We start from the raw sequence: 57671 nt of genomic DNA on the forward strand, positions 1-57671 counted from the left end.
CGGAACGATTTCCCCTGAGATGCAGAGTCCGAAACTTCTCTGGCTGAAGCAGAACATGCCAAAGGCGTGGAATCGTGCCGCGCATTTCTTCGATCTGCCGGATTTCCTGGTCTGGCGTGCTACGGACGCGAATATCCGTTCGCTGTGCTCGACGGTCTGCAAATGGACCTATATGGGACACGAGAAACCCAACGGACGCTGGGACGCGAAATATTGGCGGGCCATCGGCCTGGGTGAATTGGCCGAGGAGAATTGGTCGCGCATCGGAACGGACATTCGCCCGATGGGATCGAGCGTTCGCAAAGGACTCTCTGCGAGGGCCGCGGCGGAACTTGGCTTGGAAGAAGGCACTTCCGTCGGCGTGTCGATTATCGACGCGCACGCAGGAGGCATCGGCATCATTGGTGCAGAACTCGACGATGGTCCGCTCTCACCGGCAAACGCCAGCACGCGATTGGCCCTGATCGGCGGCACGTCATCCTGCCACATGGCTGTCTCGGTCGATCCGACATTCATCGATGGCGTCTGGGGGCCGTACTACTCAGCGATGATCCCAGGCTATTGGTTGAATGAAGGCGGGCAAAGCGCCACCGGTGCGCTGATCGACCACGTGATCTTCTCGCATTCGGCATCGAATGAGTTGAAGGAACTGAGCGAGAAGACCGGACAAAGCGTGTACGAGTTGCTTAATGCGGAACTGGACCGACTTGCGGATGAAGCGAAGTGTCCCGTTTCGCTCCTGACGCACGAGCTTCATGTGCTTCCGTACTTCCATGGGAATCGTTCGCCGCGCGCCGATCCAACGCTCAAGGGGATGGTTTGCGGGTTGCGACTTGGCGCCCCGATGTCGGACTTGGCGCTGCTTTACCTCGCTGCAATCCAAGCGGTTGCGTTCGGGACACGCCACATCATCGAGGCGATGAACGCGGATGGCTATCGGATCAAGACAATCTGTGCGTGTGGCGGCGGGACCAAGAATCCCGTCTACTTGCAGCAACACGCGGACATCACGGGTTGCCGCATCATCCTCAGCAAAGAGCCCGAGGCCGTTCTGCTTGGGTCGGCGATTCTCGGCGCTGTCGCCTCCGGAGAGTTCGGAACGATCGAACAGGCCATGGCGGAGATGTCCAAGCCCGGCCGCATCATCGATCCTGCGAACTCCGACATCGAGGAGTTCCACAAGCGCAAGTATCAGATCTTCAAGCGCATGTACCATGACCAGATCACCTATCGTGAATTGATGGGCGATGCAGGAAAGGTCTGACGAGGGTAAGTCGCTCGTCGAGAACGAATCGACATTTTCAATTTGGGAGCCACGTATGCTGACGCGTCGCTGCTTTGCATTCCTTCTATTCGTCATCCTCTCGATCCCCAGCGGAATGATCGCCGCATATGAAATCGAAGCGGCCGCCGGAGTCACCCCTCATTCCGAATGGAAGAGTGGCGAGCCAATTCCCGTGGGCACAGTGAACCGCGAAGGCCCGCTCGCGCCCGGCGTCACCTTCTGGACGCTCGGATTCATCGCCGATGCGGCCGGTGGGCTCCCCTCGATGGTGATGGGCACCGACAAGTTCAGTCATCCCTCCGGCGTGTATTACTACAAGGCCATCGGACGCGATCCGAAGACGAACTCCCCTATCTTCGCCGATCCCCAGCGCACGAATGCTCCTTTCAATGGCAGCCATTGTGCCGCGGTCGTGCAGGACAGTAGCGGAAAAGCTTATGGCGCATGGTACAGTCCTGGTAAAATCCAGATCGCGCCATTCGATCCTTCAACCTGCAAGTTCGCGAAGGCAACGATGTCGCTCGATGTGTCTGAGTTGCCTCGGGGCCCCTCCTGCTTCTATCTGCTGCCTCTCGACGATGGTACTATGGAGTCGGGGCAGTGGATGGTCATCTTGGGTGTTGGCGACGGAATCCCACATCGGCCGGAAGGTCCAAGTTGGCGCGAGCCCGAATATCGCCCGTACGATGGATCCGGAATCTACCGCGGCCACCTGAGTGAATTCACGCTCTATGGGAAGACGTTCGACCTCTCGAATGGCAAATCGGAGTATCTCGGAAAGGTCTCGCCGGGCGACAGGGCAAGTCTGATTAGCTGCGATTCTGTTGCAGCGCTGCAGCTTCGGAAGGAACACGGCGGCGACCTGCTTGTTGGGACGCGTCTGGGGGCGCTCAATTACTTCCCCGCAGAGTGGAAGGATGGCATTCCGACTTATCCTAAGCGTTTGCGGGCGGTTGATCACGATGGCAACGCGATTCGCTTCCCATCGGTCATGGCGTACATCAAGTCATACCCGAACGAATCGACTGGGCTGGACGATCTTGTGATCGGAACCCAGGGGTTCACGATGTACTACCGATTCAGTGGGCAGTTCACGGATCGTGGCGAACCGATCTTCGACGAGCCCTCTGTCGTAAACGTGAAGAACGCCACGCTACAATTGGGTGCGCTGACCGTTCCGAACATCGTAGACTGGGACCAGGATGGGACGCTGGACATTGTGGCCGGCAATTCCGATGGCTTCGTGATGTTCTCGCGGAATGCTGGCACAAATGAAGTCCCACGTATGCTGCCCGGCGAACGTATCGTTGGCGGTGGCCAGGACATTCATGTGCAACCTGGCTACTACGACATCCAGGGCCCGGGCGAGGCGCGCTGGGGGTACTCGTGCCCCACGACCGTCGATTGGGATGGCGATGGAGATATAGATATCGTCATGAGCGATCCAACCGCTGCGCACACAGTGTTCCTGAACCAGGCAGGTCCTGGGAAGCCGCCCGTCCTCGCTGCCGGACGTCATCTCTACTGGGAACATCTCGATTTGCATGGGACGTGGCGTGTTCGACCGGCCGCGGCGCAGATGGGCGATCGCATGGCGTATGTCCTTCTGGATAAGGACAACGAACTGCACCTGTATTGGCGGTTGGATGACTACAATGTTGAGAGCGCTGGGAAAATCTTGCAACCGAACGGGAAACCGATTTCCGGCGCGTACCTGTTTGCCGGCGGCCGAGGTCGCCTGAAGCTGCTGCTGTACGACTGGGACAAGGACGGCCGGGTGGATATCGTCACAGGAACTTCGCGACATGCTTCGGTGGGGGATCCGAATAACGGTCTTCCCCAGGCACTCGGCCGCCCCGGCTCCTCTGTCTTGTGGCTGCGGAACGTCGGCACGAATGAGAAGCCGGTTCTCGAGTGGCCGCGCGTCCTTGCTTTCAAGGGCAAGCCGATCTTCTTCGGCCAGCACTCCTGCGCGCCTTCGATTGGCGACCTTGGGCCGGGGAAAGACGAGAACATGGTTGTTGGAACTGAAGACGGCAGGGTGTACTTCTTCCAGCGCGAAGACATCGGCTTCCTCAGTATCCCCGAGATTGCGAAAGCTAATCTTGGCGTCGTAATCGATCGTCTGTGTGGGAATCCGGATCGTTTGCCCGACGACAAAGGAGAATGGCTTTCCCTGAGAAACATCTCCGATGAAGACATCGACATCAACGGGTGGTGGTTGTTTCAGCGCGGCACTCGTCAGATTCTCCGTTCCAGCCAGGCAGACGTCAATTTAGCGCCCGGTGAATCTCTCGTGCTTGGGCGCTCGCGAGACATTCCCATCGAGGGAGACGCGTCCGTCGACATCCTGCTCGACAACGACTTCATCTTCGACAATTCGAAGGGAATTATCGGCCTCTACAGCTTCCAGGGCCTGCATGATGCCGTGCGCTGGGGAGAAGGATCGGAGGAACTGCTGAAGTCCAAAGTGACGACGCACGAACTCATCCACGGCGTGGTGGACGACCTTTGTCGCTATATCGGTCCTGCCTTCCAGTCGGGCGAAGTTCGCGATACGATGCCTGCCGTCAAGTAGAGGCAAATCCGGTCGGTCCTGCATTTAAGGGGGCTGGGATCACAGAAGCAGGTTATGGACACACAGAGGCCAAGTCGTGGACGCTTGGTGATATTGCCTTCGGGCACAAGCTCAGAGGGTACTGAGTAAAAAGTTTTATCAAATTCCGGTCTGCGCAAGAAAATAAACTCGTGACCTGGTGAGGGGTCCAGGGTACAAAGCATCACGAACGACGCAGTGAGTTGCATTTCCCGACTGAAACGCAAACAGCGTTCGTTTAGACAAATTTCCCCCCGACAGGCGCCGACACAATGAGGGCGCTATCAATAGCCGGAGAAGCCTGGTGCGGGCTTCTCCGGCTTTCTTCTTAATCAATCCGTTTCGGCGAAATCCACCCGCAGCGGCAGTGGGTGATCCGGTGTCTCGGAGGTCAGCAGCGCCAGGTTATTGATGGGGATCGTCCACTGGAAGTCTCGATTTACCAGTAATCGAGCTGCTTCGGCCGCCTTGTCGGCGTCCAATCCCGTGGAGGCCAGCGTCAGGTGCGGGACCCAGGTTTCCGGCCGGAAATTGGGCGTCGGATCGGTGGCAATCGCGTGGAGCCGCGGCCCCAGAGAGCGGTGGATCATGTTCAGGCGAGGATCGCGGACAACGTGGATGAAGAGAACAGGGCTTTCGCCCGGGAAGAAGGAGAGCGCGTTGGTACGCACAGAGAATGGCGTCATGCGGGCGGCGAATCGGGTCAGGACAGTCTGGAGCCGCGGCAAATCGTAGGACGCGGCAGAATGCCAGGTAAAATGCGGGATCGGCCGACGCGCCACGCCACCCAGTCCGACACGCTCCTCCAGTTCCGCCCATAGGGCGCGGACCTTGTGGGCGTGCTCGTCGTCCAGGAGCGAAACGACTGCATTGAGAGCCGGCATCATCGAGTCCCGCTGAAAGGGAGTACCTCATCGCTAGAGGATCGAAAAAAGGGGGGCCAGATAAAAGTTCGGGATTTTGGACAATCGATGCAGGAGCAGGGCAGACTCAGGGATTGTCCCATCGGTTCCGCACGGCCTATACATCCCATCTGCGGTCAGGCTTCAGGCGCCGCAATCTCATGCAGGAGTCCTCGATGTCTACGAAACCCCGGTTGATCAATGCGCTGCGAGAAATGGCGATCCTGTTGGAACTGGACGGTGCGAACACCTTCAAAGTCGGCGCCTACACCAAGGCCGTCCGCGCACTCGGTGACGAGAGCCTGGACATTGGATCTCAAGTGGACGCCGGGACGCTGACGGAGATCGAAGGCATCGGCAAAGGCATCGCCGAGAAGATCCAGGAGTTCTGGGACCAGGGACAGATCGAGGAACTGGATGACTTGAAAGGCAAGTACCCGCCCGGTCTTGTCGAGATGACGAAGATTCCGGGCTTCGGCGCAAAGAAAGTGCGCGCCGTTTACCAGGAACTCGGCATCACAACGATCGAAGGATTGGAGAAGGCCTGCGAGGATGGCAGCGTCGCCGGCTTGAAAGGTTTCGGCAAGAAATCCGCAGAGAAGATCGTCGCCGGTATCGAGCAATTGCGAAAGCACTCCGGCCGTTTCCTGCTTTCGCAGGCGTACGAAACTGCGCAGCCGATTCTCGAGGCACTCGTGAGTCTCGACGTCGTCGAACAGGTTGAACTCGCGGGCAGTCTGCGTCGCTGGCGCGAAACGATCAAAGACGTCGACTTCGTTTGCGCGACGAACGAGCCGGAGGCGGTGATGGACTTCTTCGTTGGCCTGCCGTCGGTCGAACGCGTCACCGGCAAGGGCACTACGAAGTCGAGCGTCCTGTTGGATTCCGGGATGGGCGCAGACTTGCGCTGCGTGTCGCCCGAACAATATCCGTTTGCGCTTCAGCACTTCTCAGGCTCGAAGGAGCACAACACGGCGTTGCGCGGTCGCGCGAAAGAGATGGGGTTGAAGTCGAATGAATATGGCCTCTTCCGCGAAGGGACGGAGACATCGCTCGAGGCGAAGACAGAGGCGGATGTCTACAAGCACCTGGGGCTCGCGTGGATTCCGCCCGAGTTGCGCGAAGACATGGGCGAGGTCGAAGCGGCGGAAGAAGACGATTTGCCAAACCTGATCGTCGCCGAAGATGTGCGCGGCATCATGCACCTGCACACACACTACAGCGATGGTCGCCCCGAGGTTGAGGACTACGCGAAGTGGGCGGTCGAGAACAAGATCGAGTGGATGGGCTTGGCCGATCACAGTCAGACAGCCGCATACGCCGGTGGATTGAAACCGGCCGACGTCGAGCGCCAGTTCGACGAAATCGATGGCGTGAATGAGAAGTATGCAAACAAAGGCGTGCGTTTACTGAAAGGCATCGAGTCGGACATTCTGCGCGAAGGTGCGTTGGATTACGAGGATGAACTCCTCGCGCGATTCGATTACATCGTGGCGTCGGTGCATAGCCTCTTCAATTTGTCCGAAGAAGATCAGACGAAGCGCATCCTCTGCGCGATCGAGAATCCTCACACCACGATTCTCGGTCACATGACGGGACGATTGCTGTTGGCCCGCGATGGCTATGAAATTAACCAGCGCGAGATCATCAAGCGCTGCGCACAGTGCAAGACGATCATCGAAATCAACGCGAACCCCCATCGGTTGGATTTGGATTGGCGACTCGTACATTTCGCAATCGAGCAAGGATGTCTGCTTTCGATCGGCCCGGACGCACATGCCATGTCGGGGCTCGATCATATGAAGTACGGCATCGCGATGGCGCGCAAGGGTTGGGCGGAAAAGCAGCACATCGTGAACACGTGGAGCATGGACGAGTTCCTTCAATTCGCCGCGGCGAAGCGAAAGGGATGACAATGGCCGCTGGGCCGAAAATCCTCATCGCAATGGATTCGTTCAAGGGCACGCTCTCGGCGAATGAAGCGTGTCGCGCCGTCGAGAACGGCATTCGCGCGGTGCAGCCGAACGCGGAGTGCGAATGCATTCCCCTCGCGGATGGTGGCAGTGGAACCACCGATGTGTTTCTTCGTCTGCGCCATGGCCGGCGCATCGATGTGCCCGTGATGTCGCCAATCGGCAAGGAAGTCATCGCGCACCTCGCGCATTTCACGGATCCCGACGAGGTCGTTCTTGAATTGGCCGCGGCGAGCGGCCTCGCCCTCATCCCTGAATCGCGACGCAATCCGATGGAGGCAACATCGTTCGGCTGCGGGCAATTGATCGCTCGAGCATTCGAAATGTCGGACTGCGTGACCGTCGGGCTTGGGGATTCCGGAATTGTGGACGGCGGCGTGGGCGCAATGCAGGCGCTCGGCGTGCGCTTCCTCGACGAACGGGGCGAGACATTGGAAGCACCGCTTGTCCCGAAGGATTTTGGGCGGATTACGGGATTGGATGCGGGCGGTGTGCCTCGCGACAAGACAGTGCGAGTTCTCTCCGACGTGGAGAATCCGTTGCACGGAAGACTGGGCGCCGCGCGCGTCTTCGGACCACAGAAAGGCGCCTCGCCCGAGATGGTCGAGCAACTGGCGGAGGCTTTGGAGCATGTCTACGGATTGATCGAAGCAACGGTTGGCCGGCGAGTTTCTGAAAGGTCCGGCGCCGGCGCGGCAGGGGGAATGGGCGGGGCGCTGTTGGCGTTCTTCGACGCAGAGATCGTCTCAGGCTCCGATTTCCTCATCGACCAATCGAGCCTTCTCGATCACCTCGCAAACAGCGATCTCGTCATCACCGGCGAAGGCCGCTTCGACCGCCAATCGATGATGGGCAAAGGCCCCGGTCGCATCGTCCGCGAGGCAAAGGCCCTCGGCATCGGCGTCCAAGTCCTTGCCGGCTCCGTGGAATGGGACGACAGGATGCGCGAATTCCTCACCGCCGATCAAGTAACCGGACTGATCGAATCGGACGCTTCGATTCCGTCGCCGGGGGAGACCACAAACCTCCTCGCCGCCGCGGTGCGGCGTGCGCTTGTGAGAACTGATCCACCTACTAGTCGAACTGATCTAAGGACCCATGAACAATGAGGAACTGCCTGCGAGCTGTGATTCTCCCATTGGTCACGCTTCTCCTATTCGCATGCATAGGTTCAGACAGTGATGATCAACCCACCCAGAGCGAAGTAATCGAGAGTTTGCAGGCCCGCGTAGGCGAGTACGATGCTTTCATAGATGAACTTGAACGCACCGGCATAGCCCTGATCAATCTTAGGCCAGATGGGACTTGGAATGTGACGTACATGTGGGACGAGACTCGTGACGATTCTTCCATCTCTTCACACATTCGATTTATGAAGCAGGAGTCGATAAGAGCAGTAACAATCGACGGAATCCGTGCCCATATCACTATCTGGATCGCCGGCTCCTTGAGTGTATATCGGCTTCGTGGACTTGTTCGAGCTGAGGATGGCCCCAGTACAAGGACTGTTACCAGAGATGGTCACGGTCAAATAGACATCCTTACTCCAACGAGCATCGACTCCTGGTATTACTGGGAGCGATCGGACGGATTTACCCAGCCTGGCCTCACCGACTAGCGGACTCTTTGGAGATGCTGAGAGGAGGTTCTCAGTTGAACCGGACGATTCAATCCCATCGTTGGACAGGAGCAGGGAGAAGCAGATGGGGAGATCACAGGAGGTCGCATCGGATTTGCAGAGGAAGTAACCCGGACTTGCGATTGCGGAAGTGATCCATGCTGATTGACTTGGCGATCGAGAGAGGCAACATCAGATCATTATGGAAGCAACGCTTCGAATACTAAACGAACTGGAACAGGAAGGTCTGATTGAGCGCTATGCTCTCGCCGGCGCTATGGCGGCCATGTTCTATCCCATTGAACCTGTCAGTACATACGACCTTGATGTCTTTATCTTCGTGACTCCAAAGAGATCAGCTCTTTCCTTGGATCCCTTCAATGGATTGTACGAAGAACTGAAGAGCAGAGGATACGAGTGGCAGGATCTGTACCTCATCATCGAGGGGATTCCAGTCCAGTTTCTTCCTGCGGAGAAACCGCACATCGTTGAGGCTGTTCAAACAGCAGTCGATATGGAATACAAGGGCGAACTGGAGACGGTCATTACCCATGTTCCGCGAGCGGAATACCTCATGCTAATCATGCTCGATGCTGGGCGGCAAAAGGACAAAGACCGCTTCAGGCTGCTATGGAGAGCGGACGCGGAGGGGCCGAGTTTCCTGGACAGACAGCTCCTGGCGGATCTAGTATCAAAGTATGGATGGCAGAAGAAGTACGACGAGTGGATCCGATCATGAACATCGAGCAGATTGCTGAATCCAAGAAGAAATTCCGTTCTCGGCTGGCGCGACTTCCAATCAATGAGAAGGTCGCGCTGATCGTATCCATGCAGCGCCGCAATGCTCCGATCCTGTCCGCGCGGGGAGTGAGAGTCCATGTGTGGCAGATCCCGACTCCGTCTGCCGCGGATATCATCCGTAGGCTGAGCAAGCCGCAACAAACGAAAACATCCGACTGACCACACCCTCAGCCAGCAGATCCGGTAAGGACAAAGAGAACCGCCCCTGGCGAACCAGGGGCGCTTATTATGGTGGACGGGGTTGGATTCGAACCAACGTAGGGCGGTCTGCCCGGCAGATTTACAGTCTGCTGCCATTAACCACTCGGCCACCCGTCCTCAAATTTGAGATGTGGCTGGAGCTGGTGATGGGACTCGAACCCGCAACCGCCTGATTACAAATCAGGTGCTCTGCCAATTGAGCTACACCAGCCCCGGAGGGCTTCGGTTGTCTAGTGGCAACCCCTCGGGGCCGTCAAGTGCTTTTGGGCGGTTTTTTCGGCCCAAATCGTCGGAATCACGCCACGGCGAACCAGTCGACCCCTTCCACGAGCCCGAGGCCGTTTAGCAATTCTCGGATCGCCGGGCGGCGGTTGGGCTGGCCGACGGCGGCCAGGTGGATCGGCTGGTCAGGGCCCGCCGGGGGCAGATCCTCGGCCGAATGCACCGGGATTCCGGCGATTCGCGAGCCCGACCGCCGCGGATGGACGTCGTAGAATGCATGGACGGCGATTTCCCTGGAAACCAGGAGGCGGGCGATGGCTTTGCCTGTCGGGCCGGCGCCGGAAATCGCCGCGCCGCGCTCGCGGATGGCGGGCAGGCGGGAAAGGTAGTGGGCCTTCGCATGCAGGAAGGCCTCCTCCGAGTACCGCGGCGCGGTCCGCGTCAGCCGCGAAGGCCCGTCAAACCAGTCGAGGAGGACCTCCGGCACCTTGGCGATCTGCATCCCGGCATCCAGGAACCGGAGGCAAAGATCGTAGTCTTCGGCCCAACTGGGGTCGCGATAGCCCCCGACGGATTCGAACGCTTCGCGCCGCATCATCACAGTCGGGTGCGCGATGGGGCTCTCGACGAAGCGCTCGCGGGCGATCTGGTCCGGCTCGACAACGCTGTTCAGCCACTCCTCGTAACGCCGGAATCCCGCGGCCGGGTGGCCTTCGCGCGAATCGACGGAGCCCAGGATGCGGATAAGGCAACTGGCCACGGCGACCTGCGGCCGGGCGTCCAGCAGCGCGACCTGCTTGGCCAGGCGCTCGGGATAGGCAAAGTCATCGGCATCCATGCGAGCGAGGAACTCGCCGCGGGCTTCGGCGGCGGCCAGATTCAGAGCGCCAACCAGCCCGCCCGGCGGATCGGTGGCGACGTGACGGACGCGGCCGTCTTTGGCGGCGAACTGCTCGATGATCCGTCCAGTCTCGTCCTCGGAGGAGTCATCAACGGCCAGAATCTCGAAGTCCTTGAACGTCTGATCGAGACAGCTTGTCAGTGCGTCGCCGATTGTCGCTGCCGAATCGCGGGCAGGCAGGAGGATCGAAACGCGTGGTGTCGACGACATGCAAAAGCCTCAATTCAAGGCGATCATCTCTTTCGGAATAGGATGCCGTAGACGAACCCGAGCAGCGCAACTGCTGCGCCTACCAAAACCGTCTGGTATTCCGTCAGGCTGGCGCCGGAGATCGCGATGAATGGCTCGCGGGCGACGACCAGTACGGCGCCCGCCGTCACTAGGAACGGCGCAATGATTCGCGACGAGAAGGCGCTGAGGAACAGGAAGGCACCAACAACCAGGCCGATGTAGTTCGGTGAGAATGGCAGCGTAATTACGATCAGATCGATCTTCGTTCCGTCCATCAATGCCATGTCGGTGATGAAGCCGGGGATCGGCAAATCGATGATCTGAAAGAGTTCCAGCCCATAAACGGCGATCATCCCGGCGCCGGCCACGAGGCGAAGGAACTGGAAGCCAAGATTGAAGATGGACTTGCGCGGCAGGCGGAAGCGCGTTGCCTTCACCATCCTCTTCATTTCTTCGACGTCTTCGCTTTCGATTTCCGGAATCAGCAGGCCTTCCTTGACCAGCTTGTTGGCGGTCTTCTTGGCTTCGGCCTTGGCTTCCTTGGAACCCATACCAAGCGAACGGAGTCGGCGAACTTCCGCCTTTTCGAGCTGCTTCTGCTCGCGGCGTTCGCGACGCGCATCCTCGATCCCGTCGAGCCAGTGAGCGATCGGATCGCGCCACACACCGTAGCGCTTGCGCTTCTGCTTCACCTCCATGCGCGAGACCTTCGCACGCGCCAGGATCATCAGGTCGTAGCCGAACAGATCTTCGAAGAACTCCTCCCAGCGGCGGCCACTGAAGCGCGCGATGAAGTCCTGCAGCGCTTCTTCCGAGACGCCTCGCAGACGGAGTTGCTTCAGCATGTCCTGCATCGCCTCGATGTGAGGAGCGCGCTGCTTGCGCAGAGGTCTGACAACGAACGCGCGATAGGCGAACGCTAACCCGACGGCGACGAACGCGAATCCCAGCCAGGTCCACAGAAGGCCGAAGATCGAGAGCAACAGCACGATAAGGACGGCGTTGCCGACTGCAGCGAGCCAGCCCTTGAACGGCATTCCAAAGAAGACGCTTCGGACCCTTCGGAACAAGGAGTCTCCTGTTGTGATGCCATTGATGATGAAGTTCGCCAGCGGTGTCAGGACCATCAGAGCCAAGGTGCCGCCGGCCAGGAATGAACCCGAGATCGCAAACAGCACTGTCAGAATGGCCATCACCGCGAAGAACGCTGGGACGACCAGCGCGCGCAGTTTGCGGCCCGGGACATTGTTGTAAGCAATCTGCTCGGCCTCGAGCACCTTGACGTGCATCTCGCGCGGACGGTACGCGCCTTTATCGCTCTCGACGCCGAGGTACGCTTCGAGATCCGCGATAGCGCCTTCGAGCGACTCGTAGCGCTTCTCCGGATCCTTCTCGAGCATCTTCAGGATGATTGTCTTCAGCACCGGCGGCACGTGCTTCACGTGCGTCTCAAGCGGCGGCAGCGGCTCCATCTGATGCTTACTGATGATCTCGTAGGCGCTACTACCGCTGTACGGAGCGCGTCCGGCGATCAAGTAGTACAACGTGCATCCGAGTGAGTACTGATCGGCTTTTGGCCCGACGGTTGACGCGTCACGGCCTTGTTCCGGCGCCATGTATGACGGCGTGCCCATGGCAACATCGCTGATCGTCAGATCGCCCTTTGCCTGCTTCAGGATTTTCTCTTCGTCCTCGGGAGCCAATCGCGTGGCTTCCTCGACAGCTGCGATCATCTTCGCCAGACCCATGTCGGCGATTTTCACGACACCGTGCTCATTCACCATCAGGTTGTCGGGCTTGATATCGCGATGGATGATGCCATGCTTGTGCGCGTACTGCAGACCACGGGCGGCTTGCAGGACATAGCCGGCCGCATCGTCGACAGACAGGCGCCCGTCCTTGCGCACCATTGTCCCGAGGTCTTTGCCGCGGACAAACTCCATGCTGATGAAGTGGATGTTGTCCTGGCTGCCGGTGTCGTAGACCTGGATGATGTTATGATGCGTTAACTGCGCGGCACTCAAAGCCTCGCGCGTGAAGCGCATCAGGAAATCGGGGTTCTTTGCCAGCACTCCCGGCAGAACCTTCAGCGCGACATCGCGATCGAGCGAAAGCTGGCGCGCCTGGAAGACGGCGCCCATCCCGCCATGCCCGAGCATCTTCTTCACGCGGAAGCCGCCGACTGCTTTGCCTTCCAGATTCAAGGTTGCAGGCGTCGATCCGCCAAAGTCCTTTGCCGCCGGGGGAGCGTCGCTCTCCGCCGGCTTGTAGGCGGACGGCAGTTGTTCAACGGTCTCGTCGTTGCCACCGCCGGTTGGCAGTGTCGGCGTTCGGGCTGCGGGCGGCTTCGTCTCGGCCGTAGCGGATGGATCGGGCTGCTCGTGCGCGAGAACCTTCGTCTCTTCATCTCCCGCCGGAGGAAGTGTCGCATCGTCGGCGCCGGCCTGAGCCTGCTCTTGTGGGCCGGGCATGGCGACGGGGCGTGTGACTTCCGGTTCCGGCTGATCCAGGACCGTTGCCGCTGGAGCGGACTTCACCTCGTCGTCGGAGAACGACGGGTTGATCGTCTCCGGGTCGAAATCCGGTGGCAGATCTTCGTGCGGTGTCGCCGACGGGGGCTGCAGTCCATCGTCGCGGACGGTCTTGTCGCCGCTGACAGGTTCTGTCTTCTCGAGCCAATCGGCCGACGGTGGCGGGATCGGCGGCGCATCGTCGTCGGTCTCCTTTGGTGCCATCGGCAACGTCTGATCGAACTCGTCGCCCTCGTCTTCGACTTCGGGCTTCGACTCCAGAATTGTTTCGGCTTCGCTGCTTGGCGGGACCAGTGTTTCGACATCATCCATCGACCCAAGAAGCGTCTCTTCTTCTGCCGCATCCACCGGCTCTTCGGTAGGAGTTGGCGGCGATTGAAGGAGAGTCTCTTCCTCTGCCGCTTCCTCCTTGGCGCCCGGCATCAGGACGGTATTCTCTTCGTGGATATCTTTCGCTGCGGGCGGCGGGGGAGCGGTCGGTTGCCCAACACCCGGCAGGATTTCGGTCTTCTCTTCGCCGGCACCCATATCGAGTTCATCGTCGAGTTCTTCGATCTCTGGTTCGGGCTCGGGTTTTGTCTCCAGGACCGTTTGTTCCTCGTGGATATTGGCCGCGGGCGGGGATGCAGGTTCCGGCTCGGGGGCCGGCTTGGTCTCCAGCACTGTCTGTTCTTCGTGGACGTCGGGCTTCGGCTCTTCCTTCGCAGGCGCCGGGGCCTTCACTGCCAGCATCATCGGGATGACGGCGAAGCACTCCGGACACTGGACCATCGGCTGGCCCTCGAGATCCGGATCTTCCCACTTATGGTTGCACTGGTTGCAGGTGAACTCCACGTCGGGACTCCAAACGATCGCCGCCAGACGCCGGAAACGCCCCGCCGACGGCGCAGAGATGCAAACTTCCGAATACTGAGTTTATGGAGCGCGTCAGGAAGGATGTCAAGGCGCGCGACGCGACAAGCGCAGAACAGCGCCTCCGAAGAGTACCAGCATCAAGGGGATCAGCCAGATTGCCAAATAGGACGCGTGTTCGATGATCGTCTTGTCGCGATCATAGAGAAACGTCCCGTAGCCCGGGGTGATCTCGTTTCCGTCTGGACCGAAGATGCCGATAACTACATCGATGCGATCCGGCCGGATTCCTGTCGCTTCGTAGATCGGACGAATGATTTCCGGATCGTGCTCAATCTCTTCCATTGAATGAGGAATGACCACGCCGAAGTCAGGATCCAGCACCCACCACTCGTCTTTCTCCGCATCGACCTGTGCCGTTGCCACAACATGCCCTGCCAGTCCGACGATGTGGACCGGGATACCCCGTGCATGAAGGGCGTTGGTTACGATGATGGCCTGCTGAGAGCACAACCCGATGCCGCGTTCGATCGCCTTGTCAGTGTCGGTGAACTCGTATTTCTGGAATTTGGCAGGTACGACGAAGCTCGCCAGCCAGAGCAGGTAATTCTCCGTCGGCGGAACGCGGAGGTTGTACTTCGAGAGGCCTTCGTCTCTCCAGTAATGGGCGATGCCCTGATTCACCGCCATGGTAACGCGGCGGGCGTACTCTTTCCGGTCGGTGAAAGGCGCATCGATCTCGGTGTGGACCTGCTCAGGGGTCAGCGTAATATCATTCTCGAAACCGACCGTTGCATCCTGATAGATCTGTGGATTCCGCAGAGACGTGAACAGCCCGACCACGTCGAGGGCAAACAGCGGAACGGCCAGGCAGATTGCGACGATCGCCAGGCCACGGAAAAGGCGCGAATGTTTGTAGATGGGCATGTTGGAAAGCTCATCAAGAACGTTGGAGAGTCTGTAAGAGCAGAGGGCCCTCGGTTCAACCAGGGTTTTCCCCTTGGTCCGCGCGGCGCTTCCTGGCTTAACCTCGGGAACCATGGAGGAACGCCTGCATGTCGCAGCCGCCCGTCATCCCCTCGCCTGATCCCACCCGGCCGACCCGCTGGGTGATCTTTGACCAATCGGCGTGGGACACTGCGCCTCCGGGCCCATCTCATCGCTTCGCGGCCAATCTTGTTCGCCGGGGCGATACAGTGGCCTTTGTTGGGCCCGCGGCATCGCCGTGGCGCATCCTGATGACGGAGAACGATCTCCTGCCGCTTGGGCGTCGCGCCCGGCGCAAGTTCCTCGGGCAGTGGCGCCACGAGCGCCTCTTCACATTGCGGCCGCGGACATGGCTGCCCATCCGCCGGGCCTTCTGGCTGGACAACAATGCGACGTGGAACGGCAGCGAGCTCTTCTCTCGCCCGAGGACGGGGGCGCTTCTTCGTGAGGCCGGCTTTGCACGGACGGATGTCCTGATTCTGCGGAACCCGGAGATGCCTCATCTTGTGCGACAACTTCAGCCGCGGCTGCTTGTCTTGTGGATGCCGAAGTGCTGCGACTGCGGGGCCCGCTTGCCGAAGGTGGTCAAGCGACGCCGCGCGGAACTGATTCTCGACGCGGATCTCGTCGTCGTGGAGAGCAGTGACTCCGCTTCCTGCGCCCGTCAGGTTCGCGCGGAGCGCATTCACCCATTCAAAGATATCCAGACCCTGCGGCGCGAAGTCTTCGCGCTTCTCTCTGAACGAGGGGCACGCCCGTGAAGAGCGCCCTTCCATCGTTGCGATGGGCGGCGGGCGGAATCCTCGTGGCGGGGATGATGTCCCGCATCACGGGCCTGCTGCGCGAGATGATCCTGGCGCACAGCTTTGGTGTTGGCGCGGACCTGGACGCCGTCTATCTCGGCCTGTCTGTTCCGATCGCGTTGACTGTTGGAATTGGTGGCGGTCTGGCTGCGGCGGCCGTCCCCGTCGCGGCTGGTGTCAAACTGCCGCGGCTTCGCGGGATGATGAATGTCGGGACTCGCCGGTTGTTCGAGATCCTGGCTCCGCTCTCACTGCTTCTGGCGGTCACATCGCCATTCTGGACCCGTCTCCTGGTGCTGGAGGGCGATACGCGCCGCTCGATGATGATCTGGGCGGCGGTCATCGGGTCCCTGACGATGGCCGGCGGGGCGATTTCCGGTCTCTACAGCGGTCTGGTGAACGCCCACGGACGCCACGTGACGGCGGCGGTCAAGCCGGCCTTTCACAACATCGTCGTCATCGCTGTCCTCCTGCTCTTCAGCAAGATGTCCGGGGCACTGGCGCTGGCCTTCGGTCTCCTGGCGGCGGAGTGGCTTCAGATCCTGGTTCTGGCGCCAGTGCTGCACTTCCTTACGCGCCGCGTGAAGCCGCTGCGACGGCTGGAGGACTGGGACGGCCTGAAGGCGCTCTTCTGGCCGGCGGCGATCATCGGGATCATCGCGGGGCTGAACATCACCGTTGATCGGATGTTCGCGACGATGCTGCAGGATGGTGCCATTGCGGCGCTTAGTTACGCGGAGAAACTCGTGAATCTCCCGGCGGGGCTGCTGGGGCTGGCCTTGTCGGCGCCGCTGTTCACGCGCCTGAGCCGATTCCGAGCGGCCAACCAGGGTGCCGCGTTCCAGGAAACGCTTCTGCTGGGAATCCGGCTGACGATCCTGGCCGGGGCGCCCGCTGCCGTCCTGCTCGTGGGGCTGGCCGAACCCGCCGTTGGTCTGCTGTTCGAGCGCGGTGCCTTCGACCTGGCGGCCGTCGGGATGTCATCCGTCGCGTTGCGTGGTTACTGCCTGGCGCTGCCCTTCCTGGCCATGATGCCGCTCCTGGCGGGGGCCGGACTGGCCGCGCGCAGGCCCTGGATGCTGGTCGCAATCCTGGTCGTGATGGTGGGGTTAAACGCCTGGCTGGACTGGATTCTGGTGCGCAGCGCCGGCCTGTTCGGCATCGCGGCGGCCACGTCGATCATCCTGACGCTCAAATCGACCCTGATGGTCCTGGTTGTTGCGCCGAAGATCCTCCGCGCGCGCAGTCTGTGGCGGACGGTTGCCTGTTCGCTCCTCTACGCGGCGGTCGTTGGCGGGCTGCTTTTCCTATTCCGGCTCTTGACGGGGTTCCTCCCCAGCAGTTCCATGGGCGTACGCATCTTCTTGCTGGGCGGAGGCCTTGCCATCGCCGCCGTGGCAACGGGACTGCTCTGGCGACCGCTGATCGCTGCCGAGTGGCTTTCGCTTGAGCGCCACCGTCACAAAGTGGCTGAATATGCCCGCCGGCTTGCGCCGGCAAATGCAGAGAGCATCGCAGAATGAGTGAGCAGAAGAAAAACTCAGGCCCATGCATTCTGGCCTTCGCCCCGGGAACGTGGCGCTGGCCGGAGGTCTGCGGTTCGACGCGCTATCACCTCTGGACGCTGGCAGGGATGGGGTGGCGCGTGCTCTACGTTGAGCCTCCTGTTAAGTTCCACACGATCGGCAAGACATGGAAGGCGCCGGACCGCGACTTCGTCGTGTTGACACCCGGCCGTATCATGCCCTTTGGCGTTCGTGGCATTAAGAACGATCAGATGGCGGAGAAGTGGCGCTCTGTCACGAGCAGCCAGTTGGCTTCGCGCGCGCAACGTGCATTGAAGTCTCTGAAGTGGAGCCCGCACGTTTATTGGTTCGGTGCCCCCTGGCACTCGGAGATCATCCAGCATCTGCCGCCGGGCCCGGTGCCGGTCACGCATGTCTACGACGATCTGAGCCAGAGCCCGATCTTCAATGCCATGCAGCGCGAGATCCTCTGGCGTTGGGAGCGCGAACTGCTGCGGGCCTGCAATGTGGCGCTCTGCAGTTCGATGCCGCAGATGGAGAAGCGCGAGGACATCGCCCGCCGTACCTTCCTGCTCGAGAACGCAGTGAAGGATTCGTTCATCTATCAGTTCAAGCCGTACGATCTCGACGAGAAGACACGGAAGATTGCCGCGCGAATCGATCGCCTGACGCCTCCGCGATTTGTATACGGCGGCGTCGCAGACCTGCGTTTGGAGCCCGAGTTTTTCCGTACGATCCTTGAAAACCTGCCGACTGGAAATGTGATCTTCCTTGGTCGCAAGGAAGACAGTCTCGACCCCGCACTGGCCGCAGACATTGAAGGCAACCCGCGCATGCACTGCCTCGGCGAGATTCCGTACAGCAGCTACCCCGGCCTGTATCGAATGGCGGATGTGCTGTTGATCCCGCACAAGCGCATGCCATTTACCGACGCGATGTTCCCCGAAAAACTGATCGAGTACCTGGCAACAGGACGACCTGTCGTCTCGGTTGGTCTTCCTGAAGTCGGACGAATCGCGCGCGAGGCCCCCTACGAAGGAATTCTGCGCGTTGCGGACAGCCCGTGGGAGTATCTGGCCGCCGCCACGGTGGCCATGAATGACAAGGATGAGATTCACGAAGAGAAGCGCGTCGAGATTGCACGCAATCACACATGGTCCGTGGCCGGCGAACGTGCTCACCGCGAATTGCTCGAAGAAGTCACCCGCCGCGCGAAGGAACTTCAGCAGGGCAAGGTCTGACAGGTTCATCGCCTGCGTGTGAACGATTCCGTCTCCGTCCCCACCCACACTTACTTCACTTGTGAGCTCGAATGCCTACGCCAGCGTTCGCCAGATCGCCGCGACGACTGCGCAGAGAATGACGCCTGGCACGAGCGGAACGACGACGGACATGGTCGTCCAACGCAGGCTCTTCGTCTCGTTCCAGATCGTCAGAATCGTTGTGCTGCACGGATTGTGGAACAAACAGAAGATCAGTAGGTTCACTGCCGTCAGCATTGTCCAGCCGCCGTTGCGGAGGATGTCATGCACAACGTGATCGTTGAATTCGACCATCACGCCGGCTTGCACACCGAGATCCGCGTTCTGCGTCACGAGAGTCACGGTCAGCATTAGGATCGTCGGGATGACGATCTCGTTGGCAGGAATCGCCAGAACATAGGCGACAAGGATGATCCCGTTCAACCCAAGGAACCAACCGACAGGCTGCAGCGCGCCGACCAGGTAACCCGCGATCGAAGTGTCCCCGATCATCAGATTCGAGAGCAGCCAGATGATTGCGCCGGCCGGGGCAGCCATCAGGATGGCTCGCCAGAGCACGATCAGCGTACGATCGATTACCGACGTGTAAAGAGTCTGAAGAATTCGCGGCGGGCGGTACGGCGGAAGTTCCAGCCCGAACGTGGACGGTTCGCTCTGCAGCACGCTGCGCGAGAGAATCAGCGATGAAATGAACGTCGCTGCCACGCCCAGCAAACAAACGCCCGTGACGACGGCCGCGGTGATCAATGAACTCCACGCTTCCGGCGCCGTCCAACTGACGAAGATCGTCGAGATCAGTATCAGCGTCGGCCACCGGCCATTGCAGACGGAGAAGTTGTTCGTCACAATCGCCATCAGGCGTTCGCGTGGGCTGTCGATGATGCGCGTCGAAACAACGCCCGCTGCGTTACACCCGAATCCCATCATCATGCTAAGTGCCTGCTTGCCGTGTCCGCCGCACGCGCGGAACAGCCGATCGAGATTGAACGCAACGCGCGGCAGGTAACCGAGGTCCTCCAGCATCGTGAAGATCGGAAAGAAGATCGCCATCGGCGGCAGCATGACGCTGAACACCCAAGCCGCCGCGCGCCAGATTCCATCGATCAGGAAACCGGACAACCATCCGGGGAAATGCAGGAAATCAGCGCCGGCGTGCAAGTAATTCGGAATCCAATCCAGCGTCAGCGTCGCCAGCATCTGCGATGGGTAGTTCGCGCCTACGACCGTCAGCCAGAGCGCGCCGAAGAGCAGCAGGATCATCGAGGGAATGCCCCAAACCCTGCTGGTCAGAACCTGATCGATGCGTCGCTCGATGCGCGTCCAGCGATCAACGTTGCGGCTGACAACGGAATCGGCAATCGCGCCAGCGCGTGCATAATACTCGAGTGCCACCTTGTCGGCCAGCGAATCCCCCACGCGATTGCGCATGCGATCCGCCACGTCAAGCAGACTGCCCGTCGCGCGGTCTCGTTCCGGACTCAGCAGCTTCACCTGGTCCAAAGACGGCATCGCGTGGGATTCCATCCCGATCAGATCGCCCAGCTCATCCTGCTCGATCGCTTCGATGATGCTGTGATCCGCATCCAGAAGGCGAAGAGCGATCCAGCGCGAATTCGGCAAGCCGGGGTAGGCTTCTTCCACGGCGGCCTGCGTTTCGATCAGGATCTCATCGAAGGCTTCGTCTTCTGCATCCTTCGGCTTGTGAAGCAGCGTCGGCTCCGGATCGGAGTGCGCGACCTCGTCGATCGCCCCGAGGAGATCGTCGATGCCCTGGCCAAATCGCGCGGCCATCGGGACAACGGGCACACCGAGTTGTTTGGAAAGCGCCTTGTGATCGACCGCGATGCCGCGCCGGCGCGCCTCGTCCATCAGGTTCAGCGCCACAACGACGCGCGGCGTGATGTCGAGCGTCTGCAGAACGAGCGCCAGGTTGCGTTCCAGGCGCGTGCCGTCGACTACGACAATCGTGACCGCGGGTTCGCCGAACAGAATGAAATCGCGTGCGATCTCCTCATGATGACTGGAGGAGAACAACGAGTACGCCCCCGGCAGATCGACGATACGAACGGTCTCGTCGCCGATCGTGAAAGACCCCTCGGCGCGCGCCACGGTCTTGCCGGGCCAATTGCCGACGTGCTGCCGCAAACCCGTCAGGGCATTAAACACGGTGCTCTTCCCCGTGTTCGGATTACCCAGCAGGGCGACGGTCAGGTCGGACTTATCGAGTTGTTCTTGCGTGCCTTTTGACTTGGTCGGTTTGATTCCCGGAATCGGACAAGTACCAGTAGAACAGAAACGGCCGCATCCTCCCGCCTGCTTCTTCTCTGTCACGATGCACCCTTCTCTGGTTGGGTCTCAGAGTCGATCAACTGGACGCGGATCGCCTCAGCCTGCTCTCTGCGGAGCGCCACCAAACTGTCGAAGACCCGGAAGGCAACGGGATCGCCGAACGGACTGCTGAACTCGCGATACACCTCGGCACCGGCAATCAACCCAAGGTCCATCAGTCGGCGCCGCTGGGGGCCGTGAACCTGCAGCGAAAGCACGCGGGCGCGCGCCCCTGGGGCCAGTTCGGCGAGCGTTGCCGCTCGGCCAACATTGGCATCCGCTGCTGCGACAAAAGGTCGCGTGTTGAAAGTCGTTCCTGTATCCATCTCGTTCCGATCCATTCCGATCCCTTGTATTGCTGACGGTCTTTCCCGTCGTTCTTCCGAGACCACGCCAACGCGTTAGGGGCACCGTAGTCAAGAGTAAAGATCGTAACCCTGGCTACAATTAGTGGCTTAGGCAAAATCGGTGCCCATGACCGGCTGGATCGGTCCAGCCACCCCTGGATTCGCTAGAAAGGCGCCTCCGCGGGCCCTTTCGGACTTCCGTGGGGGAGGAGGTTGCGCCAACGCACTGCCCCGCGCTACAAGTACCACGACCATCGCGACCAATGCGCGCAACTGGCACACGCCGTCGGCGAAGCCGGACTCCTGGGCGAGGAGTTCTATTGGTTCTGACAATGTGGATCCCGGACTGAGGACCGACGTGTGCGCCAGCCCGTCTTCCTTGACAATCCGGGATGCCGTCCGGGTGATTGAGTACACACCTTCGTCAAGTTGCTACTCGCTTCTGGCGATCGCGTGACCATGTTTCGTGCGCAGGGGAGAGCGAGAATGTCCATGTCCCACCGTTCCATCTTCGGATTCCTGACACTCTTGCTCTTGATGGCGATCGCGATTGGATGCGGTCCATCGACCAAAGAGTTGAGCGGAATCGAGTATGCCCCCGCGGAGCGAAGCGATTGGAAGGTGGCTACGCCCGTCGAGCACGACCTCGATCCGATGCTCGTTGCCGATCTCTACTACAACGCGTCGAAGCGCCCGAAAATCCGGAGCGTGTTGGTCATCAAAGATGGCCATCTTGTGGCCGAGCGCTACTTCAACGACGGCTCGATCGATCAAAAAGCCCGTCTCCAGTCCGTGACGAAGAGCTTCACGTCTGCGCTCGTCGGGATCGCCCTGAAGCAGGGATATCTGGAAAGCGTCGATCAACGGATCCTGGAGTTCTACCCGGAGGTTGCAGACAAGATCACCGACCCAAGGAAGAAAGAGATCACGATCCGCCAGCTTCTGGAAATGCGTTCCGGATTCCCGCGGGAAGAATCCGACGAGGGCCTGTGGGCGGGACTCCTGTCCGGGCACTACCCGCCGCTGATCGAGGGCTTTCCGCTGACCGCCGAACCCGGAACCAGGTTCCAGTACAGCAACCTAAGCTCCAACTGGTTGGGGATTATCGTGGATCGATCATCCGGCAAGGATCGGATGACCTTCGCGACCGAAAACCTCTTCGAACCGCTGGGCATTGAACCCGGCGAATGGGGCCAGGACGCCGACGGGAACTACAACGGCTGCGGCGACCTTCACCTGACCGCACGCGACGCGGCGAAGTTCGGCCTCCTGTATTTGAATGACGGTAAGTGGAACGGCGAGCAGATCGTCCCCGCCGAATGGGTGGAGGACTCACTCAAGACCTACTCAGTGAACGAAGCCTTCGTCAAAAGCGTCGGCGAATTCCGCGACATTGGCTACGGCTACCAATGGTGGTCCGCCAACGTCGGAGGCCGCCCCGTGAACTTCGCGTGGGGCCACGGCGGACAACTTGTCGTCTTGGTCGAAGACCAACAGATGGTGGTCGTTGTGACGTCCTACCCGTTCTGGCTCGATCACGATGGCGAGTCCTGGAAGCACGAAAAGGCAAACATCAAAATGGTCGGCGAGTTCGTTGCATCCCTGCCGTAGTCGGCAAGAGGCGTGTGACCGCAGCTACAGCAGCTTCGCCGCGAGGACCAGGACCGCGAACTGGATCAGGAAGAATCCGATCAGCGTGGAGGTCGCCTTCTCCTCCAGTACTTCCATCATTCCCATCAGGATGGCGCGCGCCGTGAAGTAGGCTCCGACAAGGCCGAGCCACAGGCCGAACCATGGAATGAATCGCAGACAGAGCAGGAAGACGATCAGCGGGATGATCGCCAGCATGCCGGCGGTGATGACGGCTTTCCAGAGCGGGAAGTCGTTGATCTTCTCGGCGCGGGCGGACATGAACAGCATGACGCCTCCGCAGATCATTGTCGCCGCCATCGAGATCACAATCGAGACGAGTCCCAACGCCAGGCCGAACATTGAAAGACCAAGCGGACCCGCATCGAAGTCCTCATCCGAGCCGGAGGAGAACGCGCTGTAGTCGTAACCTCCGCCGCCGTTTCTCTTCGCGTTGCGGCGCTCAAGCTCGGCGCGCTTGTCCATCGCCATGATGACTTCGATGTCCGACATGCCCTCGGTGTTCAGGCTGCCGCCGCGCCAACGTTCCGCGTCCGCTTCGGTCCACTGAAAGTCGTCTTCGTACTCTTCATAATCATCGCTGTAATCTTCTTCGACGTACGAATCATCGTACGCGTCGAACTCGACATTCACATCGCCGTAGCCATCATCGTAGATGGGCTGCGCGACGACGGGCGTCGGCGCGACGGGGCGCTGGCGACGAGGTTGCAGGTTGCTGAACAGGCCAATCGGCTGACTGCCGTCGGAGAGCGGAATCGTATCCGGCGGACCGAGATAAACGCGCGCCACGTTTGCGACGGCAAGCGGCAGCGCCGACGAACCCGCATCGACGGCGGTCTGGCGCACGCGAAAACTCGCGGCGGCCCCGTCGCGCTGGAATTGTTCGACCCAGACGAGAGGCAACTCCTCGCCGCTTGTCATGAACAGGATGCCGCGGCGCCCGCCCGCGGGCTGGCCGCTGGCTGCCGGCTGGCGGAAATGAACCGAGGCCACGCGATCGGCTTCCACAAGGTTCGGCTCGGCCGACGCCATGCCATCGGCAATCGTGCGCACCATGAAGTGCCCGCGGCCGTTGACGTTCGTGAAGGAATCCACCCAGACCGAGTCGAATTGCCGGCCATCCGTCAACGTCATGACGTCGGCGCTAGCCACGCCCGCGGAGAGCAGACCCCAGGCCGCACACAGCCAGAGCGCTCGCACAAAGCCCCTTGCCGGACCGATCGCCAGGAACATCCCCGAACATGCCTCCGAAATGATACTCTCTTCTAGCGACACCGGTTCTACGCCGCAACGCGATTCCGCGGCGGACGGTGGCATAAAAAAACCGGCTGTGGGCCATTTGCACTTGACGGGCCCCCCACCTTGGCCCTACCCAAACGACTCCGATGGCGCGGGAGGAATTCCGCGCCGGGCGGTCCGGCACGATGGCGGATGTAGCTCAGGCGGTTAGAGCACCAGATTGTGGATCTGGGGGCCGGGGGTTCGAGTCCCCTCATCCGCCCCATCGCCAGCCCCCGCTTGGAGGATACGACGCGCCCGTAGCTCAGCCCGGATAGAGCACTGGATTCCGGTTCCAGGTGTCGGGGGTTCAAATCCCTCCGGGCGTGCCACTCTTTCGGAATTTTGTGGGTCATTAGCTCAATTTGGCAGAGCAGTGGACTCTTAATCCATTGGTTCCAGGTTCGAGTCCTGGATGGCCCACCATAAACCTTTCACGAAGAAAACCCCTCGCTGCCTGCGAGGGGTTTTCTCGTTTCGTCGAATTGTGCAGACAACACGGGGCCGAGGGGCGATTCAGCTTGTCAAATCGGCATCGATGCGTTCTATTGAAGACAACCTGAGCGGCCCCTCCGAGGAGCCAGCTCGTTCGGGCCACAGAGCCCAATAGGGGCGTATCGCCCCCGAGGCCATTTGGCCTCCACAGACGCGCGCCCGGGAGTTTTCACTCCCGGGCGCAGCTCTTTATTACTCTTTTGTTCGATTGCGAGGTCAGTCCAGATCTTCGCCGGCAACCTGCCACGTTGCGTGGCCTTGGATTAGCTCCTGCAACTTGCCCGGGCCTTTGCGTTCCGTGATCTCGGCGATCTGATCGTTGACGAGATCGTTGTAGGTCGGCCGCTCGACGGCGCGGATAACACCGATCGGTTCGGGGAAGTCCGGCTGGCGCAGGCGCGCGAGTTTGAAGTGCTCAGACATCGGGGCTTTCTCGTCGTGGACCAGAAGATCGTTCTTCGTGAATCCGCCCTGGCCGAGTGTCACGACGCGCACCTGGCCTTCAACATGCGCGAGGCCCTTGTCGTCTTCCTTGCCAAAGACCATCGGTTCGCCGTCGCGCAGTTCCACGATGTGGTCCGCGCGAATCTTGCGGTCCTGGGCATAGCTGAACGCGCCGTCGTTGAAGATGTTACAGTTCTGGTAGATCTCCACGAACGCGGCGCCCTTGTGTTGGTGTGCGCGCGTCAGCACTTCAATCAGGTGCTTCGGATGCGTGTCGACAGCGCGCGCAACGAAGGTCGCTTCGGAAGCGAGCGCAATCGCGAGCGGCAGCACCGGCCAATCGAGCGACCCCATCGGCGTGGACTTTGTCTTCTTGCCGAACGGCGAAGTGGGGGAGTACTGACCCTTCGTCAGACCATAGATCTGGTTGTTGAAGAGCAGGATTTTCAAATCAACATTGCGGCGCAGTGTATGGATTGTGTGGTTGCCGCCGATCGAAAGGCCGTCACCGTCGCCGGTGATAACCCAGACGTTCAAGTCGGGCCGTGCGACCTTCAGACCGGTCGCGATCGACATCGCGCGGCCGTGGATGCTGTGAATGCCGTACGTATTCATGTAGTACGGGAAACGACTCGAGCAACCGATGCCGGAGATGAACGCGTACTTCTCGGGCGGAACGTCGAACTGTGCGAGCGTCTTCTTGACCGCGGCCAGAATCGAGTAATCCCCGCAACCGGGGCACCAACGCACATCCTGATCGCTGGCGAAGTCTTTGAAGCTGTATTTCGGGGTTTCAACGGCGGTCGTCATTACTTCGCCTCCTCGTTCATCAACATCTCGACAGCGGTCACGATTTCACTGACCATGAAGGGGCGACCCTGAACCTTGTTCAAGCCGCGCGCATCGACCAGGAACCGGGCGCGAAGAATTTCGCGCAACTGGCCCTTGTTCAGTTCCGCAACCAGTACGTGTTTGTACTTCTTCAGAATCTCTGGCAAGTTTTTCGGGAATGGATTCAGATAGCGCAGGTGAATGTTCGCAACGGGATGGCCGCGCTCGATCAGCTCGGCGGTCGCTTCGCGAATCGCACCATACGTACCGCCCCAACCAATCAACAGAACATCTGCATCCGGATCGCCGTACACGATCTGGTCGGGAACAACGTCGACGACCTTCTCGACCTTCGCGTGACGGTAATCCGTCATGCGCTGGTGGTTATCCGGATCGTAGGAGACGTTGCCCGTGCCATCGGCCTTCTCCAGTCCACCAACGCGGTGCATCAGGCCAGGCGTGCCGGGCAGCACCCACGGGCGCGAGTAATCTTCGTCGCGCTTGTAGGGTAACAGCTCGCCGTCTGGGCCGTTGGTTTCTTCGAGGTGATGGACGGGAATCTCTTCCAGGTCATCGACACTCGGAACCAGCCAGGGCTCCGCACTGTTGGCGATATAGCCATCGCTGAGGATCATGACCGGAGTCATGTACTTCAGCGCAATGCGCACGGCTTGGATCGCGATATCGAAGCAATCGCTTGGCGACCGCGGTGCAAGCACCGGCATCGGGCAATCGCCGTTGCGGCCGTACATGGCCTGCATCAGGTCGGATTGCTCAGTCTTTGTCGGGAGACCCGTCGACGGGCCGCCGCGCTGAACGTTCACGACGATCAGCGGTAACTCGAGGATCGTTGCGAGGCCGAGGGCTTCGCCCTTTAGGGCAATGCCGGGGCCGGACGACGCCGTCACGCCGAGCGAACCGCCGAAGGCCGCGCCGATCGTCGTGCAGATGCCCGCGATTTCGTCTTCTGCCTGCACGGTGCGAACGCCGAACTCTTTGTGTCGCGCCAACTCGTGCAGAATATCGCTGGCGGGAGTAATCGGATAGCCGCCGTAGAAGAGCTCTTTCTTCGCCAGGTGCCCCGCCGTCAGCAGGCCGAGGGCCAGGGCTTCGTTGCCGCGAACCTGGCGGTAGAGGCCCTTCGGCAGCGTGGCCGGTTTGACCTGGAAGTTGTTCTGGAACATCTCGGCGGTTTCGCCGAAGTAGTAGCCCGAGTGGAGAACCTTCAGGTTCGCCTCACGCATCTGCTCGTTCGACTTGAACTTCGAGTGGATGAACTCGACGACCGGATCGAGCGGCCGGCTATAGAGCCAGCACACGAGGCCGAGGGCGAAGAAATTCTTGCAGCGATGCGCATCGCGGCCGGTCACGCCGAGTTCTTCCACGGCGTGAGTGGTCGCGTTGGTCATCGGCACTTGGAAAACGCGATAGCCATCCAGGGAACCGTCATCCAGGGGGCTCTCTTCAAAGCCGGCAAGCTTCAGATTCTGCGTTGTGAAGCCGTCCTCGTTCGCCACGATAATCCCGCCGGGCTTCAGATCGCGCAGATTCACCTTCAGCGCCGCCGGGTTCATGGCAACCAGGGTATCGACCTGGTCGCCCGGCGTGTGGATGTCCTCAGAACTGAAGTGAAGCTGGAAGCCGGAGACGCCATAAACGGTGCCGGCTGGGGCCCGGATTTCGGCCGGGAAGTCCGGCAGCGTGCTGACGTCGTTGCCGTAAACGGCCGACGTATTCGTAAATTGCATGCCGGAAAGCTGCATGCCATCGCCGGAATCGCCGGCGAAACGCACGGTCGCTCGCTGGATGGATTGAATTGGCTTTTCGCCGGTTTCCGTGGTTTTTACGGACATTTTTCGCGTCGTTCTCCTCTAATTCGTGCTCAAGGGTCTCCCCCAGGGCGGGGGAAACGCATATTTTACGCCACAGCGCGGGTGGCTCGTCAGCGCCAGTCGATCAGAGCAGCGTATGGCCCTCGTTGCTGGCAGGCAATTCCAAAACGTTGAGAGGATGGGAGTTATTTGATAGCCAGCGCCGCCACGGCGTCTCGCGACAGGTTCGGCGCCAGTTCACAGGCCAGCGCAATCTCCCTCTCCATATCGAGAGACTCGTTGCTGGCAAGGCTGTCTGTGCCCAGATACGTCGGGATGTCTGCCGCCAGGAGCCGTTCCAGTGGAAACGCCCCGCGCTCGAAGTAGACGTGAGTGCCCGGGCATACGACGGCGCTGGTTCCCGTTCGGCGCAGAATCGCCAGATCTTCGTCATCGATGTCGTTCAGATGGGCCAGCAGTGTGCCCGGCCCCAGGACGCCGCAGGATTCCAGGTGGGGGACCGGCCGTAGGCCGGGCGGGCGCCAGTCTTCCGGCAGGAGATGGCGATCTGCAAGGAACTCCAACATCGCCCCCTTCCCGTGGACCATCATCTCTGTTTCCTCGGGCGTCTCGGCCGCATGGATGCAGAGACGGAGATTCCGAGCCTTCGCCTCGCGGGCGCAGGCACGCAGAAGCTCGGGCGTCGTCGAGTACGGTGCGTGCGGCGAGAGCCCGACCTGCACGCCGGCCCGCGTGGCGGGCGCCAGTCGGCTGACCAGTGATTGTTCCGCCGTCTCCGGCTGGGTATTGATCACCTCGCGAAAAACCACCGCATCCAGGCCGGAACCTTCCCAGGCGGCCTCTGCCAATCCACTGCGATCGATGTCCCAGACTTCGACGATGCGATTGGCGCGCATCTCCTCGATTTCTTTGCCCATCGCAGAGACGGCGTCCTCCACGGGACGATCGCGCTTCTCGATGAAGATGCGCTCCAGCCACTCCGCGAACGGCAATCCCGGTGGGATGACACCGCGCAGGTGGCTCAGTTCCAGATGGCAATGGGCGTTCAGATACACAGGTCAGTCTTCAAGGAACAGCATGCCGAGCAAGGCCGCTTTCGATTCGACGGCCATGTTCAGGAACTTCTTCAGCGCGAGAAAGCAATCCAGCAGGATCGCCAGATCCTCGCTTGAATCTTCTCCCCATCCGCCGGGCGGCACGCCGGATTCCTCCAGTTCAGCCGGATCGTATCGTTCCTGGATGATCTCCGGAGCGACCTTCTCCAGTGCATGATGGATCCGTTCGACTTCCACTGCGCCCAGCGTCGAAACGATCGGGCAAGCGGCCAATTCCTCGAACCACTCGGTGAGGGCCTCCTCATCTTCGCCGGCCAAGTCTTCATCATCGAGGTACCCGACGAGAAGGAAATCCAGGATCGGCTGGTCCTCGCCGACTGTATCGCTCAGCAGAAAATGCAGCGCCTCGTTCCATTCGCCGAGGTCGAGCGCATTACCTTCGCCGGATTCGGCGTTCTCCCATTCGATTGGGGGCAGCATTGTCTCGTCGAATTCGTCGTCTTCCATCAGGCGGCGATGAACGTTCGTGCTAACGCGTTGCAGCAGGTAAGCGCTCATGACAGGCCCCCTTTCCGGGGAAGGATGTTACCGCCAGTGCGCACGAAAACAGACGGCGCGTCAAGTGCCGCTGAAGATGCAGGACTGCTTGAGTCAGAAAAGGAAACCCGCCCCTGCGATGAGGGGCGGGTGGATATTCGATTGGAACCTGGTGCGACGAGCCTACGCCAGAGGGCCGACGTGCTTGCCAACGTGCGGGAACTCGGTAATAGCCAGGGCCTTGTCGATGGTCGCGATGGCCTTGGAGCGCCCGGGCTCGCGCAGGTCGCCGACCTTGACGAGCGGCAGGCGGACTTCGCTGTCCAGCATGTGGTGCAGCGCGATCGGATTCTTCACGCAGAAGCACGCGTCGACGCAGGGCTGAAGGGCCTTCTGCAGTTCCTCGGCCTTCTCCCACTCGCCGGCGGCGCACAGTTCGGTCAGTACCTGGAACTCTTGCGGCCAGACGTTGGCGCTGGCGGAGATGACTCCGGTTCCGCCAAGCTTCATGATGTCGTACACCATGTGGTCTTCGCCGCTGACGACGGTGAAGTTCTCGCGATCGGTTTCATCCAGAATCCGACCGACCTGGTTCAGGTCGCCACTGGCTTCCTTGATCGCGACGATGGCCGGGTGCTGTGCAAGCTCGATCGTCGTGTCAGCCTCGATGTTCGACTTCGTCCGGCTCGGGACATTGTAGAGAATGATCGATGCATCGTTTTCCCCGGCCAGATCGGCCATGATACGGAAGTGACGCAGCAGGCCTTCCTGGGGCGGGTTGTTGTAATAGCCGCTCACGTGAAGCAGCGCGTCCACTCGGCCTTCGGCCAGGATCGCGCGGCTCATCTCGACGGCTTCGTGCGTCGCGTTGGAGCCGGCGGAGGCGATGATCTGGACCTCGCGGCCCTTGCCGGCCGCATATCCGCGGGCGTACAGGGCGCCTTCGCTGACCAGTTCAATCTGTTCGTTGTGGGTGAGCGTGGCGCTCTGCCCGGTGGTGCCGGCGATCACGATACCGGTCACGCCGGCATCGATGAAGTGGGCAATCAGCTCGTGGTACTTATCAACGTCGACGACGACACGACCGCTTTCTTCGATCATCGGCGTAATGATGGCGGGGTAGCATCCTCTGATTTGCGTAGCAGATAACATAGTTTCATCTTCCTTTGGAACGGGATCGCAATGGGAGTGGGGCCGGAAGAGGTCCTGCATCCAGGCCACGCGCTATCCCTGGGGGTTCAACACTGTCAAGCGAGAGTCATTCCGGCCGTTCAAAATAATGAACCCTCTAGGGGCCTCTTTAGCGGAAGCCCTGGGCCTCAGTACAATGCCAATCTAGTGATATGACCCAAAGGGCATCAAAACTGGCATCCTGGGCGGCCAATCGGGTCAGCCTGACCCGGTGACACGGCTCACTTCAGCAGTTCCCGGGTGACTATATCGGCTGGATCGATCAGGTTGTCGTTGTTGAAATCCAGCCCTTGCGGGTCGGTTGTCCGACCCAGAATGACACTGATCACGGCGTCCGGTGGCGCCATGGGAGTGAACTCGGTTGTCATGTTATTGTCTTCGCTGTACTCGTCGATCAGGTTGTCCGGATCGATGACGGCGACGATGGAGTAGTCCTGGTCGTCCGGGATGACCCAGCGCGCTGTGATCGTCATGCTGCTGTTTCCGGAGAGACCTGTATTCGTGCGTTCATTCTCGACGATTGGGATCAGTTCGCGTGCATCGGGAGGCATCGCGTAGAGCGAGTAGTGGAAGTACCAGGCGCTCAGATCGCCGATGTTCTTCACTTCGGCAAAGACCGTGACTTCGTTGCCCGGTTCCGGGATGCCGCCCTGCAATCCTGTCTTGCCGACCGCCAGGTCGCGCACGGATTCGTGACTTAGCATCGAGAAGGTGCCATACTCGGCCAGGTCGCGTTCAATCACACCTGTTGTGACGCCGTCGATCTCCGCAGTCGTCGGAGTCGACGTCAAATCGGCCTTCCAGAATCCGACGAGGAGACTGTCGTTCGCGTCCGGGAGCGCGACGAAATTCTTCTCAAAGGAACGATCTGGACTCAGCGGTCCCGGCGCGCGCTCCAAACCCATGATCTCCAGCGCGGGCCCGCCGTCGACTTCGTGTCCCGGGCCTATGAATCCAAATCCTATGCCGGCCAGGTTAACCATGTCCAGACCCTCCAGGCTCGCGCCTCGTGAGTAGTTCTCATCGCCTGGATCATGCGGCGCCGGTTGGCCCTCGGGGAAAAACTTCTGTCCTTGATCCAGGTCACCAACGTGCACGGCGGGCGCCATGATCCCGGTGTCTTTGTAATCCTCCATTTCCACCCAACCGATCGCAATTCCCGCCAGATAGGCGTGCATCATCGGATGGAACGTCATCGTGGGTTCGGGCTGACGGAATTCACGATACAGCGTATTGTATATTGGCCCCACATAGACCGAGTGGCGCCACTTCTCTGCGCGAATATCTCCCTCTAACGGATCGACGCTTGTGACATCCTCCATGCGCGTGATGACGATTTCGATCGTATTGCCGTAAAGCGCGGCGGCGTACTCCAGAATATCGTCCGGAACGCCCGCTTCTGGATCTTCGTCGCCCAAGCGCCGGTGGTTTCCGAACTCGAAGTCATAGCCCATTTCGAGCATGTGCAGCGTAATTCCGCCCAAGCGCCCGCTACTAATTGGATCCGCCGACAAGTCCCACGGCAAGTAGTTGCCGTTCTCCGACTCCAGCCACAGCATCCAGGCCTGACCGAATCGCGCATCGGCGGACTGTACGTTGAAAGCCGTCTTACCCGTGATCGGGATTTCCCGCACCTCGGTCCATGTACGTGTCTCAGGATTGAACGTCGCGTAAGCCGGAATCAGGTTCTGCATCATGGTCTCGTTGTCGGCTTGAGGGTCTCCGCTCGGCTGCAAATCTTCAATCGCCACGCGTTCCCACATCGCAACGAATCGCTCGTGAATCGGCTCGATGCTGGAGATCTTATAATAGCCGACATCCGGTTTGAAATCCATCTTGGCGTCTGCGCAAACCGGAGCCGGATCGCTGAAACTCATTCCATCAAAGTAGCTGTACCAGATATCGGTTGCCTGCGTTGCGGGCCTGCCTTCGATCGGCTGCTCCCACAAGACCATGTATCGAAAGCCATCTGTCGAACGCCCGATGACCGGGCGTGTGCCATCTGGCAAGCCGCCGATCACGTCAGCTTCTGTGTCGAAGTCTGTGGGATCGTTTGGCACTCCGCGCGCGCGACGTTGGCGTTCAAACTCGTGGAATGGGTTTCGAGTGATGATGTGCGGGCGCTCTTCCAACGTTTTGACGGCGCGCCCCCCTGGTTCCGCGTACGTGTACTGCCAGCCACTGTCGGAGACGATCGTTGGTTTCGATGGCGGGACTCCACTGCGAGCGGGATAGGTGCTCGTAAACGTGTACCCTGTCTGGAACTCGCGGATGATGTTGTAGATACGCAGCTTGGCACCGATCAGCAGACTTGCTCCGATGGAACCCATTCGCAGGCCAGAAGTCTCGTCCGGCACGAGTGTGACGCTACCCTTCCCTTCACCGAACGCAGTGGCCTCCATGTAGTCGCCGAGCACATCGACAACCGCCGTGATCGTCAGGGCGATGTAGCCGGTGATCTTGCCATCGAACGAGAGATCGCTGTTCTCGTTGACCTTGATCTGCGATTCCGCATCGATGCCGAGCGTAATCGCCGCGATCAATTTCGCACGTTGATCCAACCAGGCGACGGCGCTGCCGATGAAGGGCCATTGCTTCAACGGTGCAAGCTGCGGAAACACGACGGACATCTTGGCTTCTTCCTTCACGGTTCCCGCCAGTTTCACGGTGACCAATCCGCCGGTGAAGTCGAGTCCTTCCGGAGTGAGCTGATTGATCACGCCACCACCGAGCTCTGTGCGCAGCACGCCCGAACCGACAAGGAATTCACCACCGCCGGCAACGGAGATGTTTCCGTCGCCAACACTGGCGATTTCCGCCTTTGCCGACGCCTGAACTTCTTTGATGCCGTAGCGCTTTCCGCCGACCCACGGAATGCCGTCGATGAACTCCACCCACGCGTTGATGGGCGTTCGTGGTGCGACGCCGGAGTAACCCCACTTCACGACCTTATCGATGAACTGATCGCCGAACGGGCCATAGCTTGGATCGAGCGAGTAGAACGGGATCGTGCCCGGGTAGGTTCGCAGTGGGATCGCCATCTGGATGGGCGTGCTGATCTGATTGTTCGTATTCTGAAGCGTGAACAGCGAGTAGGGATTCTCAATGCCATCCAAGACATCGCGCCTGAAATATCCCGTGACCGTCCCAGCGTCGTACGTGCGAGGCCCGATGAAGACTCCATCATAGACGCGAAGTGCCTCGATATCGCTCCCGCCGCCGTACGCCGCGAGCGTCCAGTTCACGGGATATGATGCGGAATGCTCCGGGAATGTCCACAGAACGCCTTCTTGATTCAAATCGAACGATGTGACATCGGGCAGAGTCTGAGCCTGAAGCGAACGCTGCGTGATGTTCGCGTCCTTGGCGTTCAGAAACATGAACCCATCGTGGCTTCCGATCAGACGACAGGAACTGATAACCCCGCCAATGTATGCTCCATCGAATCGCCCTTTCTGGTAAAACGTCTGCCCGTCGAGTCGATAGAACTTCCCGTAGTCATAACCATCCTCGATAATCATCACGTACAGATCGGATGAGACTCGATCGACAGCTAGGAAGTAGGGACTGAGTCCATAGCGATTCGGACTGGGAACACCGAAGATGTTCGTGAAGAGCTGCGAACGTGTCACTTGCTGCCGAATGGCGGTCGCATCGGGGCTCAGATTATATATCGAACTTCCGCAGATGACCCACCACGACCCGTCGTTCGCGCGATCGATCGCGTTTACGCATCCGGTAGATAGAACCGTACTAAAGTCGATCGTATCGGTCTTTGTGATATCCGGCTCGCCCTCGGTTGTGGTCCCGAGCTGCCAGACGGTCATGGTCGTGAGGTCTTCATCGAGAACGTACCATGTGTCGTCATTCGCAACAAAGCAAGCCCCAAGCGTCGTGTATCCAAAGGCGTTGTGAAACCCGTAGTAATCCACGGGATAGCTGAAGGAGATCGTGGAGAGATGACTCCCACCTCGATCGTAGGTGTTAATCTCGCCAAGCTTCTCTACGTAGTGTCGCCCGAGCGTCTCATCGAATGTCCAGCGAGCCTTATCTGTATTAGGCGGATAGAGCGAATAGAGGACATCGCCTGGATTCTGTGCGAAGGTCTGACCGCAGAGAATCGGCAGGATAAACAGGGAGAGCACTGCGAGTCGCAGTTTCATGGTCCCCTCCAAGAAGCCAACGAATGTTCAACCTTACGCAATCACTGGCCTGCGAGAGCGCGTTCTGTCAATCTGAGGTTGGAACAGAGGAAGGCCTGCAGGGCGCTACAACACGTGCCCGATCAGCTCTTTCGCTGACATGTTGCCCCAGTTGTCGACGCTGGTCGGTCCGGAGACTTCCTCGAGCAGATGGGCAAACTCCCGATTCGCCATCGGCCAGTTACCGCGCGCGTTCTGCCAGGCCCAATACAGGTACTCCGACGCACGCCGATCGCCACAGGAGAGGATGGCCTGCGCCGCTGCAAGGTGCGGATTCGAGAAATGTACCTTCAGGTTAGGAATCGATTTCAGCTCTCGTTGCAGCAGCTTCATTCGCCGGCGCGCCTCGCGCACGCCGACAAAGCCACCGGCGCGTTGTGGCGTTCCGGGCTTTGGCACGAACACGCCGACATTTAGCGCGAGATGACCGAGCCGACCGTGCGAGCGCGACGCGTCGACTTGAACATGGTGAAGCTCCCGTGTGAAGGACGCGATCGAGCGCACGTCGTCGTCCGTCTCGCCGTTCAGTCCGATCATGTAGTACAGCTTCAGGTTTCGCATGCCGCGCGAGACGGTGTCGTGCGTGAACTGACGAATCTTTTCATCGGTCAGGCGCTTTCGCATGCGAATGCGCAGGCGTTCGTTGCCGGCTTCGGGCGCGATGGTCAGCGTGTTCTGTCCCGACTGCAGCAACGCATCGATCATGCGCGGCTTCACATCTTCGACGCGTAACGATGAGAAGGAGATGTTCATCCCGAGCCGAAGAAGTCGATCGCAAATCTCTTCGATCTCTTTGTGCACACCGACTGCCGAGGCGACCAGTCCGATGCGATCCGTTCGACCTTGGAAGAGGCGAGCCTGGCGCTCGATTTCTTCTGCGGAGCGATGGTGGTATTTGTACGGCATGTAGCCAAGAATGCAGAACTCACACTTGTAGGGGCAGCCTCGACTGATCTCGATCAGCGCGCGGTTGGCGAACTCCGTGTGCGGTGTCAGGATACCCGAGTGCGTGGGGAATCCCAACAGGCGATCGGCGTGGGAGATGCGCGTCGCCTTCGGCAGAGCAGACAGTTCGGAGCGATCGGAAGGTTCTGTGACTTCGAAGCCCGGAATTCGTGACAGCGCATCTCGCAACGCTGACTTCTTCGAGCCGTGCGCATTCAGCGCTTCCACGACCGCATCCATCGCCTCTTCGCCGTCGCCATGGACGATCACGTCGACGAAGTCGTACAGCGGAAGGCGGTTCATCGTCACGGCCGCGCCTCCGACGATGATCAATGGGTCCTTCGGTCCGCGCCGAGACGCCCACGGGGAAAGGCCCGACCGCTCCAGTATATCCACCACATGCAAGTAATCCATCTCGAACGCCACGGAGAAGGCCACGACCGGGAAGTCACCCAGGGGACGCTGGTTCTCAACGCTCAGAGGAGGATGCGTTGGCCAACTCCCCGCCGCGTCGCCATCCGAACTCAAGTGCGGTCGCCGTCCGCCTGCGCCGAGCAGATCCGGATGCGTCTCGTTCCAGAACACGCGCTCTGCCGCTGCGTCTGGCCGCGCGTTCAATCGGCGCACGAGCGTCTGAAAGCCAAGCGACGACATTCCCACATGGTACGTATTCGCGTAACACATCGCGATCGGCCACACCGAGCCAAATGGCTTCGGGCACGCGCCGTCTTCCGCCGCGAGCAAGGCACGCAGTGTCTCTTCGGTGGTGTAGGCTCTGCGGGGCTTGCGGGACATGGCTCCTGCCGATGCGAAAGTCGCGCCGGGCGCGTTTTGGACTCTGAGAGCTGCGCCGCCGGCGTGAACAGAGAAATCTACACGGTCGACCAATTCCAAGGATTCCCTATGACGGCCGAGCGCTCAGATTCTCGTGGCGTCGCGCGGTCTGCGTCGGACAACCTTCGGGGCGCTGGACATCGCTGACCCGGGGGGATTCCGGATGACCGCCAAGCTGATCGACGGACGCGCTATTGCCGCCGGCATTCGAGCTGAAATCCGCGACGCCGTGGCCGAGCGACGCGCCGCTGGGCAACGTCCGCCGGGCCTGGCCGTGGCCATCGTCGGCGAGAACCCCGCCTCTCAATCCTACGTCCGCATGAAACGGAAGGCCTGCGAAGAGGTCGGCTTTCTGTCCGAGGTTCACGCCCTGCCCGTCGAGACCTCGCAGGCGGAACTGCTGGCGCTTGTCCAGGAACTCAATTCACGCGACGAGATCGACGGCATTCTTGTTCAACTGCCTCTCCCGCCACAGATCGACGAAAGCCTGATCATCAACGCCATCGATCCGGAGAAGGACGTCGACGGGTTTCATCCGATCAATGTCGGCCGTCTTGTGATCGGCGAACGCGCCTTCGTGCCTTGCACACCGCTGGGTATTCAGGAGTTGCTGATTCGCTCCGACGTCGAAACCCGTGGGAAGTTCGCCGTTGTCGTTGGCCGCAGCAATATCGTCGGGAAACCGATCGCGAACCTGCTGACCTTACGGGGACGCGGCGGAGACGCGACCGTCTGCGTTTGCCACAGCGCCACGCCGGATCTCGACGCCGTTACACGCCAGGCGGACATTCTGATCGCCGCGATGGGGCGTCCCCAAGCCATCAAGGCCGACATGATCAAGCCCGGCGCCGTCGTGATCGACGTTGGAATCAACCGCGTGCCGGACGCTTCGCGCGAGCGCGGTTACCGCATCGTGGGCGATGTCGATTTCGAGCCCGCCTGCGAGGTGGCCTCTCAGATTACGCCTGTTCCCCGCGGCGTCGGCCCAATGACCATCGCGATGTTGCTGCGTAACACGCTGGACGCCGCCCAGCGCCGCGAGTAAGCCTGGAGGCGCCGGTCCACCGGCACATTCCCCAGGAATCCGCGCCCTTGTCCCTTCGCGCATGGCTTTACCTCATCCGCCGCGAGACCGCCGCCCAGCCCGGGCGAGCGGTGCTGCTGGTACTCTGCGCAGCGCTCAGTTGCGCGATCGGCGGCCTGGCACTGGCGGCGTTGTTCTATCTGCGCTCCGAAGTCCGTCCCCAGATTGAGAGCCTTTTCCCCGAAGAGCGCCTGGTCGTGCGCCGACCCGATGTCGACGTTTCGATCCTGAAGCTCCAGTTTGGCAAGATCACCGACGAAATCGTCGCCCAGATCGAAGCGATCCCCGAGGTCGAACGCGTCTCGCCCCAAATGCCCGCGCAGTTCCCGATTATGGCGGAGATGACCATCGGGCGGCTCGATGCGTCCTACGCCAGCGACGTGGTGCTTCACGGCGTGCCGGCGGAGCTGATCCAGGATGAACTGCCCCGCGATGCCGATTTCTCCTGGGATCCGGAGAGTGGCGACCCGGTCCCTGTGGCCGTGTCCGCCTACTTCCTCGACCTCTACAACCTGGGCCTGGCGGAAGGCGTCGGACTTCCGAAGCTCAGTCCAAATGCCGCCCGGAACCGCGAGTTCACGCTAATGCTCGGCGAATCGACTCTCGGCTTCTCGAAGGGCGAGTCGCCCAAGTTCGTTCGAGCGAAGATCGTGGGGCTGACCAAGAACCCGCTGCTCGTCGGCCTCGTGGCGCCGATCGATGTCGTGAGGCGCTGGAATGCCGAGTTCAACCCCGGCCAGCCTGCCAGCTACGCGATTTTGCACGTCGACGTGCGCCGGCCTGAGGATGCCCTGGCCGTTCGCGATCGATTGATGGCAATGGGGTTGCGTGTCGATTGGGCCGCGGAGGACCTGCAGCGATTCCAGCGCATGATCACAACCGCGGAACTCGTTCTTTTCGCCGTTGCTGCGGTGATTCTGGCCCTGACCAGCGTTGGAATCTTCTCGACGGTCGCGATGTCGACGCGAGAGCGCCGAGCTGCCTGGGGCCTCCATCGCGCGACAGGGCTCGGGCCGTGGTCATTGCTCGGGCTGGTGCTGGCCGAGGGCGCGATCCTCGGCGTTCTGTCCGCTGTGATCGGTGGGGCAATGGCCTGGGGCGTGGCGGCCGCGCTGCAATCGGCGGCGGGGGAGTACCTCGCCAACCTCTCTTTCATCCCTGGCCAGCCCTTCGCCCTCGGTGTGGAAACCTACGCGGCGATCCTCATTCTGGCGCTGGGGCTGATCCTTGTACCGACGCTCCTCTTCGCCCTGCCTGCGTGCCGGGCCGAACCGACGCGGCTACTCGAGCGGCGGAGTTTGTAGAATACTTCCAGTTGGAACGAGCGGGGCCGCTTGTTGCGCTCCCAAAACTTCGTCAGAAGTGCCATTCCCGTTGACACTGTAGGCCTATGGCTTGCGCCATAGGGGTCTGTCAGGGTACTAAGCTCCTGTTCCCGTTCAAACTGATATTCCCTGTGGAGGCAGCACTCGATGGTTGAGCTTGTTCAACAGTTGGAAGAGCGCGTGACGCGCCTGATTGAAGAGTTGGAAAGCACACGGGTCGCAAAGACCCAGTTGGAATCGGAAAACGACGGCCTGCGGATCACCGTGGCCGATCACGATCAAATAAAGACCGAGTTGGAAGAGGCCAAGGGCCAGATCGCCGGGTTCGAAGAAGAACGCCAGCAGATCGAGGGCCTGCGCGCGGCTGCGGCCGAGTTGGAAACGCTCAAGTCCGAACTCGAAGCAATCCGCGGCGACTTGGAGACGACCAACAGTCTGCTCTCCGAGGCCGAAAGCGAGCGCAACGACGCGATTGCCCAGCGCGATCATCTGCGGGGCGAGTTGGAAAGCGCCCAGGCCCGCGTGGCTGAGTTGGAAGAGTGGCACAACGGCACCGTCCGTCATCGCGACGAAATCCAGGGACAACTGGAAGGCGCCAACAATCGCATGAGCGAAGTGGCCACCGAACGCGACGAGGCCCTCTCTGAACTGGAAGCCGCCCGCGCCCGCATCGCAGAACTGGAAGAGTGGCACAGCGGCACCGTTCGTCACCGCGATGAAATCCAGGAGCAGCTCGACGGCATGCGCAACGAGTTGGAAACGGCACGTCACCGCGTCGGCGAACTCGAGGGCCAGAACGGCGACTTCTCGCGCCTGGAGGAAGAAAACCAAACCCTGCGTCAGGAAATGGAAGCTCTCCAGTCTCGTGTCGACGAAGCCGGTGAGCGCGACCAGCGCATGCGCGACCGGCTGAATTCGCTGCTCGAGCGCATCGAGGCCGCCGAGGCCCACCTGGCCGAAGTGGAGATGGCCCATGAAACAGCGTGAGCAAATCGAAGTCAGCGTCGGCGGACACCAGATCAAAATGGAAATCGAGCCGGATGAGCGCGCTCACGTCGAGCGGGCCGCCCAGCAGGTCAACGAACGGCTGAAGCGCCTTGGTGATCGCGTTGCGACGCCTCAGAAGGCCGCCACCATGGTCGCGTTCCAATTCGCCTGCGACCTGTCCATCGCCAACGAATGCCTGGACGAAGCGGAGAAGCTCGCCGCCGATCTCCAGCGCCAGAAAGACGCCGTGAAGCGCCTCGAAGGCCTCCTGACAAAGGTCGACAGCGCGCTGGCTTACTGATCTCTCACGCCCAAACAGCAGGAATTCCGACCGCCCGGTTCCCCCCGGGCGGTTCTTTATTGTTCCTGGCTTCGCTTGACCCCGCGGCCGCCTCATTGGCAGTATAGCGCCCGTACACACAGTAAACTCCGTCTTGTCGTCGCTGGGGGAAGGGGAGCCAGGCGACGGGCGCCGTTTTATATCGTCTTTTGACCTGGAGGAGGTCGAGATGTCTCGTCATGTCTCTTGTGCCCTATTGGCACTTTCGATTCTCGTTATCAACAGCGCTTCTGCGGATCCACGACCCCCTGACTGGACGGTCGCCAGCACCGTGCTGCAAGGACAGGCCGGCGCAAGCGTCTGCACGGTCGGCGACATCAATGCCGACGGCTATCCGGACTTCGCGGTTGGCGCTCCGTACTACTGGACGTCCGCTTCGACTCTTGGGGAAGGCGCGGTCTTCCTCTTCTACGGCGGGCCGACCGGGCCTTCGACTACCCCAGACTGGATCGCCACCGGGACCGTACAGGGCGGGCATCTTGGCTGGTGCGTTGCCCCCGCAGGCGATGTGAACGACGACGGCATTGCCGATATGATTGTTGGTAGTCCCGATCGCACGATCGCGAATTCGGGCGATGGGTTGGCAGTGATCTACTACGGAGCCGTCGGTGGCCCTTCGCTGACTCCTGGCTGGTGGCAGGCCGGCAGCGCGTCCAACGAACACTTCGGCACCAGCGTCGCCGGCGTCGGCGACATCAATGGCGACGGCATCGACGACTTCGTTATTGGAAGCCCTGGTGCCACTGATGGGCAAGCCAACGAGGGGCGTATCCAGGCGTACTACGGCACGACCGGCACGCCGGACCAGGTTGCGGACTTCACGTATTACTCAGACGAAGCCTCGGCGGCTCTCGGCAAATCCGTGGCGCCTGTCGGCGATGTGAATGGCGACGGGGTTTTCGACTTCGCAGCCGGTGCGCCGGCATACGACGGCTCTCGGGGGCGCGTTGTGGTTTTCTATGGAAGCGATCCCGCTCCCAGTTCCACCCCCGATGTAGTATACGATGGAATGAACACCGGCGATGCGTTCGGAACCTGCGTGGCGATGGCGGGCGATGTGAACGGGGACGGCTATTCGGATCTTGCAGTGGGCGCTCCCAATTGGACACACCTGACCACACTCGGCGGTGTCGTCTATGTGTGGAAAGGTTCAAGTACCGGCCTGTCTTCGGGAGGCCCGGACTGGCAGATCGAGGGCACAGAGTCGAACGGTCTGTTCGGTACCTCCGTGGCCTGCGCCGGTGACACGGATAGCAACGGCTTGGCGGACCTTGTTGTGGGCGCACCCGGAGTGAGTTCCAATACCGGACGAGTTTACTTCTACCAGGGATGGCGAGGAGATGGAATCGACACCACCCCGGCCTGGACTTGTGATGGAGAAGCGACCGGTTCGAAGTTGGGGTTCGCAGTCTCTACGGCGGGAGACACCAACGGCGATGGTTACTCTGAAGTTCTCGTCGGTGAACCGGGATTCTCCAGCGTGGCGAACAATGCGGGACGGGCGCTCTGGTTCGATGGCGCGGTGAATCTCCCGAATGAAACGGCGGATTGGCTGCACAGCCAGAACGTCGAAGATGTTCGCACAGGGCGTAAGATCATCTGCGCCGGCGACGTGAACGGCGACGGCTATCAGGACCTTGCGATTGCTTCGCCGCGATACACAAATCTGTACACGACCGAGGGACGAGTGAGCCTCTACCTCGGCTCTTGGCTGGGTGTTTCCGACACGCCCTCTCAGTCATTGTATGGCGGCAGCACGGGCCTCGGCCTCGGCAACGTGATGGCGTCTGCAGGAGATGTGGACGGAGATGGACACGACGATCTCCTGATCGGAATCCCTGAGGCCTATGTCCCCGGCATCGGCCAAGAAGCCGGGCGCGTGAATCTGTACCTTGGCACTTCCACCGGATGGAATTCGACCCCAGTTTGGAGTGCGACCGGTTCCGACACTTGGCAACACGTCGGCTGTTCCGTTTCGACGGCCGGCGACGTCAACGGCGATGGATACGTCGATCTCATCATCGGCGTTGAAGGCTACTCTGAAACCGAAATCGGGCAAGGTGTGGCGATTGTTTATTACGGACCGATTATCGGTCACGGGAATGTTCCCGATTGGTATTACGCAGGAAGTGAGAATGGCGATCACGTTGGAGAGTGCGTTACCGGCGGAGGCGATATCAATGGCGATGGTTATGCGGATGTTGTTGTCGGTGCCCCCGGCTTCGACAACGGCACGCGGTACGGAAAGATCATGGTCTTCCACGGCTCGGCAACCGGCCTGTCATCCACACCAGATGCCGAAGCAACGCCCACCAGCGACATGAACAGCCTGGGCAATATCATGTCTATGGCAGGCGATGTGAACGGCGATGGCTACTCCGATCTCATTGCCGGATGTACGGTTTGGAACAATGGCTCTTACGGATGTGGTGCCGGACTTGTTTACCTGGGATCGGCTGGAGGCCTCGTGACCGGCAGCCACATCGTCCTGTCCGGGAATGAGCAATTTGAATCCCGCATGGGCAAGTCCGTTGCCTGCGCGGGCGACGTGAACGGCGACGGCTTCAGCGACGTTCTTGTCGGTGCGGACAACTACAGTGGCGCGACGGGCTACGAGCACGAAGGGCGCGCTTTCCTGTTCTACGGAAACGCCGGTGGAGTCGATCCGACCTACGTATGGACCGGCAATGGTGATCAGGGAGGGGCGTATTACGGGACATCCGTCGCCGGAGGAGATTTCGATGGCGATGGATTCAGCGACTTCGCCGTCGGCGCCCCACAGTATGACGATGTCGAAACGAACGATGGTCAGGTGCGTGCCTACATGGGAAATGGCGGGCGTGGTCGCTACGTGACTCCCTATGTGCGAATCACCGGATCGAACCAGCGCATCGGCGTCTGGAATCGCAGCGATTACCTGACGGCGTTCAAGGGATTCCTCCGCGGGCGTAGCCCACAGGGGCGAGCCTATCTGCGCCTGCAATGGGAAGTCCACGAACACGGCACGGTATTCCCGGGCACGACTCTTCACAGTGGAAACTACTGGGCGCTGGCGCCGACGTTTGGCTCTCCACTCACCGCGACGATGGACTTCTTGACGGAAGACACTCTCTACAACTGGCGCGTGCGCACGGAGTACAAGCCGGGAAATCTTCTGGGCCTTGTACACAGCCGCTGGTATTGGGCTCCCTTCAACGGGCAGAACGAACCCGATGTGCGCACGGATTGGATCGAGCCAACCCCGACTCCGTCCCCAACGCCTTCGGATACTCCGACGCCGACGCCGTCCGATACGCCGTCACCCACACCAACGGAAACTCCATCGCCGACGCCGTCGCTGACGCCCTCACCAACGCCAACACCGACACCCGCGGAGATTGAACTGATTTCCCCCGAGGATCGTGAGGAAGGCGTCGAGTGCTGGACCAATCTGGAATGGGTTGTGAACGAATTCCATCCAGCCGTGCACAACTTGCGGGTCTACTTCGAGGACGTCTATCCGCCGACGGTTGCCAGTTCAACTCTCAAGCCGGACGCGAGAAGCTATCTGGTCGAGAATCTGGCGGCTCACACGGAGTACTACTGGTACGTCGTCCAGGAGAACATTGCTGGCGAGCAGCTGGTGAAGAGTAAGATCAACGTCTTCATCACGGGGGAAACATGCCAATTCTTTGAAGCCATCAATCCCCCGGATCGTAGTTCCGACGTCCCCTGCGAGGGGGATTTGATTTGGGACTATCACGGACCCGACTTCAAACTGTTCGAAATCTACCTCAGCCCAATTAACCCCCCACTGACTCTGTTGGGTGACGTGCCTGGAAGCACAACCCAGATACCTTATTCGCATCTGAAAGACGAGCAGGTCTACTACTGGGCGGTCGAGGCCGTCGCTTCTTCGGGAGCTGTGGTTGCGGAGAGTCCTGTCTTCTCCTTCCGCACTGGTATCTGTGCCACGCCGACGCCGTCCCCGACGCCCTCTCCGATCCCATCTCCAACGCCCGGGCCGATGATCGACTCGGATGGAGATGGATACGCGGATTGGTATGAGGAGTGGAAGGAGACGTCTCCCACAGATCCGAACGATCGCCCGCCGCTGGGCGATGTCGATGAAGACAATGCTACGAATATGGTCGACGCCCTCATCATCATCCGGGCGGCGCTGGGATCGATCACGCCTCCGCCGGACACGGAACGAGGCGATGTGAATCTCGACGGAGTCTGTGATGAAACGGACGGATACAGCTTGTACAACTGGTGTATTGGAGCCACGGGGTGGACAATCTTGCCCGATACGGAATGAGGGGCATCCGGCCTGTTTCCAGGAAACAGGTTGCTTCTCTCCGATCGTGCAAATAGGTTAAGGATACCAATCGCCGAATGGTCGCCGGGTGATCGCTGTCGACCATGGAGGGGGATCGATCATGGCAGTTTGCGCGCGTCGCGTGCCGGTGGGGCGAGTTATTCGCTCCTGGTACCTCATTGTTTTCTGTCTGCTTCTCACACTCTCCACCGCAGCCCAGACGCTGCATCCTGACGACGTTTATTGGGATGATCGGTTTGCTCCGCCGGGTGTAGCGGGAACCGTGCATGTCGTCGAAACCGACGGCAGCAACATCTACATCGGCGGCGAGTTCAATGCCGTTTGCGGCGTTCGTGCAAACAACGTTGCAAAGTGGAACGGATCATCGTGGTCGGCTCTGTGGACCGGCACAAACGGCCCCGTGTACGCCATCGATGTCGCTCCCGACGGATCGGCGTACATCGGCGGTTACTTCACCGAGGCCGGAGGCATATCCGTGAACCACATTGCACGCTGGGGAGGCAACTCCTGGTCGAAGCTTGGCGTTGGCGACGACAATGGCGTTCATCCGGACGGCTCCGTGCGATCGATCTATGCCCGCGGGAATTCCGAGATCTATGTCGGCGGTGGATTCAGCAGAGTCGCAGGCAGCATCGTCACGGCGATGAACATTGCACTGTGGAACGGGCAGCAATGGAGCGCGCTCGATTGGGGCGTCGCGAATTCCTCGATGGGCGGAGGCGAGGTCAACTGCATGGTCGACATGGGCGGATCAATCTATGTCGGCGGCGGGTTCAGCGTCGCAGGATCAACCTACGAGAATGGCTTCATGGACGTTGCGCAATGGAACGGCACGTCGTGGAGCAAACTCGGCGGCGGTGTGGGTGGGTACGCACATGCAATGACGGAATACCAAGGCAATCTTGTCGTCACGGGCTTGTTCTATTCCGCCGGGCGAACCGACGTGGGCAACATTGCAAGCTGGAATCCCACGCTGCAGACCTGGTCGCCAATCGGCGACACGGGAACGTTCCAGGATACATTGCGTGCCGCAAAAGTGATCGGCGGAGATTTGTACGTCGCCGGAGATAGCGACTTCAATGGGTTGACGTTCAAATACTGGGACGGGGCCACGTGGAATCCCGTTAATGTCCAAATCCGCGGAGATCGAAATGGCGATCCGCTGATCTATTCGATCGCGACGAACGGGAATAACCGCGTCTACTTTGGCGGTTCGTTCCGCACGGATACGCTCTTCCACGAGAACCTCGCGGGCTTCGGCGAGGTCACTGGCAACACCAGCGTCGTTCTGGTCGGCAATTACGACGACATGTGGGCGACCGGTCACGCGAATGGTCTGGATGGAATCGTGCATGCCTTCGAGGCCACATCCGACGGCAGCGTCTACGCCGGCGGCGAGTTCATGAACGGTAGCGGGCAAACGCTGAATCGTCTCGCGCGCTGGACCGGAACATCATGGGAGCCAGTCGGTGGTGGTGTAAATAACACAGTCGAAGCACTGCACGCTTCCGGCACGGACTTGTATGTCGGCGGACAATTCACCCAGGCCGGCGGCGTGTCGTGCGAACATGTCGCGCGGTGGGACGGGAACGAATGGCATCCGCTCGGATTGGGATTGAGCGGCACCGTTCTCTCCATTGGCTCGGTCGGCGACACGGTCTTCTGCGGCGGGTCGTGGTTGTACGCAGGCAACGAGGAAATTCACTACATCGCCCGTTGGGAGAATGGCACGTGGTCGTCGCTCGCGAGCGGCGTCGACAACACCGTCATGGCGATGGAGCGCCACAATAATGACCTGTACGTGGGCGGCTCGTTTACCCAGGCGGGCGTTTACACTGCCAACTATGCGGCTGTTTGGGGAGCAAACTACTGGAGCACTCTCTCACCCGGACCGATCATCGGGCTGAACAATGTCGTGTACGAAATGGCCGAATCGCCCGATTGGATTATCCTCGGCGGAGAGTTCACCGAAGCCGGCGGATCCGTCGCGAACCACGTCGTTGCGTGGAACGGCATTGGTTGGGTGCGCCTGGGCGACGGCATCGGAAATTCCACCTACGAAAATGTGCGCGCCGTGACCGCAAACGATGACAACGAAGTTTTCGTCGGCGGGACAATCAGCACATTCGTCAATGACTACTCAGCCTACCCGAATCGAATTGCCAAGTACGCATCGAGTTCCTGGTCGATCCTTGGTTCCGGCGTCAGCGGCGGCGAGTATCTATTCGTCGACGCGCTCGAAGTCGGTGCCGGAGGCGAAGTTTTTGTCGGTGGCGACTTCACCGCGGCCGGCAACAAGGGCAGCATGTTCGTCGGCGCGTGGCTCGGCTCGTTGAGCCCGCAGAAGCAGACGGCCACGGTCCTTGTCGGCAACCTGCCCGATCCGGGCGATTTGGATCGTAACAGCGACGGACTTGTGGATGTGTCGGATATTGTGAAATCGGGTGTGTGATGCGTTGGGGAATCAGTTCCCCCTTGCTCCGGAGACGCCAAAGCACCACTGCTGAATTCTCACATATCCTCTGGGAGGGGGAGTTCCCGCATGGCCGACACACAGTTCGCACTGATGGCAACCGCTGCATCGATTGGCTTCATCCACACCGTGATCGGACCGGACCATTACGTTCCGTTCATTGCAATGGCGCGCGCCGGTAAGTGGTCTTTCAAGAAGACCATGACGGTGACTTTCCTGTGTGGCATCGGGCACGTGTTCAGTTCCGTGCTGCTGGGCTTCGCCGGCATCGGGCTGGGTTTGGCCGTCGGGCACCTGACGAACGTCGAATCATTCCGCGGCGATTGGGCCGGGTGGCTTCTGCTCGGCTTCGGCATCGCTTACATGGCCTGGGGCATTCATCGGGCAATCCGAAACAAGCCCCACACGCACCTGCACGTCCACGGAGACGGTACAGTGCATACCCACGAGCACACTCATCACGAGGAGCACGTTCACGTCCACGAGGCTCCGGCCAAGACCGCTAAGAAGATGCTGCTGTTCACGCCCTGGGCGCTGTTTGTGATCTTCATTTTCGGCCCGTGCGAGCCACTCATCCCGCTTCTGATGTACCCGGCGGCAGAGGGCAGCTTGGCGACCGTGTTCTCCGTCGCGACGATCTTCGCCATCGCAACCATTGGTACGATGAGCGCCATTGTTGTGGCCGGCTACTTCGGGCTGGGCGCATTGGCCAAGCCGTTGGCCGGGCTCGAGCGCTACAACCACGTGATCGCTGGATTCGTGATCGTGCTTTGTGGAGCGGCGATTAAGATCGGATTGTAACAGGGGCGGCGAAGGAATTCGCGTCTACAGTTTCCCCTGCCAGGTCCTGAGCAGCAGAACCCCGACGCCGATGCAGATCATGGAATCGGCGACGTTGAAGACTGGGAAGTGACTCGTGCGCCAGTAGGCGTCGAAGAAATCCACGACATAGCCCCGCAAGGCGCGATCGATCAGGTTGCCGACGGCCCCGGCTACGACCATGGAGAGGGCGGCGCGGCCGAGTAGTTCCTTTGCCGGCAGGCGCGTCCACCAGTAGGTCAGCCCCGCGGCGGCGCAGACGCTGATCAGCGCCAGCAAGCCAACGTTCCCCGTCAACATCGAGAAGGCCGCGCCCGTGTTCTCGGCGTAGCGCAACTGGAACAGGCCCGGAATGATTGAGACGGTCGGAAACGGCTCGAAGGCACTGGTTGGTTCGAGGGCAGATTTCGCGATGATCTTGCTCAGCTGGTCAACTGCCAGCCCACCAACCAGAATGCCAAGGCACAGCGGCCAGTGCGCCCACATGCCGGGGGCCTGGTCGACCGCTTTCGCGCCGTCCTGCTCTTGCTCGGGTGTTTTGGCTTTCGGATCAGCGGATTCCAACGATCAGTCCTTGGGTGGGAGCAGCCCGAGATTCCGGGCGGCGTTCCGGAAATCGTCCTGAAGCTCGTGAAAGGTCGCTCGTCTGGCGGGGGAGCGGGCGAGGAGTACGACATCGAATCCTGCCGCCAGTTCCGGCCGAGCCAGCCGGAATGCTTCGCGCAGCCGACGCTTCACGCGATTGCGGACAACGGCATTGCCCACGCGGCGGGACACCGTCAAGCCGAGCCGGCTGTCGCCTTCGTCACTGCGATTCATGACATGAACAACGAGAAAAGGGCGGACGCATTTGCGACCGCCTTGGAAAACCTGCAGGAATTCGGATCGACGTTTCAGACGCACCGAGGCGGGGAACCGCCGATCGGGGCCCGGAGTCGCCATCTTCTTAGGCAGAGAGGCGCTTGCGCCCTTTGGCCCGGCGGCGTGCCAGGACCTTCCGGCCGCTCTTCGTCGACATACGCTCGCGGAAGCCGTGCTTGCGCTTCCGACGGAGATTGCTTGGTTGGAATGTTCTTTTCATAGCTCCGTTTCCTTACTTTGCGTTCCGCAAGGGGCTGTGTTTGTCTCCAGGACCGACGCCCAAGTCAAGGCCTAATCGGCCCCCAAAATGCGTTGACGCTTCTCGGATAAGCCCGATACGTTTCGTCTTTGTTCTCTTGGGGACGATGTATCCCCATACAAGGATTGTGAAAGGATTCACAAGCCCGTCATGACCAACACACAGTACTTCCTGCTCCGCAGGCTCCACTCGCTGCTTGGCGTCATTCCCCTCGGTCTTTTCCTCTTTGCACACATGACGACAAACAGCATGGCCTTCTTTGGCCAGGGCGCCTTTGAACACAAGGTTGCCCTCATCCACTCGCTCGGGCCGATGCTGCCGTTCGTCGAGGCGGCGATGATTTTCATCCCGCTTTGCCTGCACATCGCCCTCGGCATCTGGATCGCCCTGACGGCGAAGTCCAACATCGGCCGGATCAACTACGGCCGGAACTGGGCCTACACGATGCAGCGCTGGTCCGGTTGGGCGGCGTTCGCCTTCCTGGCCTACCACGCAATCTGGCTCCGCATTCTGGATAAACCCAACGGCCAGTATTACACCTACCTCGTGGATCTGTTCCAGAATCCGCTCTGGGTGTTGATCTACCTCGTCGGCAGCGCCGCGGTGATCTACCACTTCGCCAACGGTCTGTGCACCTTCTGCATGACCTGGGGCATCACGGTGGGGCCGCGCAGCCAGAAGTGGATGGCAATCATCGCCCTGTTCGTCGGCCTCGGCCTGATGGGCATGATGATGGCCTCGCTTTACGGCTTCACGTTCGGCGCACCGGATGTTGTCCACACGATGCCGGTTATTCACTGATTGCCAAAGAGAACGAACCTCTATTTCGGACTTCCTAAGGAGTAGCACCTGATGTCACAACGCGTAATCGTGGTGGGCGGCGGACTGGCGGGACTGGCGGCGACGATCAAAGCCGCCGAAGCCGGCTTCAACGTCGACCTCTTCAGTGTCATCCCCGTCAAGCGGTCCCATTCCGTCTGTGCCCAGGGCGGCATCAACGCTGCCAAGAATCTCAAGGGCGAAGGCGACCACCCCGACATCCACGTGACCGACACGCTGTTCGGCGGCGAATACCTGGCCGACCAGACCCTGGTGAAGGAAATGTGCTACCAGGGCCCGGAAATCATCGACCTGCTCGATCGCATGGGCGTGACTTTCAACCGCACCAAGGAAGGCTTCCTCGACTTCCGGCGCTTCGGCGGCACCCTGCATCACCGCACGGCCTACGCCGGCGCGACGACGGGCCAGCAACTCCTGTACGCTCTAGATGAGCAGGTGCGGCGCTACGAGGCCGCCGGCAAGGTCGACAAGTACGAGTACTGGGAGTTCCTTTCCGTCGTGCTCGATGGCAAGGGCCAGTGCCGAGGCATTACGGCGATGAACATCTGGGATCGCAGCCTGCACGTCTTCAAGGCCGGCGCGGTTTGCCTGTGCGTTGGCGGGCCGGGATTGCTCTTCGGCAAGTCCACAAACAGCGCCATCAACACCGGCGCCGCGGCCAGTCGCGCGTTCCAGCAGGGCGTCCATTACGCCAACGGCGAGTTCATCCAGATTCACCCGACGGCGATCCCGGGCGCGGACAAGCTGCGTCTGATCTCTGAATCCGTCCGTGGCGAAGGCGGCCGCGTCTGGGTGCCGAAGGACAAGAGCGATCAGCGCAAGCCGACCGATATTCCGGACTCGGATCGCGATTACTTCCTGGAGCGCAAGTATCCGAAGTATGGAAACCTGGTGCCCCGCGACGTCGCGACGCGCGAGATTTTCCATACCTGCATCAACGAAGGCCGCGGTATCCACGGCGGGAACAAGGTCTACCTGGACATCACGCCCGAGAAGTGCGGCCAGGCCGGCGACGTCCTCGAGACGAAGCTGGGCGGCGTTTTCGAAATCTACCGCAAGTTCGTCGGGACTGATCCGCTGAAGGAACCGATGCAGATCTTCCCGGGCATGCACTACTCGATGGGCGGCCTGTGGGTCAGCCCCGTCGACGAAGGCGGCCAGGTCAAGCAGATGACCAACGTTCCGGGCCTGTTTGCGGCCGGCGAATGTGACGGCCAGTACCACGGGGCCAATCGCCTCGGCGCCAACTCGCTGCTGAGTTGCATCTTCGGCGGCTTCATCGCCGGTCCGCGGATGGTCGAGTGGGCCAATAGCCACTCCGACGAGCCGGACGAGTCGGTGTTTAGCGACGAGCTCAAGCGCCAGGAAGAACTCCACGCCAAGATCGAAGGAATGACCGACGGCACCGAGAACGCCTTCCGCATTCACCAGGAACTCGGCGAGGCGGTGACTCGGTACGCATCCGTCGTTCGGAGAAACGACGGCCTGAACGAGCTGATGGGCAAGATCGGCGAATTCGAGGAGCGCTGGACCCGCGTGAACGTTCTAGACGGATCGACTTCGTTCAACCAAAGCTTCCAGTTTGTGCGCCAGTTGAAGGACATGCTGGAACTGACCAAGATCCTCAACAAGTCGGCCCTGCAGCGCGATGAATGTCGCGGCGCGCACTACAAGCCCGACTTCGATATTCCCCTTCCTGACAAGGACAAGATTGGCAACGCCACCGACACGCAAGTCTATCACGACTTCGTGAAGGAGTTGGAAGAGAAGAACAACGCGACTTACAAGCCCCTGGCACCGGTCAAGGCCGACGCGAGCCCCGAGTTCCAGGAATACATGACCAAGTGGGTCGAAAAAGAGAAGAAGTGGAACAAGACGACTCTGGCGAAGTACAAGGCCGGGGATTTCCCCGAGATCGAGTACTGCGATGTCGTCATGACCGTCGAACCGCCCAAACCGCGCATCTACAAGTAAGTCAGGGCCTGGTGGCCAGGAAAGAAAGGAGCCCTCTCTCTGATGGCCAGTGACAACGGACGCAAGATCGAGCTGCGCATCAAGCGCCAACTTGGTCCCAATGAGAAGTCTTACTGGGAAGACTACGAGATTCCCTATCAGCCGGGTATGAACGTCATCTCCGCATTGATGGAGATCCGCAAGAACCCGGTGACCAAGAGCGGTCAGAAGGTCACGCCGCCCAGTTGGGACTCCGGCTGCCTGGAGGAAGTCTGCGGCGCCTGCTCCATGGTGATAAATGGCGTGGCACGCCAGTCCTGCACCGCGCTGATCGACGAGCTGGAGCAGCCGATCGTGCTCGAGCCCTTCTCGAAGTTCCCCGTCGTGCGCGACCTCGTGATCGACCGCTCGCGCATGTTTGAATCCCTGAAGCGCGTTCAGGCGTGGGTGCCGATCGACGGCACGTATGCGCTGGGCCCCGGCGAGAAAATCGACCCGGACACGCAGCAGGAGATGTACAAGTTCTCGCGCTGCATGACGTGCGGCTGCTGCCTGGAAGTCTGCCCGCAGTTCAACTCGAGCAGTGCCTTCATTGGCGCCTCGAACGTCGGACAGGCGTACCTGTTCAACCAGAACCCGACCGGTAAGAACCTGAAGACCGAACGCCTCGATGTGATGATGGGGACTGGCGGAGTCGTCGATTGCGGGAACGCCCAGAACTGCGTTCGCGCCTGCCCGAAGGAGATTCCACTGACGGATGCGATCGCAGCCATCGGCGGCCAGGTTACTGTCCACGGCATCAAGCGGCTACTGAAGCTGTAGCGCCCGTCTCACACCAACTCGAACCAATGACCGGCCGTGGAGTTCATCCTCCGCGGCCGTTTCCTTTTCTCCAGACACACCTCGGCCGATTGGGTGCATCCCGCCACACTGCCTGGCGCATTCCGACCCATGCAATCTGCAGAGAGCAGATTCCGGCTTTCTAACCCTCGTGAAATCAGTCGATGAACCGCCCGCCGATTCGGCAGTCTTCTTGCATTTCCGATCCCCTGGAATCTTGCGAAGGATCTGGAGGAAACGTGGCGGTAAAGTTTCAAGACTACTACGAGACTCTCGGTGTCGGGCGCGATGCCAGTGCGGAGGACATCCGCAAGGCGTACCGTACGCTCGCGCGCAAGTTCCACCCGGACGTCAACAAGGACAGCGGCGCGGAAGATAAATTCAAGCAAATCAACGAGGCATACGAAGTTCTGAAGGATCCCGAGAAGCGCAAGCGGTACGATGCGCTTGGGGCGAACTGGAAGTCTGGCCAGGAGTTCCGCCCGCCCCCGGGGTTCGAAGGCTTCTCCTTCAACTTTGGAGGCCCCGGCGGGGCTCAGGGCTTCGAGGGCACCGGCTTCTCGGACTTCTTCGATATGCTGTTCGGCCAGGTGGGCGGTGGCGGCTTCGGAGGCGGAGGCTTCGGTGGCGGTGGCGCGGGCGGGCGTCGAGTGCATCAACGGGCTCCCCGCGGGTTCACCGGATTTCAGGCCGACCCCGGCGCGATGAGCGGCGATGTCGAGTCCGAGATCAAGGTTCCGCTCGAGATGATTGCCACCGGCGGCACGATGAGTGTCCGCATCGCCGTTCCCGGCCAGGCGCCTAAGTCCTACGAAGTGCGCATCCCGAAAGGCGTTCGCGAGGGGCGAAAGATTCGCCTGGCGGGCCAGGGGCGCAGCGGCGGCGACTTGTTCCTGAAGGTCAAGTACGAGACGCACCCGCGTTTCACGGTCGAGGGCCACACCGTGACGGTGGATCTGCCGGTTACCCCATGGGAGGCCGCGCTCGGCGCCAAGAAGGGCGTGCAAACGCTCGACGGCCGGCTGCAGGTCACCGTTCCCCCGGGCAGCAGTTCTGGGCGACGCATGCGCGTGCGCGGGCATGGCCTGCCAAAGAGCGACGGCGCACGCGGCGATCTCTACGTGCGCATCATGATTGTGATTCCGGAGAAACTGAGCGACAAGGAACGCGAGTTGTTCGAGAAGCTCTCCAAGGTCTCTGACTTCACCGCGGAGTGAGCCGCCTGGATGGGCGCAGTCGCATCGCCGACTCCGATTCACAAGGACCCCTGAAAATGATCGATGTGCGATTCGAGAAAGCCGGGCTGCAGAAAGGCCGGGCTGAGTTGGGGCGCTTTGCGCGCGAGGTTCTCGGCGCAGCAATGGCGGATCTTAGGTGGGAAGGCGCCGGCCTCAGCGTTCTGTTCTGCTCCGACGCTCGCATGCGCGCGTTGAACTTAGAGTTCCGTCACATTGACAAGGCAACCGACGTGTTGAGCTTCCCAAATGCCGACGATGCGGAGGAATTGCGCGGGGAGCCCGAGCCGTATCTGGGCGATCTGGCGATCGCGCTGCCCTACACAGCACGCCAGGCTGCCGAGCACGGCCGCGCAGTAGCCGACGAAGTCGCGCTGCTTCTCGCGCATGGTCTGCTGCACTTGCTCGGCTGGGATCACGACACCGAGGATCGCGAGAAAGCGATGTGGGCAGAAACCGATCGGCTTCTCGCACTTTCGAAGCACTTGCTCCGTCCCTACTTTTCGGATCTGGAGTCGCGATGATGTCCGATGAACTGCAGGACATTGAGAACGGAGAATATCGCGCCGGATTCGTTGCGATTCTCGGGAAACCAAACGCCGGCAAGTCCACAATGGTGAACGCGCTACTGGGCGAAAAGCTTGCAGCCGTCAGTGGACTCGCCCAGACAACGCGGGACCGCATACATGCCATTCTCTCCGGCGACGATTACCAGATTATCTTTGTCGATCTTCCGGGGCTTGTGGAAGCAACGGACAAACTGAACGAGGCGCTGCGCAATCGTGTGCTCGATTCGATCGATGGAGTCGACTGCATCGTGCACCTGGTCGATGTCACCGACGATGAGCCGGTCACGGAAGACATGGCAGAGCTGATCGCGCGCATCAATGTCCCGATGATTCTAGCTGTGAACAAGATTGACAAGAAGTCCGCGGGGTTCGACGCGAAGTCCTGGGCCGGTGAGCTGCGTCCGCGCGTCGATCCGAAGAACTACCGTGCCATCTTTGGAATCTCTGCGCAGTTCGGCAAGAACCTCGATGCACTCCGCGAAGAGATTCGCGCAACGTTGCCTCCAGGCCCGCCGCTGTACGATCCGGAGCAACTGACCGACCGCGACATGCGCTTTCTGGCGGCGGAATTGATTCGCGAGAAAGTCTTTCACTTCACGCACCAGGAAGTGCCCTACTCGACCGCCGTGCAGATCGAAGAATTCGCCGAGCGCTCCACCGGAAAGTGGTTCATCAGCGCTGTGATTCATCTTGAACGCGACACCCAGAAGGGGATCGTCATCGGTAAGAAGGGCACGATGCTGAAACAGATCAGCATGGCCGCGCGCAAGGATATCGAAGCCCTGACCGGCGAAGGCGTGTTTCTGGAGCTGCACGTCAAGGTGACGAAGAACTGGACGAAGAACGAATCACGCCTGCGCGAATTCGGCTACGACACCCGCCCCCATAAAGGGGGACGGAGACGCCGGTGAAGTTCTCCTGGGAGCGCCGGCTTCCAGCCGATCCCAGTCCCGAACACAATTCCGAGCCCGAGCACGATCACAGCAAGCCTGTCGTAATGGTTTCTCGCCGGTTCCGCTTGCTTTTCGCATCGCCGCACGTCATGCTGAAACCGTGGGAATTCCCCTGGCGGAGGTGCATCATGGATGCTCCGGCTACGACACCAGTTTCTCCGATCCAGCGCCTTTGGACGCGGATTCAGCATGCGTTTCTTTGGATCGTCTACTGGTTCTCGGAGGAGTTTGACTGAGCGTCAGCGCCACGCGCGGCGTTTTTCCTGGTGCACGCGCCAGAGGAATACCGCATTGCCCAGCAGGTAGCGCCCGGCGAGCCGCCGCGGCTCCAGAACCAGGCGGAAGAGCCATTCCAATCCCGCGCGGCGCATCCACACGGGGGCGCGTCGACGTTGGCCGCTGAAGTACTCGAACAGCGCCCCGACACACCATACCACTTTTGCGCCGCAATCCTGTCCCGGGCCGAGTGCCCAGGCTTCCTGTCGTGGGCTTCCCATCCCAACCAGCACGATATTTGCACCCGAATCGCGCAGAACCCGGACAACCTCTTCGCCCGCGGGCCCATCCACTGCGAAGTGCCCGTGATGAACGCAGCAGAACTTCAGGCCGGCCACGCGTCCCTCAAAGTGTCGAGCCGTGGATTCCACGACTTCCTGTCTGGAGCCGAGCAGCGCGATCTTCAGCCCCGCGTCGTTCGCCGCCCACAGGAATCGCGGCAGGAAATCGCCGGCGTTGACCCGCTCGGGAAGGTGTACTCCCAACTGCCGGGCTGCTTTGACGACAGCCATGCCATCGGCGTAACGCATGTCGGCGCGCTCGAGCAGGTCGCGAAACTCCGCGTTGCGATGCGCAAGATTCGTTGTGTGCGCGTTCAGATAAGTAATCACGCGCGGCGATGCGGAATCCGTATCCTGTGCCCATGTCAGAATCTGGTCGATGAAGTCGTTCACCGTGACCGTGGCCAGGAAGCCCGGCTTGCTGAGGAATCGCGGACTCATTTGCGGCCCTTCTTCGGCCGGCGCTTTCCGCGGCGCCAATGCTTGTAGGGGCGATAGATCTTCTTCTTCAGGAACTGGCCGACGCGCAAGTGCCAGGGCGCCGCGGCAAACTCCGCCTTTTCCTCCGCCGTCAGGACATCGGGCCCCAGGTACCACGCTTTCAGTTTCAGAAACGTCACGCGATCGACCTGCTGCGCCTGGCGCATGATCAGTCGATCAAACAGCGACCCGCCCTTTGCGACCATCGATTGCGCCACATCCACAAGGCAGGGCTGGCCGCTCGTCCGCTCCTTCATCATGTTCTTCCGGCGCAGATCGCCGTGGTTCATTCCGCGGCGATGAATCTCCGCCAGCATGCTTTCCAACTCATCGAACCAGTCCCCGTCAATGCCATGGCCCGTCTTGGACTCTGCGACCGGCTCCGCATCCAGCCAGGTCATCTCGATCGTCCAGGGCTCGGGCATTCCGAGCAGCCGCGGTGTTCGCGGCAGGCCATCGAGCAACCTCAGGTTGCGGGCTTCGCGTCGCGCCAGCCAGCGACAGAGCGTCGCACGGGCCGCCCGATTGCTTTCGCGGAAAGTCTTCCACACCACGCGATTGCCGTCGCGATGCAGTTCCCACACATCGGGCTGCAAGGCGGACTCGCCGACCTTCAGCAGTCGGGCGCCCGGTTCCGGTGGAGTGGGTGTGCGGCGGCGTTTCTTCATGGCCGCCAGTGGAGCCCACCGCTCCGCGTGTGGCAACGGCGGAGTGGGGCTATCAATCCAGGTCCAATTCGTCGAAGGAGGAATCCGTGTCGATGCGCTTCAGCAGAATCAGCGTGAAATCGTCGAACTGATCCGCATCGCCTCGATGCTGCACGCACGCCTGGTAGACTCGGTTGCGAATGTCTTCAGCGCTCAGCGTCCGCAGGTCCTTCAGCATGTCGTAGAGGCGCTCGGTTCCGAACTGCACGCCCTCGGTATCCTGGATGTCGCTGACACCGTCTGTATACATCAGGAGGATGTCTCCCGCGGCCAGCTTCTCCTTGCCGGACTCGTACTCCAGATCCTCGCCAATTCCAAGGAACAGACCACCCTTATCGAGGAACCGGAACTCGCCGCTCTTCGACAGGATCACCGGATGCGTATGGCCAGCATTGACATATTCGATCT

General features: G+C 60.5%; 44 protein-coding genes and 5 tRNA genes (2 of these 49 only partly in view). 27 read left to right on the top strand and 22 right to left on the bottom strand.

Annotation, left to right across the window (positions count from 1 at the left end; all coding sequences use genetic code 11):
• Nucleotides 1–1264 carry the 3' portion of an FGGY-family carbohydrate kinase gene (locus tag KQI84_13990; protein MCB2155989.1) on the top strand. 398 nt of this gene lie to the left of the window's left edge, so only the last 1264 of its 1662 coding nucleotides appear in the window; its start codon lies beyond the left edge, outside the window; the stop codon is at nt 1262–1264.
• Between the two features lie 55 nt (nt 1265–1319).
• On the top strand, nt 1320–3863 hold the full coding sequence (locus tag KQI84_13995) for a lamin tail domain-containing protein (protein MCB2155990.1): 2544 nt from the start codon (nt 1320–1322) through the stop codon (nt 3861–3863).
• Between the two features lie 350 nt (nt 3864–4213).
• Here KQI84_13995 and KQI84_14000 read toward each other — a convergent pair whose 3' ends face one another.
• Entirely contained in the window at nt 4214–4768 is a 555-nt protein-coding gene (locus tag KQI84_14000; protein MCB2155991.1) for a 2'-5' RNA ligase family protein, read from the bottom strand.
• A gap of 191 nt (nt 4769–4959) precedes the next feature.
• Between KQI84_14000 and polX the strand changes: the two genes are divergently transcribed.
• The 4 genes from polX to KQI84_14020 all read left to right on the top strand — a co-directional run bounded on the left by polX (nt 4960) and on the right by KQI84_14020 (nt 9334).
• Nucleotides 4960–6696, top strand: a complete 1737-nt coding sequence (gene polX / locus KQI84_14005; GenBank protein MCB2155992.1) for a DNA polymerase/3'-5' exonuclease PolX — start codon at nt 4960–4962, stop codon at nt 6694–6696.
• Entirely contained in the window at nt 6693–7865 is a 1173-nt protein-coding gene (locus tag KQI84_14010; protein ID MCB2155993.1) for a glycerate kinase, read from the top strand. The genes polX and KQI84_14010 overlap by 4 nt, the downstream gene beginning before the upstream one ends.
• 711 nt (nt 7866–8576) lie before the next feature.
• A complete protein-coding gene (locus KQI84_14015) occupies nt 8577–9113 on the top strand; it encodes a hypothetical protein (protein ID MCB2155994.1) in 537 nt (178 codons plus the stop codon).
• Nucleotides 9098–9334 carry a hypothetical protein gene (locus KQI84_14020; protein MCB2155995.1) on the top strand — a complete coding sequence of 79 codons (237 nt, stop codon included), beginning with the start codon at nt 9098–9100 and terminating at the stop codon, nt 9332–9334. The genes KQI84_14015 and KQI84_14020 overlap by 16 nt, the downstream gene beginning before the upstream one ends.
• A gap of 70 nt (nt 9335–9404) precedes the next feature.
• On the opposite strand, the gene KQI84_14025 is transcribed toward KQI84_14020, so the two are convergent.
• The 5 genes from KQI84_14025 to KQI84_14045 all read right to left on the bottom strand — a co-directional run bounded on the left by KQI84_14025 (nt 9405) and on the right by KQI84_14045 (nt 15040).
• Nucleotides 9405–9493 (bottom strand) — tRNA-Tyr (locus KQI84_14025).
• A gap of 18 nt (nt 9494–9511) precedes the next feature.
• Nucleotides 9512–9587 (bottom strand) — tRNA-Thr (locus KQI84_14030).
• An 84-nt stretch (nt 9588–9671) separates the two neighbouring features.
• Complete coding sequence (locus KQI84_14035; protein MCB2155996.1) at nt 9672–10709, bottom strand: glycosyltransferase; 1038 nt, start codon at nt 10707–10709, stop codon at nt 9672–9674.
• Between the two features lie 23 nt (nt 10710–10732).
• On the bottom strand, nt 10733–14095 hold the full coding sequence (locus tag KQI84_14040) for a protein kinase (protein ID MCB2155997.1): 3363 nt from the start codon (nt 14093–14095) through the stop codon (nt 10733–10735).
• A 105-nt stretch (nt 14096–14200) separates the two neighbouring features.
• On the bottom strand, nt 14201–15040 hold the full coding sequence (locus KQI84_14045; GenBank protein ID MCB2155998.1) for a hypothetical protein: 840 nt from the start codon (nt 15038–15040) through the stop codon (nt 14201–14203).
• Nucleotides 15041–15168: 128 nt separating this feature from the next.
• On the opposite strand from KQI84_14045, the gene KQI84_14050 reads away from it, so the two are divergent.
• From KQI84_14050 to KQI84_14060, 3 genes are read left to right on the top strand one after another with little or no spacing between them, the layout of a single operon-like run.
• Nucleotides 15169–15861: a hypothetical protein gene (locus KQI84_14050; GenBank protein MCB2155999.1), complete on the top strand. Its 693-nt coding sequence runs from the start codon at nt 15169–15171 to the stop codon at nt 15859–15861.
• On the top strand, nt 15858–17426 hold the full coding sequence (locus KQI84_14055) for a hypothetical protein (GenBank protein MCB2156000.1): 1569 nt from the start codon (nt 15858–15860) through the stop codon (nt 17424–17426). The genes KQI84_14050 and KQI84_14055 overlap by 4 nt, the downstream gene beginning before the upstream one ends.
• On the top strand, nt 17423–18670 hold the full coding sequence (locus tag KQI84_14060; GenBank protein ID MCB2156001.1) for a hypothetical protein: 1248 nt from the start codon (nt 17423–17425) through the stop codon (nt 18668–18670). Before KQI84_14055 ends, KQI84_14060 begins: the two co-directional genes overlap by 4 nt.
• Nucleotides 18671–18745: 75 nt before the next feature.
• Here the strand turns inward: KQI84_14060 and feoB are convergent, their stop codons facing one another.
• Together feoB and KQI84_14070 are read right to left on the bottom strand one after the other, a co-directional pair.
• Nucleotides 18746–21022 carry a ferrous iron transport protein B gene (feoB, locus tag KQI84_14065; protein ID MCB2156002.1) on the bottom strand — a complete coding sequence of 759 codons (2277 nt, stop codon included), beginning with the start codon at nt 21020–21022 and terminating at the stop codon, nt 18746–18748.
• On the bottom strand, nt 21019–21345 hold the full coding sequence (locus tag KQI84_14070; protein MCB2156003.1) for a ferrous iron transport protein A: 327 nt from the start codon (nt 21343–21345) through the stop codon (nt 21019–21021). The genes feoB and KQI84_14070 overlap by 4 nt, the downstream gene beginning before the upstream one ends.
• 513 nt (nt 21346–21858) lie before the next feature.
• On the opposite strand from KQI84_14070, the gene KQI84_14075 reads away from it, so the two are divergent.
• The gene (locus KQI84_14075; GenBank protein MCB2156004.1) at nt 21859–22977 is read left to right on the top strand and encodes a beta-lactamase family protein; all 1119 of its coding nucleotides are present in this window, start codon (nt 21859–21861) and stop codon (nt 22975–22977) included.
• 24 nt (nt 22978–23001) lie between these two features.
• Here the strand turns inward: KQI84_14075 and KQI84_14080 are convergent, their stop codons facing one another.
• On the bottom strand, nt 23002–24249 hold the full coding sequence (locus KQI84_14080; protein ID MCB2156005.1) for a hypothetical protein: 1248 nt from the start codon (nt 24247–24249) through the stop codon (nt 23002–23004).
• A gap of 194 nt (nt 24250–24443) precedes the next feature.
• Here KQI84_14080 and KQI84_14085 point away from each other — a divergent pair.
• From KQI84_14085 to KQI84_14095, 3 genes are all read left to right on the top strand, one after another.
• Nucleotides 24444–24520: transfer RNA gene (locus tag KQI84_14085), tRNA-His, on the top strand.
• Nucleotides 24521–24548: 28 nt separating this feature from the next.
• Nucleotides 24549–24626: transfer RNA gene (locus tag KQI84_14090), tRNA-Arg, on the top strand.
• A gap of 17 nt (nt 24627–24643) precedes the next feature.
• A tRNA-Lys gene (locus KQI84_14095) sits at nt 24644–24720 on the top strand.
• 285 nt (nt 24721–25005) lie between these two features.
• Here KQI84_14095 and KQI84_14100 read toward each other — a convergent pair.
• The 7 genes from KQI84_14100 to KQI84_14130 all read right to left on the bottom strand — a co-directional run bounded on the left by KQI84_14100 (nt 25006) and on the right by KQI84_14130 (nt 36621).
• Entirely contained in the window at nt 25006–26043 is a 1038-nt protein-coding gene (locus KQI84_14100; GenBank protein MCB2156006.1) for a 2-oxoacid:ferredoxin oxidoreductase subunit beta, read from the bottom strand.
• Entirely contained in the window at nt 26043–27917 is a 1875-nt protein-coding gene (locus KQI84_14105) for a 2-oxoacid:acceptor oxidoreductase subunit alpha (GenBank protein ID MCB2156007.1), read from the bottom strand. The genes KQI84_14100 and KQI84_14105 overlap by 1 nt, the downstream gene beginning before the upstream one ends.
• Before the next feature lie 164 nt (nt 27918–28081).
• Complete coding sequence (locus KQI84_14110; protein MCB2156008.1) at nt 28082–28951, bottom strand: amidohydrolase family protein; 870 nt, start codon at nt 28949–28951, stop codon at nt 28082–28084.
• Between the two features lie 3 nt (nt 28952–28954).
• Nucleotides 28955–29509, bottom strand: a complete 555-nt coding sequence (locus KQI84_14115) for a YfbM family protein (protein ID MCB2156009.1) — start codon at nt 29507–29509, stop codon at nt 28955–28957.
• 162 nt (nt 29510–29671) lie between these two features.
• Complete coding sequence (gene dapA / locus KQI84_14120; protein MCB2156010.1) at nt 29672–30640, bottom strand: 4-hydroxy-tetrahydrodipicolinate synthase; 969 nt, start codon at nt 30638–30640, stop codon at nt 29672–29674.
• A 260-nt stretch (nt 30641–30900) separates the two neighbouring features.
• Complete coding sequence (locus tag KQI84_14125; GenBank protein ID MCB2156011.1) at nt 30901–34842, bottom strand: hypothetical protein; 3942 nt, start codon at nt 34840–34842, stop codon at nt 30901–30903.
• A 105-nt stretch (nt 34843–34947) separates the two neighbouring features.
• Nucleotides 34948–36621, bottom strand: coding sequence for a B12-binding domain-containing radical SAM protein (locus tag KQI84_14130; protein MCB2156012.1), 1674 nt, complete (start codon nt 36619–36621; stop codon nt 34948–34950).
• A gap of 202 nt (nt 36622–36823) precedes the next feature.
• On the opposite strand from KQI84_14130, the gene folD reads away from it, so the two are divergent.
• The 7 genes from folD to KQI84_14165 all read left to right on the top strand — a co-directional run bounded on the left by folD (nt 36824) and on the right by KQI84_14165 (nt 47991).
• Nucleotides 36824–37705: a bifunctional methylenetetrahydrofolate dehydrogenase/methenyltetrahydrofolate cyclohydrolase FolD gene (gene folD, locus KQI84_14135; GenBank protein MCB2156013.1), complete on the top strand. Its 882-nt coding sequence runs from the start codon at nt 36824–36826 to the stop codon at nt 37703–37705.
• 47 nt (nt 37706–37752) lie between these two features.
• Nucleotides 37753–39048 carry an FtsX-like permease family protein gene (locus KQI84_14140; GenBank protein ID MCB2156014.1) on the top strand — a complete coding sequence of 432 codons (1296 nt, stop codon included), beginning with the start codon at nt 37753–37755 and terminating at the stop codon, nt 39046–39048.
• A gap of 168 nt (nt 39049–39216) precedes the next feature.
• On the top strand, nt 39217–40056 hold the full coding sequence (locus KQI84_14145; protein MCB2156015.1) for a hypothetical protein: 840 nt from the start codon (nt 39217–39219) through the stop codon (nt 40054–40056).
• Nucleotides 40043–40357, top strand: coding sequence for a cell division protein ZapA (locus KQI84_14150; protein ID MCB2156016.1), 315 nt, complete (start codon nt 40043–40045; stop codon nt 40355–40357). The genes KQI84_14145 and KQI84_14150 overlap by 14 nt, the downstream gene beginning before the upstream one ends.
• Before the next feature lie 208 nt (nt 40358–40565).
• On the top strand, nt 40566–44696 hold the full coding sequence (locus tag KQI84_14155) for an FG-GAP repeat protein (GenBank protein ID MCB2156017.1): 4131 nt from the start codon (nt 40566–40568) through the stop codon (nt 44694–44696).
• A gap of 121 nt (nt 44697–44817) precedes the next feature.
• Nucleotides 44818–47169 (top strand): hypothetical protein, encoded by a 2352-nt coding sequence (locus tag KQI84_14160; GenBank protein MCB2156018.1) that lies wholly within the window; start codon nt 44818–44820, stop codon nt 47167–47169.
• A 90-nt stretch (nt 47170–47259) separates the two neighbouring features.
• The gene (locus KQI84_14165) at nt 47260–47991 is read left to right on the top strand and encodes a hypothetical protein (protein ID MCB2156019.1); all 732 of its coding nucleotides are present in this window, start codon (nt 47260–47262) and stop codon (nt 47989–47991) included.
• Between the two features lie 24 nt (nt 47992–48015).
• Here the strand turns inward: KQI84_14165 and lspA are convergent, their stop codons facing one another.
• Genes lspA through rpmH form a run of 3 tightly spaced genes read right to left on the bottom strand, consistent with a single transcriptional unit; the run spans nt 48016 to nt 49090 of the window.
• Nucleotides 48016–48573 carry a signal peptidase II gene (gene lspA / locus KQI84_14170; GenBank protein ID MCB2156020.1) on the bottom strand — a complete coding sequence of 186 codons (558 nt, stop codon included), beginning with the start codon at nt 48571–48573 and terminating at the stop codon, nt 48016–48018.
• 3 nt (nt 48574–48576) lie between these two features.
• Complete coding sequence (gene rnpA, locus KQI84_14175) at nt 48577–48912, bottom strand: ribonuclease P protein component (protein ID MCB2156021.1); 336 nt, start codon at nt 48910–48912, stop codon at nt 48577–48579.
• A gap of 43 nt (nt 48913–48955) precedes the next feature.
• Nucleotides 48956–49090 (bottom strand): 50S ribosomal protein L34, encoded by a 135-nt coding sequence (gene rpmH, locus KQI84_14180; GenBank protein ID MCB2156022.1) that lies wholly within the window; start codon nt 49088–49090, stop codon nt 48956–48958.
• Between the two features lie 189 nt (nt 49091–49279).
• Between rpmH and KQI84_14185 the strand changes: the two genes are divergently transcribed.
• The 7 genes from KQI84_14185 (at nt 49280) to KQI84_14215 (ending at nt 55755) form a co-directional block, all read left to right on the top strand.
• Nucleotides 49280–49930 (top strand): succinate dehydrogenase, encoded by a 651-nt coding sequence (locus tag KQI84_14185; GenBank protein ID MCB2156023.1) that lies wholly within the window; start codon nt 49280–49282, stop codon nt 49928–49930.
• A gap of 51 nt (nt 49931–49981) precedes the next feature.
• On the top strand, nt 49982–51943 hold the full coding sequence (gene sdhA / locus KQI84_14190) for a succinate dehydrogenase flavoprotein subunit (GenBank protein ID MCB2156024.1): 1962 nt from the start codon (nt 49982–49984) through the stop codon (nt 51941–51943).
• Between the two features lie 42 nt (nt 51944–51985).
• On the top strand, nt 51986–52744 hold the full coding sequence (gene sdhB, locus KQI84_14195; protein MCB2156025.1) for a succinate dehydrogenase iron-sulfur subunit: 759 nt from the start codon (nt 51986–51988) through the stop codon (nt 52742–52744).
• 257 nt (nt 52745–53001) lie between these two features.
• Nucleotides 53002–53979 (top strand): DnaJ domain-containing protein, encoded by a 978-nt coding sequence (locus tag KQI84_14200; GenBank protein ID MCB2156026.1) that lies wholly within the window; start codon nt 53002–53004, stop codon nt 53977–53979.
• A 56-nt stretch (nt 53980–54035) separates the two neighbouring features.
• Nucleotides 54036–54521, top strand: a complete 486-nt coding sequence (ybeY, locus tag KQI84_14205) for an rRNA maturation RNase YbeY (protein ID MCB2156027.1) — start codon at nt 54036–54038, stop codon at nt 54519–54521.
• Nucleotides 54518–55477, top strand: a complete 960-nt coding sequence (gene era, locus KQI84_14210; GenBank protein ID MCB2156028.1) for a GTPase Era — start codon at nt 54518–54520, stop codon at nt 55475–55477. Before ybeY ends, era begins: the two co-directional genes overlap by 4 nt.
• On the top strand, nt 55474–55755 hold the full coding sequence (locus KQI84_14215) for a hypothetical protein (GenBank protein MCB2156029.1): 282 nt from the start codon (nt 55474–55476) through the stop codon (nt 55753–55755). The genes era and KQI84_14215 overlap by 4 nt, the downstream gene beginning before the upstream one ends.
• Before the next feature lie 3 nt (nt 55756–55758).
• Here the strand turns inward: KQI84_14215 and KQI84_14220 are convergent, their stop codons facing one another.
• The 3 genes in view from KQI84_14220 to KQI84_14230 are tightly spaced (at most 52 nt apart) and all read right to left on the bottom strand, a layout consistent with a single transcriptional unit that may run on beyond the window.
• Nucleotides 55759–56517 (bottom strand): WecB/TagA/CpsF family glycosyltransferase, encoded by a 759-nt coding sequence (locus KQI84_14220; GenBank protein MCB2156030.1) that lies wholly within the window; start codon nt 56515–56517, stop codon nt 55759–55761.
• Nucleotides 56514–57224 (bottom strand): hypothetical protein, encoded by a 711-nt coding sequence (locus tag KQI84_14225; protein MCB2156031.1) that lies wholly within the window; start codon nt 57222–57224, stop codon nt 56514–56516. Before KQI84_14225 ends, KQI84_14220 begins: the two co-directional genes overlap by 4 nt.
• 52 nt (nt 57225–57276) lie before the next feature.
• On the bottom strand, nt 57277–57671 hold the end of the coding sequence (locus KQI84_14230; protein ID MCB2156032.1) for a SpoIIE family protein phosphatase. 1345 nt of this gene lie beyond the right edge of the window; only the last 395 of its 1740 coding nucleotides appear in the window; its start codon lies beyond the right edge, outside the window; it ends in the stop codon at nt 57277–57279.

Source organism: bacterium, from assembly GCA_020444065.1.
Taxonomy (GTDB): domain Bacteria; phylum Sumerlaeota; class Sumerlaeia; order SLMS01; family JAHLLQ01; genus JAHLLQ01.

Coding starts and splice junctions, on each gene's coding strand:
- KQI84_14035 (MCB2155996.1), bottom strand. CDS start 10,709: ATGTCGTCGACACCACGCGTTTCGATCCTCCTGCCTGCCCGCGATTCG.
- ybeY (MCB2156027.1), top strand. CDS start 54,036: ATGATCGATGTGCGATTCGAGAAAGCCGGGCTGCAGAAAGGCCGGGCT.
- KQI84_14165 (MCB2156019.1), top strand. CDS start 47,260: ATGGCCGACACACAGTTCGCACTGATGGCAACCGCTGCATCGATTGGC.
- KQI84_14115 (MCB2156009.1), bottom strand. CDS start 29,509: ATGAGCGCTTACCTGCTGCAACGCGTTAGCACGAACGTTCATCGCCGC.
- sdhA (MCB2156024.1), top strand. CDS start 49,982: ATGTCACAACGCGTAATCGTGGTGGGCGGCGGACTGGCGGGACTGGCG.
- KQI84_14045 (MCB2155998.1), bottom strand. CDS start 15,040: ATGCCCATCTACAAACATTCGCGCCTTTTCCGTGGCCTGGCGATCGTC.
- KQI84_14160 (MCB2156018.1), top strand. CDS start 44,818: ATGGCAGTTTGCGCGCGTCGCGTGCCGGTGGGGCGAGTTATTCGCTCC.
- KQI84_14105 (MCB2156007.1), bottom strand. CDS start 27,917: ATGTCCGTAAAAACCACGGAAACCGGCGAAAAGCCAATTCAATCCATC.
- KQI84_14145 (MCB2156015.1), top strand. CDS start 39,217: ATGGTTGAGCTTGTTCAACAGTTGGAAGAGCGCGTGACGCGCCTGATT.
- KQI84_14060 (MCB2156001.1), top strand. CDS start 17,423: ATGAGTGAGCAGAAGAAAAACTCAGGCCCATGCATTCTGGCCTTCGCC.
- KQI84_14220 (MCB2156030.1), bottom strand. CDS start 56,517: ATGAGTCCGCGATTCCTCAGCAAGCCGGGCTTCCTGGCCACGGTCACG.
- KQI84_14000 (MCB2155991.1), bottom strand. CDS start 4,768: ATGATGCCGGCTCTCAATGCAGTCGTTTCGCTCCTGGACGACGAGCAC.
- KQI84_14225 (MCB2156031.1), bottom strand. CDS start 57,224: ATGAAGAAACGCCGCCGCACACCCACTCCACCGGAACCGGGCGCCCGA.
- KQI84_14150 (MCB2156016.1), top strand. CDS start 40,043: ATGAAACAGCGTGAGCAAATCGAAGTCAGCGTCGGCGGACACCAGATC.
- KQI84_14010 (MCB2155993.1), top strand. CDS start 6,693: ATGACAATGGCCGCTGGGCCGAAAATCCTCATCGCAATGGATTCGTTC.
- sdhB (MCB2156025.1), top strand. CDS start 51,986: ATGGCCAGTGACAACGGACGCAAGATCGAGCTGCGCATCAAGCGCCAA.
- KQI84_14015 (MCB2155994.1), top strand. CDS start 8,577: ATGGAAGCAACGCTTCGAATACTAAACGAACTGGAACAGGAAGGTCTG.
- folD (MCB2156013.1), top strand. CDS start 36,824: ATGACCGCCAAGCTGATCGACGGACGCGCTATTGCCGCCGGCATTCGA.
- polX (MCB2155992.1), top strand. CDS start 4,960: ATGTCTACGAAACCCCGGTTGATCAATGCGCTGCGAGAAATGGCGATC.
- KQI84_14185 (MCB2156023.1), top strand. CDS start 49,280: ATGACCAACACACAGTACTTCCTGCTCCGCAGGCTCCACTCGCTGCTT.
- KQI84_14130 (MCB2156012.1), bottom strand. CDS start 36,621: ATGTCCCGCAAGCCCCGCAGAGCCTACACCACCGAAGAGACACTGCGT.
- dapA (MCB2156010.1), bottom strand. CDS start 30,640: ATGTTATCTGCTACGCAAATCAGAGGATGCTACCCCGCCATCATTACG.
- KQI84_14080 (MCB2156005.1), bottom strand. CDS start 24,249: ATGTTCCTGGCGATCGGTCCGGCAAGGGGCTTTGTGCGAGCGCTCTGG.
- KQI84_14155 (MCB2156017.1), top strand. CDS start 40,566: ATGTCTCGTCATGTCTCTTGTGCCCTATTGGCACTTTCGATTCTCGTT.
- KQI84_13995 (MCB2155990.1), top strand. CDS start 1,320: ATGCTGACGCGTCGCTGCTTTGCATTCCTTCTATTCGTCATCCTCTCG.
- rpmH (MCB2156022.1), bottom strand. CDS start 49,090: ATGAAAAGAACATTCCAACCAAGCAATCTCCGTCGGAAGCGCAAGCAC.
- KQI84_14070 (MCB2156003.1), bottom strand. CDS start 21,345: ATGGATACAGGAACGACTTTCAACACGCGACCTTTTGTCGCAGCAGCG.
- era (MCB2156028.1), top strand. CDS start 54,518: ATGATGTCCGATGAACTGCAGGACATTGAGAACGGAGAATATCGCGCC.
- KQI84_14050 (MCB2155999.1), top strand. CDS start 15,169: ATGTCGCAGCCGCCCGTCATCCCCTCGCCTGATCCCACCCGGCCGACC.
- KQI84_14125 (MCB2156011.1), bottom strand. CDS start 34,842: ATGAAACTGCGACTCGCAGTGCTCTCCCTGTTTATCCTGCCGATTCTC.
- KQI84_14100 (MCB2156006.1), bottom strand. CDS start 26,043: ATGACGACCGCCGTTGAAACCCCGAAATACAGCTTCAAAGACTTCGCC.
- KQI84_14075 (MCB2156004.1), top strand. CDS start 21,859: ATGTCCCACCGTTCCATCTTCGGATTCCTGACACTCTTGCTCTTGATG.